The sequence below is a fragment of the Brucella sp. genome (assembly GCF_032066345.1).
GTDB lineage: Bacteria > Pseudomonadota > Alphaproteobacteria > Rhizobiales > Rhizobiaceae > Brucella > Brucella pseudogrignonensis.
This window is the reverse complement of record NZ_DAMBKZ010000023.1, coordinates 1-57,671: the sequence shown is the minus strand read 5'-3', so window position 1 is coordinate 57,671 and position 57,671 is coordinate 1. Positions and strand designations below refer to the sequence as shown.

Here is a 57,671-nt window from a genome sequence, read left to right as displayed (position 1 = left end):
TTCTTCAATTTCAACGAGACCAGACAGGATGTGGCAGAACTCTAACGTCGTGCCCTTGATCGAATGCGTTTCACCCGGCGTGGCTTCCCAAATGCCGGTCAGAACCTTGTCATCCTTTGATGCGTCCTGCGCCCAGGTTTTAAAAGAAGGATCGCCGGAAATCAGACGATCTGATGTAGGCAGTGCTTCTTTTGGTGCGAAATCTGGGTTTGGATCAATGGTTATCAGAAGCGACATGTCATTCCCTTTGAGGTTAATAGCCGAGAGTTTGATCGATCAGGCCGATCATGTTTTCTCCGGCACGATGACGCCGGATATTCTCAATTACGGATCTTGCGGCCGTCTCGGGTTGAGTAACTGAAGCGATATGCGGAGTGATAAGCACTTTGGGATGCGACCAGAGGGGGTGCCCGATAGGAAGAGGCTCAGGATTGGTCACGTCCATCATGGCGGCTGAGAGCTGCCCACTATCGAGCGCATCAATAAGCGCTTGCTGGTCCAGCTGTGGACCGCGACCAGTATGAAGCAGGCGAGCACCCTTGGGTAAAAGGGCGAAGAGATCGGCGTTCAGAATACCCTGCGTTTCATTGGTCAGTGGCAAAAGGCAAATCAGAATATCGGTCTGACGGAGAAAACGCGCAAACTGATCCTCGCCGTGAAAGCACTCGACACCCTCGATTTCCTTTCTGCTGCGGCTCCAACCCGCGAGAGGAAATTGAAATGGCTTCAGACGCTCAATGGCTGCTTGTGCCAACATACCAAGCCCCAAGAACCCGACCCTGCGTTCCTGCACCTGCGGCACTGCGAGCGCACGCCATACATGGCGTTCCTGTTGTTCGCGATATGCGATGATGTCCCGATGCAAGGTCAGCACACCAAGTGCAACATATTCCTGCATCATGCGAACAATGCCCTCCTCGACCATGCGGACAAGCTTCACATGGTCGGGGACGCTGCCGGGTTTGAATTGATCGACCCCAGCGCCAATTGAAAAGAGAACTTCAAGATTGGAATAACAAGCGATATCGTCCGGGGCCACCCAACTAATCAAGTACCTTACGGTGTCAGGGTCCACGTCATCGCCCGCCTGATAGAACGACACATCGGGTAAGGCGCGTGCAAAAGCCTCTCGAAACACGGCACCGCGCGCAGCATCTGAATTAAAGAGAAATGCCATGAAACTCTGCCGCCAATTCGTGTTTAGATAGTGGGGACGCGCCGAGGGAGGTCATCAACATAACATCATGACCATCTTCCCGGCGCGCGTAGGTTCTACGCAGCCTTTGGGATTGCTATCAGCATAAATATCGCGGGCAGCGTTCCGTGCCGAATAAGCCCCAGCTTCAAACAAAGATTGCGAATTCGGATAGCCAGGAAGCAAATGATGCCGACCGCTCTGTGAGATCATGCGGCAAAATACGCCTGCCAAACCAATTGCTTTCATTGGCAGGATCAAAAACACTGCATGATTGCAGGCTTGGGTCGTAGGGTAGGAAGCGGGTTAGCTGATATGCAGAACTCAGTGCAACTGAAATCATTCGAATTGAGCGCACGCGATATTCAAGAAGTCGACATCAGTCTACTCCACGGCCTGTCGATGGGCGTTCGATGGCCCCATCGGCCAAATGACTGGGAACTGCTTTTGAAAACCGGTGAAGGTCTCGTGGCCGTCGATGGGATCGGACGTGTATTTGGTAGTGCCATGTGGTTTCCGTATGGCGATAATTTTGCCACGGTCGGCATGGTTATCACCTCTCCCCGCACTCAGGCTCAGGGCAACGGACGTTGGTTGATGGAGCAGATCTTGGAACGCTGCAGTGGCCGCAATCTGAGCCTTAATGCCACCCATGCGGCTTACAGTCTCTATATCTCTATGGGCTTTATGAACGAAGCGACTGTCTATCAATGTCAGGGTGAAGTCGCGCTGGTGCTTCCACCATTACCGCCCCTTGAAGGAGAGCTCCTTTCGCTTTCAGCTTCGGAGCTGCAAGCAATCGTCCGGCTGGATGCAAATGCATTTGGCACTGATCGCACTCACCTGCTTCAATTGATCTCTGAAAAAGCAGAAATCTATGGGTTGAAGCGCAATGGCCAACTCGTTGGTTATTCTTTCTGTCGGGAATTCGGACGTGGTAAAGTTATCGGACCTATCGTGGCAAGCAACGACCAGGATGCAATTCAGCTGACCGCGATCCACCTTCGAGAGCTTAAAGGTGAGTTTGCCCGCATCGACACTCGGGAGAAAGATGGCGCTTTTGCCGAATATGTCGCCCAGTGTAGGCTTGGTGTATTCAGCACAGTCACGACAATGTCGAAGGGACAGCCATTCCTAAACAAAAAAGCTGATGCGCCTTGGATCTACGGCTTGTCAGCGCATGGATGGGGCTGAGCGGGTTCCCGACCAGCTTCAATAGACCTAAGTTGCCAAGCGAGATCGGCAACATGGAACGCTCTGTCCGACTTCGAGCCTCCTGCGTTGGGTTTCCAACACCTCTGAGGCGAGTACGGATAACACCAGCAATAAATTTTCGCCTTTTACTCCCAATGAGATTCTCGCCCAAATCCTCAGCAAAAAGCCGGTGAAGAACTCACTTGATTAAATACCAACTGGTTGGTATATTAACGTTGAGGAGAACGAGAATGGCGAGAACGCAGAATCCTTCAACGAAGCCGAGCCTGCTGGAAGCAGCACTCACCGTCATCCGGATGAAGGGCTATGCCGCTACGACAGTTGACGATATCTGCGCGGAGGCCAGTTTGTCGAAAGGTGCTTTCTTCCACCACTTTACCAGCAAGGAAGATTTGGCCGTCGCTGCAGCAAATTACTGGTCGGAGACGACCAGCGTGTTTTTTGCCGAAGCCCCCTATCACACGCCTGCGGAACCATTGGACCGGGTTCTGGCTTATGTCGCGTTTCGCAAAGAACTGATCCAAGGCGAATTGCCAGAGTTTACCTGTCTTGTGGGCACAATGGCGCAAGAAACTTATGGTACAAACCCTGCCATCCAGAAAGCTTGCTGGGACAGCATCTCGGGTCATGCCGACACATTGATCGCAGATATAGAAGCCGCGATGACCCAACACGCTGTTAGTCACGGCTTCACCGCAGAAAGCCTGGCGCTTCATATACAGGGCGTCATTCAAGGTGCTTTCATTCTAGCGAAGGCGAGCGGCGATCCGCACCGCGCCATCGAAAGTATCGACCACCTCTACCGATATCTGGAATTGTTGTTCAACCGAAAGACGGCCTGACAGGTCGTTCAGAAAAGGCCATGGGAGGAAACTATGCCTAGCACTATTCGTCTGCACTGCGTTATCGCCACCAAGCCCGAAAAGGTCTATCGCGCATTCGTCGAGCCGGATGCAATCGCAAGCTGGATACCGCCATACGGCTTTCTTTGCACCGTGCATGAAATGAACGCGAAGGTCGGTGGAGGCCATAAAATGTCGTTCCGCAACTTCACGACCGGCGAGTCGCATTCCTTCGGCGGAACTTATGTCGAGCTCGTGCCGGGAGAACGCCTCGTCTACACCGACAGGTTCGACGATCCCAACCTGCCCGGCGAAATGAAGGTGACGATTGAGCTGAAAGCTGTTTCGGTCGGCACGGAAATCAATATTACGCAGGAAGGCGTTCCGGACATCATTCCGGCTGAGGCTTGCTATCTCGGCTGGCAGGATTCGCTCGATAAGCTGAGAAGACTGGTCGAACCCGAGATCAACCAGTAGCCCTTATTTTCAAGGGCCAAATAGCACTGTGCCGCCGCATCCTTATCAAGATGCGGCGGCACAGATATGTGAGCTAAGCTCCGATTATTCCCACTCAATTATAAATACGGAGAAATTAGCTTTTCATTTCAGATACATAATTCACATTGCCTCAGCTAACACCATTCGAAATACCAGAATAGTCAAGTCGTCATAATTATATAATACGTAATTATTACGTTGAAGCTAAATGGCGACTTTGCGTCCCCCTAATCGGTCGTTCTAGGATGCTGACGCGGCCACAGAAAGCAATCAATCAAGCGGCGTTACTGCAACGATTGTGCAATGACATAGCCAAAAATGCGACCTGCACCTATCGCCCGTGCGTCGATGTCTGGCTATCCTTCCTGTTCACTTGTGTTTATGAAATGTTCATCAATCCCGCCGATCCAACACCGGAGGCCAGAATGAAAAAATTTCTTATCACACTCAGCGAATATAACCGCATCCATCAGGTCGCACGTGGTGTGATCGAGGGCTTAGGCACCGCCGAACGGTCTTGCATCTTCTTCGCCGTGTTCGGGGCCTACATCCTAGAGACGCGCTACAGAATCCCGGCGACGGCAGTCGCTGGTAATCTTGCCCTCTGCGTCAGCGACGAACCAAAGATCGCTTTTTTTGGTCGCAATGATGATGGCCAGATAGTCGCAGATTCCGAAGGATTTCATATGTGGGTACAAACCGAGACCCATATCATCGACTTCATGGCCCCGATTTTCCCGGAGGCTTTCGCAGGCACAATGGGTGACACGGTCATCCCGCGTAAGATGCTGCAACGGCTGCACACCAGTGAAGCGAACGATCTGGATAGCCTGAATGCCGTTGGTGATTTCATCACACTGCCAAGCCCTGAGCTAACACATACACTGCTCGAACAGTTTAGCAAGCGTCCGGCCAATTCAGATCTGGTTCATGTCGCCGAGAGATGGTTTGGCAAACCAAAGGGCAAACAGGTCGCCACCTTTGCTATGATCAACGATCTCGCCGAAGTAACAAACCTCAAGCTACCTACGAACGTGGCGGCAGGGTCTTGGTAATGATTGATTATGGAGTATAGGGAACGGCCCGCTCCGACCGTCCCATTACCTTGCCCCCCGATTGATACAGGGGAAAGGTGGGCGCTTGTGTGTGAGCTGCCAACAGCCATTAAGGGTAGAGCGAAGCGCCGGTGTTAGTATACCTCACGACTGCGCTTGGCGTCCAGCTCTTTACCGAGGTCGAATTTGTCGCCCCAGGCAGTGAACCAATGGTCATTGGTAGCTTGAACGATAGCGAGACCAGCGGCATCCAGACCGAAAATTGCCCCAATGTCATCCTTGGTTGCATTGCTGATGTAGGGACACACGATCAAGTCGAGCAGCATGATCAGCGTCTCGGCGTCCTCGGGGCAATGCGCCTTCATATATTGGAGTTTGGCTAGGATTTCGGCTTCCAAAAAAGCTCTCAGCTTCTCGTACCTGACTTTGTGCTTGATATAGGACAGGAGGATAGTGACCGAGAAATGGTTCATGAAGCCTGTCGGCCGACTGTAAACTCCGGTAGCCTCTTCCTCTTTGATCAGGAAGTGCCGCAGCAGCACGGAAACTGGTAGCCAATATTCCCGCCCGATCTGCGAGAGTGATATCAGCAGGTACAGGCTTTCCACCTCGCGATGCTCGCTCATCGTATTTTTCTCGAGCTGTTGAATCACGTTGTCGTGGACGTACTTAAAGAGAAGGTGCTTCTGCTCGTAGGGAAGACCTTGCGCGCGGACAAAATCCACTGACGTCGCGATCATTCGACAGATACGGATTGTGTGATTAACCTTGGGACTCGCAGAGTAGGCGAAAAACGCGAACTCCATGATAGCCAGTAGGGCATTAGACAGAAGCTTCCTGTCCCGGTCCGATTTGTCGCTTTCAATATAGCCCTTAAATAGTTTCTCGATTTTGTTCTCAATAATTGCAAAGGTGTAATTCAGCAGGTCGCCGTAACTGACGCCGGCTTCTTTGATCGCGGCTTTGTAGCGGATGATAAGCCGATTAGCGTTGATCGAGCAGACGAGCTTCGTCTTCGGAGATTTAGTCGGATCGGTCTGCGGCTCTGCCTCGCAAAATGGACCAATTTGGTCGTTTAGTAGCGCAGAAATCCGCTCTTTGGCGAGCGTAATCTCGGTGATAATCGGCTTCTTGTAGTGCTTGATTTTCGCAGTGTTGATACTGAGCTTCTTGCCCTTAAGGATTTGCTGGAGCGTCTCAAAAATCTTGAGCTGCGTTGACTCCTCATTGTAAAAAACGAAGAAGTCATCGACGTATCGGAAAATCTCGTAATCCACCTTGTGGCGAAGGTTTGCCTTTGCCAATTGCTTGAGCAGTTCGGCATCTATCGACTGCAAAATGATCTCTGCGAAAATCCGTGAAAACTCAGGGCCAATAACGATGCCGTTGGTCTCTTTGTGATTTAGATCCTGCATAAGGGCGTCGAAACGACCCGCGAAGGTGCGCTTTGACTCCTCAAGTTTAAACTTAGTCTGGTCCTTACCCAGAACGGCCCAGGGCAGCGAGTGTGTGTAGATACTGTCGAAGCACTTGCTAACATCGACCTGCACCATCGCATCATACTTCTTCTCGCTACGATGATATTTGTAAGATTCGAAAAAGCGATGGATGTTCCGATATTTCCGGTAAACAAAGTAAGATCCAACCTGCTCGTACTCGCGATCTTCCTCCTCCAGCCCCGCTACGGAATCCAGCCGCTCTTCATGTAGCTTGTCCTTAAAATAGGCATAGCGTGAAACTGACACCGGACGGCGAATCGAGAATTCGCTGACCGACGTGTGGTAGATGATCAGCGCGCTGTGGGTCGCGTAAAAGCTCGCAACTGCGACCTGATTTCGCGGGTGCACGACGCTCAGGGTGCGACCGTCCAAATTGTGCGCCACCCGGAAATTGAACGGTATAGTCGCCATCTTGCACTTTTTGGCGGGCACCCACCGTCTGGTCTTCTGCTTACCCCATTCGGTCACCACTTCGGCTTCGATGAGCGTGTCAGCCTTGATGCCGAACAGAAGTCGCATTGTGCGGTCGAGCTCGTCGGTCTCGCAAACCCAACGTAACTGCCCTTTTTCGATCTCCACACAGTTATCACGCAGGAAGCGATAATAACCCCGGTTTGAAAATGTGGGGGGCACTTCGAACGGTAGCATGTCCGTAAGGACGGACCGTTGTTTCCGATGGGTGAGCGAAACGCGGCGCTTAGGCATGCTTCCATGCCCTCACGATTACATGCAATTCACGGGCACTGAAATTATGGTATCGGCGTTGCTCAAATCCAGACGTAAATTTAAGCTTTTTCAATTTCTTTTGCAGGCTGCTACTATGCAGGGTTCCAATCAAAGCCTTCAGTTCTTGGTCAAGCAGCGCGAAGCTCGCCATGTCGGTTATGATCGAATTGTTGTAGTAAATTCCAGTAACAGCGCGGGATTTGCTGTTTGAAAGCCGCGTGTTGCCGGTTAAGAATTTGATTCGCCAGATCAGCTCCCTGTAGGCGCGCCGCGTGCGCAACGAGCGCTCCAGCCAATACTCCTCAAACGCCGCATTCATGCGCGTACGATATTTGTCCACCTTTGTCGTGCTGGGTGAGATCTCGCATTTTCCGGCGTCTATACTGAATTTGTAACCGAGGTACTCAAAGTCCTGTGGATTCGATTTCGGAAAAGCAAATTCGTTTGTCTTCGCAGCATTGTGCGCAAGCCCGTTCTTGCCAAAGATGTCGATGATCCGGTCCTTGTAGGAGCCGAGACTGTTGCCAGCAGGGGGCCTTGCGAAGACGGCCACGATATCGTCAACAAACCGGCAATAAAGAACCAGACCGGGGATCGCCCGGATCGCATTATCTATGGGACGTAGGTAAAATTCGGCAAGGTAGGCAGAAATGCCAACTCCACGAGGTACGCCAACGGCAGTTCCGGACTTCGCGCCATACGAGGCTAGTACCTGCTTGATGTACTTCTTCGAAGCCGGGCTTAGAAGCTGGTCGCCATCAAGCTTTTCTAAGAGCCTTTTTCTGTCAATACTCTCGTAGAACGAAGAAATATCAGTCCGAACCAGTTCGAAGGGAAAGCTGCTGCCCATCATGTCGCGAACCTGACAAACAAGGTCGTGCCGGTTCGCCTGTTTGACCTTGTAGATGCGGCTTATATTGCGCTGGAGTTGCTTGATGACGAAAAATGTCTCAGGCTGGGCGTCGATGCAAAAAACCGACTTCCCTTTCGGGCCGTCCTTTTTGGATAGCTCAATCTTGAAGGTAGGCTTGAGGACCTTTTGGCTGATTTCGTCCATCAGCTTATCGACGGCGGCTGATTTGTCCGCCTTTAGTTTAGCAAGTTCGTTTTTCAGAACCAGCAATTTAGCCTCGAACGATTCCGCATTTATTGTCGCTTGGGCGGCGCGATGATCACGAATGTCCTGGACCTTTGCGCGAACTGCGACAGTCAGGGGTTCGAGCGACGGAAAGTAACGCTTCGCTATGTCCAGACCCTTGCGGTTCTCGGCGTCATAGATGCGGCGGAAGTTTTCCGCTGTGAACATCTGATCGAGCATTACTAAGTTAACATCCTGGTTTCGTTGGCCTTCGAGAAGAAAGCTATCCCATAATGACGTGTTTTAGGAAGCGAATTCTAGACAGGTACTGTGGAATTCGTTGGAGTTTTTTGATATTTACACTAATTGAAGTGAAGGTCAGCTTGATACATTTTTTCCATCCAAAATCGGACAATCAAGAGACAGCCGTAATGGCCATTCTATATAGGTAGGCGATATAGATCTCAGCGGCCCCGGTTTCCTACAATCCACCATCAGGCGGTCTTTTGAACTTTCTCCCACCACTTTATTATCGGTCAACGATTTGCCCCATAATCTTATGAACCTGATCTTTCAGCTTCCGAAAATCCTGCATCATCGTTTCTACTTCTATCGGCCTTGCGCCCTGCCCGCGCTTCTCAGCCAACCAGAGTTTGAGCAGGCCTGCGACGCGGCCCAAGTCACCATTCACTTTTGCCAAATCTGCTACTGCCTTTAAATCGACCACGGATCGTATAGGGTGGTTAAGCCCAACATTGCGTAGGTATGCCGAACGCGAAAGACCGGTTGTGTTGGCTCGCTCCGCCAATTCCGCTTCCTCTTTTGGTGTCAACCAAACCTCAATGCGCCGGTTCCGAGGGCGACCACCTCTAGCTTCAACAGGCGTACTTTCACGATCAGCCGCGTTCTTCATATAGCCTCCAAATTGTCAGATTTGTCATTGTCGCGGTAGCGATTGCCAGCCTCGCAGAGCAAGATTCCGTCGAGCCCAAGGCGAGTAAGGTACGGTATTGGAGAGGGATAGGCGTAGCCTGTACCGGTACAATACACATCTTGCCATCATTCTGCGTGCGATTTTACGCGATGCGTAATCGACCGTCCATTTTTAGTACAGAAAAACCGTTAAATCGCATTTATTCGCGCATCGTCGCATATGATCGCATAAAATCGCGCATCATCGCGGATAATTGCATCTAATCGCAAATAATCGCGTAATTAATGTTTTGAAATAAGAAAATTGTATTGGATTGCACAATCCAGTATATGGATTTACATAACTTTACGCCACAAAAGTCGATTTTTATATTCAGTTCTGCAAGAATATTTCATGAGTTTTGATAACATTCATATCTACGAGGAGTGAGTTTCTATGAGCATATCCCCGCGTATCACTAACAAAGTGATCGAGGGTTTGAGAGTCCAACTCAGGGAAGCGGCGGATGCAACCCCCGGCCCGCAATGGATGAGCCAGATGGACGTCATTCGTGAGTTGCAGGATGAAATATCATCTTTGCAGGCCAAAGGCTTTCCACTGAAAGCTATCACCCAGATTCTCGCTAAACGTGGTGTCCAGATGACGCCCGCCAAGCTGAGCACTTACCTGAGCCGTGTGCGTCAGGAAAAATCCAAAACAGTATGACCCGGCCTCAAGTGACAGGCCCAATACGCAGGAGAACAAAATGAAAACATCACTTCGATTTTTAGTAGGCGCTGCATTCTCTGTTTCGCTGACTGCCACTCTCATTCCGGTTGCTGCTTTTTACGCCCCGGATGCGAAGGCATTCACGGTCTATTGCACAAACTGCTCAACGACAATGCAGCAGGCGCTGCAATACGCGAAAGATGTTGAGACGGCGCTGAACACCGCGCAGCAACTTCAAACGCAAATGCGCCAGTACGACGATATGATCAAGCAAGGCATTGCGCTGCCTGAAAGCCTTTATCAGTCCATCACTGGCGACCTTCGAAGCGTAGCGGATGTTTACACCAATACGAAAACATTAGGTCGCGACATCAGCGATTTGGACAAGCGCTTCCGTGAACAATTCAAGGATTACGACACCTATCTGAAATCGGCCGGTGAGTTTGAAGGCGGCAACATCAGCGAACGCCAGCGCAAATGGTCTGAGCAGGGCTTCGACAATGCGATTTCTGCCATGCGGGCAGCAGGAATGAACGTGGGCGCGTTTGAGCAGGAAGATCGTGCACTCAATCGCGTTGTGCAGCAATCGCAGAACGCCACCGGACGGCTGCAAGCCATTCAAGCGGGAAACGAGATTGCAGCGCAGAACGTCCAACAGCTCCAGAAGCTGCGAGATCTGACCGCAACGCAAATCACGCTGCAAAGCAACTACCTCGCGGCGACAATGGAAAAGGAAACTGCCAAGGCGGCAGCCGATGAGCAGTATTTTGAACGGAAGCCTGTACGAAGTGAAAAAGTAGGGTTCTGACTATGACTATTCCAAAGGTATTTCTTTTACTGCTGTGTCTCTCGTCGGCCCTTTTGGGTGGAGCGATAGCGGTCATTTCAGGCGCGAGCATCGGAACCTGTGATGCTTCGATGAATGACACCAAAGGAGACCAAGAATTCTTCTCACGCGAACCTATTCGCAGCCCTAAACGAGGGTTTTAATTATGACGAAGAACGCATTTTGGATTGTTCTCATCCTGCCTTTACTTCTGTTGAGCACGGTCGCTTTTGCAGCAGAAGGTAGTGGATTGGCTGATCCTAGCGCCGAAGCGAGTTCGCTCCTCAACCTCTTACACGAGACGGCGAATAGCTGGACTGGAGAACTTGGCAAGTATGCCACCTATTTGCTTTTCAGTCTCGCTCTCATCCAACTGATCTGGACCTTTGGATTGAAGGCGCTTGATAGCAATCTGGAGCTTGGGAGCGTTATCGCCGACCTTCTACGTTTAATCATGGTCACATCGTTTTTCTCCATGATGATAACGTACCTTCCAAGTTGGGGCGGGCTGATGGTCGATAGCTTCCGAGAAGCGGCAGGGCGTGCGGGAGGGATGGGCAAAATGCTCTATCCCGGCGACGTGCTGGCAATCGCTGTAACGTTGTCCAATACCGTGGCTGATGGCATTTTCACTCTGTCTCCGGGTACGGCCGTTTTCAACTCCTTTATGTCCGTGATCGTGCTCCTGTGCTTCACGTTCATAGCCGCATTCATGTTTGTAACGCTCGTTGAATCCTACATCATCATCTGTGCAGGTGTTTTTCTGATGGGTTTCGGCGGTTCATCCTGGACACGTGAGTTTGCTACTTCACCGCTTAAATACATCGTCTCTGTTGGTGCAAAGCTGTTTGTTCTGACGCTGATAGTTTCTGTGATCTCGGCCAGCGCCGACGCCTGGGTCGAGGCCTACACGAAGGATTCCGCATCCTCCCTGACAATTGCGGGACTGGCAATTATCTGCGCTTATCTGACCAAGACGATACCGGAATTGATCGCTGGAATGATAAACGGAACATCGCTAGGCGGCGGTTCTGCAATCGGCGGGCTTGCAATGGCGGGCGCAGCCGGTGCTGCTGGCCTCGCCGTAGGGGCAGGTGCGCTCGCAGGCGGTGCCGCAAGTTCGGCCGGTGGCGGTATTAGCAGTCTAGCCAAAAGTCTTGGCTCCAGTCTTGCCGGTAATGCTCCGCAGCGCCCTCAGAGCGATGCCGACACAAGTCCGGCCTCGACTATGACCGGAGGCGGTGGCAGTTCGGCACGTTCAAGCGGCTCCTCTTCCAATGCTCCGAATACATCCGGCCAATCCGGCGAGAAAGGACGGAAGCTGGCTGGAGCTGCAATGAAAACCGCTGGCTCTATGGTCGCTCTAAGCGTTCCAGGCATGGAGAGCGCGTCTTCGCTTGGAAACATTTCATCCCCGCCGTCTAACGGCTTTGAGGACACGTCTGAGCAGGAAGAAACCGGCAATGACCCAGCAAGTGAGAACAGCAACATTATTCGTCCTGAAAAACCGGAACCAGAGAAATAAGCAATACAGCCATCGAGCCATGCATCTAACGACCTAGGAGAAAGACCATGGACCCAATTATCAAATTTTCAATCTTTACCGCAGTCAGCATCGCTTTCGTTTTCGGTATGGTGGGCTTGCGTTTGGTCTTGCTAAAAGCAGGATATGGTCCCCAACTGGACAGGGTAAACGCCTATCTCGAAGCCAATGAACACAAGATCAACGCCTTTCGCTTTGGGATAGGAATGTCACTTCTTGGTGGTGCGTCAACTCTAACCCGCGCTCCGCTTATCGGAAGCAAAAGCGCTACCGCAGCTCATATGCAAATGGCGGACAAAATGCAGGCCGCTTATCGTCGCGGTAATGGTGCAGAATAACGCATTCCGTGAACCGACACCCCGCCACGCGCGGGGTTTTTCGTGCCTGAAATTAGCGATACCGTCTATTACCCACCGCCTCACGCCGCCTGTGGCGCGGTCTCGCGGGGTTTTGGCCGTCCCCGGATAACACATTGCGTTTAAGCGAAAAAACGCGTTTTTTGGTTTCCGGTTAACCCTCTGCGTTATCCCTGAATGTGTCGGTGGGTAATAGACGGGCCAAATTCGCGCCTGTACGGCTCTCAGGCGATTTTTCTGCCTCACTTTACCCAACACCATGGCCCTATCCATAAAAACGGCTCTACGTGGCTCTCAGGCGCTTTAATCGTCGTCGCAGCTTATCAGATCTCTGGGATCGTATTTCGCGGGCTTAAGCTCCGGGGAAACGGGCGATAGCTCCCCCACTACAACCAGCTCTCCGTTTTCGTAGCTCACCAGCTCACGTCTCCCGTCCGGGTAGCGCTGGATAACATGCCCTGCGGGCGTTTCTGGCTCCCTGTAGACGATTGGATATCCTTCACTGAGAAGCCTTAATGCTTCGCTGTTGTCGACCTGCTCGAAAGCCTGCTCAAGCGCTGTCGTCGTCCTGATCCGCCTCACCTGCTTTTTCCTTTGGTGCCAACTTATTTGCTTCAACTACGGAATATCGTCATCTCCACGACGTCACCGCCCAAACGCTTAGCTTGCCGCTCCCCTGCCAACATAGCTGATTTCTTCACGAAAGGCCTTCGCCTCGGCTCGCGGCTCATCGCTTTAGCGTTGTGAGCCTATCGTGACAATTGCCGAGGATCGGAACTGGACGAATGAATATTCGAGCTGGTTTCGCAACCATAATGCTGTGATGCTATTTGCGGCATCGTTTCTATCGAGTTGATCAGGGGAACCCAGGTGTTCAGATAAACTGTCGAGTAAGCCTGTGGCGTCCGGCTTTGTATACCAGCAAGTCATCACATGAGCTGCATGGGTGGCAAACCAGAGGAACTCAGGGCGGCCGGTTCCGCTGCGGCGCCAGCCCACAATTTCAGTCGAGCTTGGATTCCCTAAAGTGCTACGCAGTTCGTCTCCTTCGGCATCTGTCATCTTCTGCCAGCCAAGCACGTCACCCTTTGTCCCTGCAATCTGCACAGTGGATGAAGAACAGATATCCAAAAGCTTTTCCGCCGTCATGTCTATCGGCTCGGCTATGACCGATTTGATATTCATAGATGCAGCACAGAGCGCGCTAATAATCACGCAAAGAAGATGTTGGCGCTGGCGGTTATGCTTTGTTTCGAACATTCGTACTCTCTTGAAGAGGCAGTGCCACGATGGATCTATCGACAATATCACGGTCACATAAGACCGCATAAAAAGGTTGTGGCCGAATAAACCGGTAACCATGCGGCGTCTAGCGCTTACGACTTATCCACACGCAAACGGGTTTTAAGAATATAAGTTTTAATTAGTTTTAAAAGATTTAGGCGAAAAAATCGCCTAATTATCATTTTTATACAATTGGTTACGAGAGAGGCCGGTGGTTAATAGACGGCATCGGGTGGCTAATAGACGGGTTTCGGTGGTTAATAGACGGAGGCAGGGTGGTTAATAGACGGACTATCCACAGACCGCTCTCCACTTAAACTGATAATCTTTTCCAAATGCAAAACGGCCCCGAAGGACCGTCATCAACTCTACCTGAACTTCAATCGCAGTTATCTTCCGTCTATTAACCACCCTCGTTCCTGCTTGGCGGCTGGATGTCGGACATTTCACGATAAATCATTACGACCTGTGGTCCGCTTTTCCCTGGCTCCTCACGAAGGAGATACTCAGGTAAATCATTGGCAGCTATCACCTTTCGGAGATGACGAGAAAAATCCTTAAACTTACCGGTGCTGCCACTGCGCGCATAGAGCGTGCGGAACGACCACTTAGCATTTCGCCTTCCTGCGGCCCGCCGAGCCAACCTGTATAAGAACCGGCCTATGCCCGGATCTATCAGAAAATAATCGGGGTGAACGGTTAGCACGTCTGGGCTTTTACCCTCTACAATCTCGCGATAGATCCACTTCGGAGCTTCGATCTCAACGATACTAAGCTTTTTAGTGTCCGTCCGGGACACAACCCGATAGCTGCTGATAAGTCCTTCGGCTTCAACCTCCCGCATAGTTTTTCCGTCACTGGTTTGACGGTCACGAACGGTTTTGATGGTCGTCCCTTTAAGGCGATCCAATGCAGCCTCCAGTTCCTCGACCTGACGGCTTCCGTCGCCCCTTCTGGCAAATTTCAGAATGTCGGAAACGTGCGGCGTGAAGGTGCGGGACGGCTTTTCACCCTTACAGTCGCGCCAGCGGTTCACGGCTTCGGTGAGATGAGAAATCGTCATCAAAACGATGTCGTAATCCCATACGGACGCCATTCCGTCGGGACCCGATTTCACTTCAACATAGCCGTCTGGCAATTCATGGCGGATAACCTCCCCTGCACGCTTATCGCGCTTTGAAAGGCGAAATGGCGCTACGTCCATAATTGAACGATTATCGCGTCCGCCAACATCAAATAAGCCAGGCACAAAAAAGTGAGCCTGATCGTCACCTTTTGGTGCGTTTCGTACAAGAGAGAGCGCCTTGTCACGCTCTTTAAGCCGCGCCATCTGCTCATGAACGGTCGATACGTTGGAAGAATTTATAGTCGCGTGACTATCAAACTCATTCTGGCCTGTTGCCCCAGCACCCTGCGAAATGGGTTGCTCCCGCGCCGCGTTGGCACCGCGAGCGCTCTCAATTCGGCCAATTAGAGTAGAGGCATCAATTTGGCGAAGCCCTTCGGGCTTGATTGCCATGCATCACGCTCCCATTCCCGGACGGGGAGCCTGCGCACCAGAGTTTCTACGAGCTTCAATCCACTGCTCGACTTCGCTGAGAACCCAAACAACATTCCGGCTTGTGAGAGCAATTCTACGCGGAAAATCTCCGCGCTTCTCCATGTTGTAAATAGTTCTGTCGGATAACGGCACTATATCGAGGAGGGTCTTGCGATTAATAAGCGTCTTTTCTCTGTTTCTGTTTACCTTTTTCATTTCGAATACCTCGTATGCGTATATTTGAGGTTCGATTATTGCTCGCATCTGCCCGGGCAAGCTAGGCATTTCATAAAAAATTATATAATTATTTCAATGGCTTCTGTCCGCAAAATGTCAGTTTCCGGACAGGAAAAGCGATGCATGCATTTGTTTTGATTGGTGATTAATTTTAGGGGGTCAAAAGTTATCCACTGTCCGGAAAATGGGGGGTTTACGGACACGAAAATGCCGCCTAGGGACACCCATGCGGCATCAAAAATAGGAGTTGTTTGTCAGAAGGGCCAAATCAGGACTGCTGATCAGCTCCGACTTTTACTTGTCCATTCATCAATCATATCGGCCCAATCCTGCATCATTTCGGTGCGCTGCTCTCGATACTCAGCCTTGTTGTAAACGGCACGAACGCCGCGCTGCTCGTGAGCAAGACACTTTTCAATCCAATCCGTGTTGTAACCCGCTTCATGCAGCAACGTGCTTGCGGTGCGGCGCAGGTCGTGCGGGCCAAACTTTGCTAGCCGCTTTCCGTCCCTCTCTGCGGCTTTATAGGTCAGTGTAAGCACTTGGTTCAGCGTGGCGCTGCTCATGGGGGCGTCAGTGTCATATCGCGATGGCAATATGTAATCGGAGCCACCCGCGAACGTCTTGAGCGCAATGAGGATGTCCAGAGCTTGCCTAGAGAGGAAAACCAGATGCGGGTTGCGGCGTTTCATCCGTTCTTTGGGAATGGTCCAAAGCGCATCACTGAAGCTGATTTCGCTCCAGGTGGCATTGGTCAGCTCGCTTTTGCGCACCATTGTCAGCAGCAGAAGCTTGGCGGCAGCGCGGAACGATGGGCCAGTCGCAACGCGCTCAAGGTACTGGTACATCAGCCCTATCTCGTCCGGGGTTAAAGCGCGGTCCCTCGGCTCAAACTTGGCGATGCTATTCGGGCGAACCAAATCGGCCGGGTTCTCGACTTTCTGGCCGCGCTCGATAGCCCACCGGAACACCTGAGATACAACCTCTCGGGCGTGGACTGCTGTCGCCGGTGCTCCCCGTTCTACAATCGCATCGAGATGGTTGCGCAGGTCTTCATGGGTAATTTCTGCGAGCTTCCAGCTCCCGAATTTGGACTTAAGATCGCGCTCAAAGACCGAACGGCGCATATCACGCGTCGATTCCGCCATCTGATAGCCGCGTAGCCATTTCTCGGACCATTCCGCAAAGCTCTCAGATCCACGCAAACGTGCTTTATCTCGCGCTTTCTCTTTGGCCGGAGATTTCCCGACCGCGATGAGTTTCTTCGCTTCGTTCAGCCGCTCTCTGGCCTCGGCCAGCGTGATACCGCTCGCACCATAGCGTCCGAAAGTGACCGTTTCCTGCCGTCCGTGAATGGCATAGTTGTAGCGAAAGGAGATCGAACCCGCTGGCGTCACCGCCACATATAGCCCGTCGCGGTCGTTCACTTTGTAAAGCTTGGATTGTGGTTTCAGATTGCGCAGCTTGGTATCGGTGAGCACTTCAAAGCGTCTTTCTGCCTCAAAATACCATGATCCGCATGCGTCAGTTTTCAGAGGCAATTCTATTTGTTATCAATGCCTTATGGATTTCCAATACCATGAGGCGGGCGATTTGGCTGTCATGGTACTGAGCCAGAGACATGGCATCAAGCAGCGGAATGCCCTTTTCCATGCCATGAAAAATTTCTTCTTGGACGTGCTAAACGGTGCCAGACAATGCAGCACCAAAAAACAAAAAAGCCCGCAATTACGCGGGCTTAGCTGCTATTTCATGCTCTTTGGTGCCGGTATTTACCAGACGCCAAATTATTCCCACTCGATTGTGCCCGGAGGCTTCGAGGTCACGTCATAGACCACGCGGTTGATGCCGCGTACTTCGTTGATGATGCGGGTTGCCGCATTACCAAGGAAGTTCATGTCGTAGTGGTAGAAATCGGCGGTCATGCCATCGACCGAAGTCACTGCGCGCAGGGCGCAGACGAATTCATAGGTGCGGCCATCGCCCATAACGCCCACGGTCTGGACCGGAAGCAGAACGGCGAATGCCTGCCAGATGGCATCGTAAAGACCAGCCTTGCGGATTTCATCAAGGTAAATCGCATCGGCTTCACGCAGGATTTCAAGTTTCTCGCGCGTGATGCCACCTGGGCAGCGGATCGCGAGACCCGGACCCGGGAATGGGTGACGGCCGATGAAGCTGTCCGGCAGGCCAAGTTCCTTGCCGAGCATACGCACTTCGTCCTTGAACAATTCGCGCAGCGGCTCGACCAGCTGCATTTTCATGCGCTCTGGAAGACCACCGACATTGTGGTGCGACTTGATCGTAACCGAAGGTCCGCCGGTAAAGGAAACGCTTTCGATGACGTCGGGATAGAGCGTACCCTGCACGAGGAAATCCGCGCCGCCGAGCTTCTTGGCTTCTTCTTCAAACACTTCAATGAAGAGACGGCCAATCGTCTTGCGCTTCTTTTCAGGATCGGTTTCGCCTTCCAGCTCGCCGATGAAACGATCAGCAGCATCAACGAGAATGAGCGGCAGATTGTAATGTTCGCGGAACATTTCAACGACCTGCGCAGCTTCGTTTTTGCGCATCAGACCGTGATCGACGAGGATACAGGTCAGCTGATCGCCAATGGCTTCATGCGCCAGAAGGGCTGCAACGGAGGAATCGACACCGCCGGAAAGCGCGCAGATAACCTTGCCGCTACCAACCTGCTTGCGGATCGCTTCGACAGCCTGTTCGCGGTAAGCGCCCATCGTCCAGCCTGGCTTTACACCGACAATGCGATGAACGAAGTTTTGAAGAAGCTTTGCGCCATCTGGCGTGTGCACGACTTCCGGATGGAACTGCACGCCGTAATATTTGCGCTTTTCATCAGCGATCGCTGCAAATGGTGCGTTTGGCGAGGTACCAATGATGGTGAAACCATCTGGCAGCGATGTTACGCGGTCGCCGTGGCTCATCCAAACCTGATGGCGTGTGCCCTTGGCCCAAATACCGTCAAACAGTGGGCTGTCCGACTGCACGTCGAGGAACGCACGACCGAACTCGCGATCATGGCCGCTTTCGACCTTGCCACCCAGCTGGGCGCACATGGTCTGTTCGCCGTAGCAGATACCGAGAACAGGGATGCCTGCGTCAAATACAGACTGCGGAGCACGCGGCGATCCGATATCGGTCGTCGAGTGCGGGCTACCCGAAAGGATAACGCCCTTCGGTGCAAGCCTTTTGAAAGCCTCTTCCGCTGACTGGAAAGGGACGATTTCACAATAGACGTTGGCTTCGCGCACGCGACGCGCAATCAGCTGCGTGACCTGGCTGCCAAAGTCGATGATAAGAATAGTGTCAGGATGTGCCGTGGTGCTCATGCGCAGCATCTAGATAAAAAGTGCCGGAAATGCAATGGACGAAGTGCCATGTTTCAACAATCGCGCATCGAAACAGCACCTATACTGACATATCCTTGTCAGGAAGTGTCAGCTCTCCTTCCAAAAGAGCCGCCTCCAATTGCTCAACGACACCAGCAATTTTTTCGTCAATGACATGGAGATACTCGGTCCAGTCACCGACATGACGCAATTCGCGCGCACCATCGGATATGCCACGCAGGCCGATAAGCCCTACGCCGAATGTCTGGCAGACGCGCAAGCAGGCAAATGTTTCCATATCGACCATGTCAGCATCGATATCGTCATAGGCTTTGCCGGAAACGATATTCGCACCTGTTGAAAGCGTAGCTGTTGGCAAATTCGGCATCAGGCAAGGCAGCGCAATCGATTTTGGCAGATCAAGAAATGGCGTGCGACCTTTCTCAAATCCCAGTGGTGAAGCATCCATGTCACGGTAGGCAACTGATGAGACCTGATAAACTTCTGTCTGTTCAAGCTTTGCTGATCCGGCAGAGCCGATAGAAATCACGAGATCAGGCAATTCGCCCTGCTGTTCCAGCACCGCCAGAACGCGCGTCAGATTGATCGAGGCTTCCACCGGCCCGACACCAATCATCAACGGCAAAAAAAGAGAACTTAAATACGGACCATATTCGGCTTCTGTAGCCATCACATACAGAAGACGTTTATCTGCAATCGTTCTGATCATCCCTGTAGCCCCTTGCGATCTTGAACAACCATCATTGTGCCTGTCATGGTCGCGATGAGACGCACTTCCGTGTCTGTGACAGCGAAAGCCTGTCCATCACTGACCATAATCGTTCGTCCGGGCTTGGTGACTTCGCCTCGGAACAGAAACCGATCACCTCTGCCTGGGGCGAGCAGATTGACCTTAAACTCGATTGTAAGCACCGCAGCCTCGGAAGGCATAAGGCTGAGTGCCGCATAACCGCAGGCCGAGTCCAGCGCTGCGGAAATGATACCTGCATGGAGAATGCCGTGCTGTTGTGTCAGCTCTTCCCGAAACGGCATCTCAACTTCTACAATACCGGGCTCGCAGCGGGTAAGCTCTGCACCGATCAACTTCATGGCTGCCTGTCGACCGAAACTTTCTTCGACGCGCTCCTTAAAATCAGGCTCCGCAATTCTGTGCGCTGGCATAAAGCTCCCTGAAGTCAGCCTCGTTTATGTAGAACACTCACATAAAACCCATCTGTGCCCGTTGACAATGGGGAAAATACACTACCTCGAGCCGGGAAAACAGGGGCAGTATCGCCAGCATCAGGAACAACGGCATTCCAGAGTTCGCGAGGCGAAGCTTCTTCGAAATTGCTGTTTTCAGCGAGGAAGCGCTCGACCTGCCTCGTATTCTCTTCCGCAAACAGCGAACAGGTTACATAGACCAGCCTCCCACCCGGCTTTACATAGTGTTTTGCGGCTTCCAGCACTTCATGCTGATCCTGCATACGACGTTCGAGCTGTTGATCGTTGAGACGCCATTTTGCGTCCGGCCTGCGCCGCCATGTACCTGAACCCGTGCACGGCGCATCGGTCAGCACGAGGTCCATGCGCTCGATCAGTGGTGCCAGCGCATCAAGATTGCCATGTATCTGCGTGTTGCGAACACCTGCACGCTGCAAGCGGTCGTTCATTGGCGAGAGGCGGGCGCGCTCAGCATCGTAAGCATGGACCTGCCCGCTGTTCTGCATGGCTGCTGCCAGCGCCAGTGTCTTGCCACCAGCGCCCGCGCAATAATCCAGCACTTGTTCGCCGGGTTTCGCACCCGCAAACAAAGCAGCGAGCTGCGACCCCAGATCCTGCACTTCAAACCAGCCATCAAGGAATGACTGATCCGTCTGGACATTGGGATGACGGCCAAGCGCTTCGATGGGCGGAATACGCAACGCCTGATTAATCAGCGGAGCCTTCGCAACGCCTGCTTTTTCCAATGCTTCGATGACGGCTTCTGGTTTGGCCTTGAGCAGATTGACGCGCAGATCAACCGGCGGGCGTGTGGAAAGAGCCGCAGCTTCTTCCACCCAGCGCTCACCAAACAGCTCTTCAAACGAAGGCACGCACCATTCAGGCACATCTGCACGAACATAGGCAGGCGCATCTGCAACATCGCGGCTTTCCCAAGCCTCGCGGCGGGCTGCTTCAATCACTTCCGGCGCAAATTTATCGCCGTCAAGCGCAGCATCAATTGCAGCGAAATCCATGCCGCCTTCGGAGACCAGCGCGCCAAAGGCCAGCGCGCGTGCATCATCTGCATCCATGCGCCAGGCGATGGATAGTTTTCGACGCAACGCATCATAAACAATATTGCCGATGACGGCACGATCACCCGCACCGGCAAAGCGGTGCGATGCACCCCAATCCTTCAGTGCATCGGAAGCCGGGCGCTTGCCCGCTTCAATATCGTTCAAAATCTCGATTGCCGCCTGAAGGCGTCCGCCAAGCCGCATTGCTGCTCCTTCATATTTGTTAAGTCGGGCATAGCCTTCATTGATGGGAAAAGGCAATCGGCAATTAGACCGTGTAGCGTTTTTACTGACCTTTAAATCAGAATGTGATTCCTTAAACTGATCCAGTTTTAAGGATGATGTTCTGAATGCAAAAGCAAAAAGCCGGAACAACTGTCCCGGCTTTTTAGATTGAACACTCTAGCGCTTACTCGGCTGCGGCGGTTGACTCTTCTTCAAGAGCGATCGTATTGGCTTCATAGCCATGCGCCTTTTTGAGCGCCGCCCGTACACCCGCTTCATAATCCGGATGGATGAGCTTGAAGTGGCCCAGCTGACGTTCAACGATGAAGCCCGGAACACCCGTCATTGCAGCGGCAATGTTGGAGAACAGGCGCAGCTTCTGGCCATCATCGAACAGGTTGAACAAAGCACGCGGCTGCGAATAGTCATCATTACCAATGCGATGATTATAACGATCTGCATTGCCGGTAATGCGCAGCGGTGGTTCCTTGGCTGATGGCTGCTCAACCGGACCGTTGAACGAGTTCGGCTCGTAATACGCATCCGGATTACCCGTTGCGATGCCGCCAAAAGTATTCATCTGACCATCGCGGTGATAGTGATGCACAGGGCATTTCGGCTGGTTCACCGGCATGTTTTCATAATGCGTGCCTAGACGATGACGATGTGCATCGGCGTAGGAGAACAGGCGAGCCTGCAACATCTTGTCCGGCGAATAGCTGATGCCCGGTACGATGTTCGACGGCGAGAATGCAGCGTTTTCAATCTCGGTGAAGTAGTTTTCCGCATTGCGGTTGAGCTCCATCACGCCAATATCGATTGGCGGATAGTCAGCATGTGGCCACACCTTGGTGAGATCGAACGGATTGTAAGGCGTTTTGTCGGCGTCCAGTTCCGGCATAATCTGCACCTGAACCTTCCACTTCGGGAATTCGCCCTTATCGATGGACGTGAACAGATCTTCCTGCGTGGACTCACGCGTGCGACCGATCACATGCTCGGCTTCTTCATTCGTCCAGTGCTTATGGCCCTGCAGGGTCTTGAAGTGGAACTTGACCCAGTAGCGCTCGCCCGCATCATTCCAGAAGGAATAGGTGTGCGAGCCATAACCGTTGATGTGACGCACATCTGTTGGCAAACCGCGATCAGACATGAGGATTGTCACCTGATGCAGACTTTCTGGCGAAAGCGACCAGAAATCCCACATAGCAGTAGAAGAACGCAAATTAGTCTTGGGATGACGCTTCTGGGTGTGGATGAAATCCGGGAACTTCAGCGGATCACGCACGAAGAAGACCGGCGTGTTGTTGCCGACCAGATCCCAGTTGCCTTCTTCGGTGTAGAATTTAAGCGCAAAGCCGCGAACATCGCGCTCAGCGTCAGCAGCACCCTGCTCACCGGCAACAGTCGAGAAGCGCGCCAGCATTGGCGTCTTCGCACCCGGCTGCAATGCCTTGGCTTTGGTATATTTCGAAATATCGCCAGTGATGGTCAGCGTGCCGAATGCACCCCAACCCTTGGCATGAACAACACGTTCCGGAATGCGTTCACGGTTCTGATGCGTCAGCTTCTCAATCAGCTGATAATCCTGCAGCAAGACAGGACCGCGCTCACCGGCGGTAAGGGAATTCTGGTTATCCGGAATAGGCGCACCAGCGCTTGTGGTCAAAATCGGACGGTCTGCCATGGGAATTTCCCTCCTAAAATAAATTGGTCGATCCAGCATTCAGCCTGGCTTTTGGCATGAGCAGCCCCGCTGCATCACGCTCTGGCTGGGTAACGAAGGCAGTTTAGACTTGTTCCAATAATAATCTCCAATTGCTTTTTGTGTTATTATTGATAGGATTTTCTTATCATGTTTACGATCAGACAAATGCGCTATTTCGATGCGCTCGCAAGCACCCTGCATTTCAGGAAAGCGGCTGAGCTGGCACATATTTCGCAACCTGCTCTCTCAGCACAGATTGCCGAAATGGAGGCTGTGGCGGGCGCATCCCTATTTGAGCGCTCGCAACGTAAAGTCATTATGACAGAGCTTGGCCGCGAGTTGCTGCCCGGCATTCGCACCATCCTGAAAGAACTTCATGCGCTTGAGGAAATTTCAGCGCAGAGCAAAGGGCTGCTGCAAACGCAATTGCGGCTGGGCATCATCCCAACAGTAGCGCCCTATCTGGTGCCGCATCTCATCCCGCTATTGCGAGACCGCCACCCGTCATTTCGCCTGCAATTGCGTGAAAGCGTGACAGCCAAGCTTCTCGACGAGCTTCACGCGGGCGAGATTGACGCCATCGTCGCTGCCCTTCCGATCATCGATGATCGCCTTGCACATCAGAAGCTTTTTGATGATCGCTTTCTGATCGCCACCTCCAGCAATGACCAGACGATCCTGTCCTCGCCCATGACGCAAGATAATGTTGCACTCGATCGCCTGCTATTACTTGAAGAAGGCCATTGTATGCGTGATCAGGCGCTGGCGGTTTGCTCGCTGCCACCACAGCGCCAGCTGGTCAAATACGGCGCGACCAGCATGACGACGCTTTTGCAGATGGTCAGCCATGGCATGGGTCTGACGCTGATCCCCGAAATTGCAGTGCGTGCTGAAGCGCGCAGCAATCATATGCGGATTGTGCCATTTGATGGTGAGCAGCCAAAACGCGAGATCGCCCTGTTCTGGCGCAGGCAAAGCAAACGCCGCAAGGACTTTCAGGCGCTTGCTGATTGCATTGTCGAAAGTGCAGGCCATCTGCTCATTGACGATGCGGAACTTGCCACACTGGCATGAAAAAGGCGGCCGTAAAGGCCGCCTTGATAAACCATTACATCCGGTATGGTATTACATGCCGCCCGGATAGTTCGGGCTTTCACGGGTGATCGCTACACCATGCGAATGGCTTTCGCGCAGACCGGCATTGGAAATACGCACGAAGGTTGCCTTTTCGCGGAATTCTTCCAGCGTCTTTGCACCGACATAGCCCATGGAAGCGCGCAGACCGCCAGCGAGCTGGTGCAGAACTGCCGAGATCGGCCCCTTATAAGCGACCTGACCTTCAATGCCTTCAGGAACGAGCTTCAGCTCATCACGGACTTCAGCCTGGAAGTAACGGTCTGCCGAACCGCGCGCCATGGCGCCAACCGAGCCCATACCACGGTAGGATTTGAACGAACGACCCTGATGCAGATAAACTTCGCCCGGGCTTTCTTCCGTACCGGCCAGCAATGAGCCAGCCATTGCAGCAACTGCGCCAGCGGCCAGTGCCTTGGCGAAATCGCCGGAGAACTTGATACCACCATCTGCGATCACAGGAATGTTGTGCTTGTGTGCAGCTTCGACAGCCGACATGATCGCCGAGAGCTGTGGCACGCCAACGCCTGCAACAATGCGCGTCGTGCATATCGAACCCGGTCCGATACCAACCTTGACCGCATCTGCACCCGCATCGATCAGCGCCTGTGTGCCGCCAGCGGTGGCAACATTGCCTGCAAGAATAGCGACATTCGGATAAGCCTTCTTGATGCGAGCAACTGCATCAAGAACACGCTGCGAATGACCATGAGCCGTATCGACCACGAGAAGATCAACGCCAGCATCGATCAGGCGTTCAGCACGTTCATAACCATCTTCGCCAACGCTCGTTGCGGCAGCAGCGCGCAAACGGCCCTGCGCGTCCTTCGCAGCATTTGGATTGAGCTGCGACTTTTCCATGTCCTTGACGGTAATCAGACCAACGCAACGGCCCTTATCGTCAACGACCAGCAGCTTTTCGATGCGATGCGCATGAAGAAGACGCTTGGCTTCGTCCTGATTGACGTTTTCGCGAACCGTGATGAGATTCTCACGGGTCATCAGTTCATAAATCTTCTGTGCCGGATCAGATGCAAAGCGCACATCGCGGTTGGTCAGAATACCGACGAGACGGCCCGGACCCTTGGTAGCGTTTTCAACAACCGGAATGCCGGAAATGCGATGCGCCTTCATAAGCGCCTGTGCATCGGCAAGTGTTGCGTCCGGTCCGATGGTGACAGGGTTCACAACCATACCGGATTCAAACTTCTTCACCTGACGGACTTCTTCAGCCTGACGTTCAGGGGTGAGATTGCGGTGAATAACACCAATACCGCCAGCCTGTGCCATTGCGATAGCAAGGCGCGATTCCGTGACCGTATCCATAGCGGCAGAAAGGAGTGGCAGGTTGAGTTCGATGTCTGCAGCAATGCGGGTGCGCAGATCAACCTGACCTGGCATCACTTCGGAATGGCCCGGCTGCAACAACACATCATCGAATGTGAGAGCGAGAGCGCCGGTGGGCGATTCCACGATTTTAGCCATTGCCAATTCCTTTGAATAAGAAAAGCCGCCTCTCCGGAATATGTTCGGGAGCAGCGACGTGTCTGGGTTACTAGGTTGAATTGGCACCGGCTGGTAACATGCTTATGACCAAATGGAAAGTCTTTTACTTACAAGTTTCAGTTACTGATAACGATTTCCATGATAAATCCTTCCCATAATTAAAGCGATTAGCCCGAAAGGGGCATTATGCGTAAATCGTATAGACGTGTTCCGCTCATTCGCCGGTCACGAGCCATGTGGTTGTCGTCACGCTTGTGGAAGCCAAGACTGGTATTCTGGTGCGGCGCAATTGCTATCGGATTGATCAGCGTTGGCTTTGCCCAGGCGGCAGATATTGCTCAGGACTGGTTCAAAGCAATCACCCACAGCAGCGAGAGTGGCTGGCGTAACTGGCTGCCACTCATCATCACGCCGCTTGGTTTCATGCTCTGTTCGTGGATCGCATTGCGTTATTTTCCCGGCTCCGGCGGCAGCGGTATTCCGCAAGCAATAGCGGCACGCCATCTGACCGACCCCGAAGACCGTTCATTATTGCTTTCCATCAAAGTGGCTTTCGGAAAAATCCTGCTGACAATTATGGGGCTTTTTTGCGGAGCATCTATCGGGCGTGAAGGCCCCACCGTCCAGATCGGCGCATCGATCATGTTACAATCCGCCCGCTTTGGCGGCATGGAACAAGCTCGCGGCCTGATCCTTGCGGGCTCAGCAGCAGGCATCGCGGCAGCTTTTAACACGCCGCTTGCGGGCATCGTCTTTGCCATTGAAGAAATGGGGCGTGCCTATGCTGCACGGACCAACGGGCTGGTTCTATCAGCTGTGATCCTTGCTGGCCTCGCATCACTTGGACTGGTTGGAAACTATAATTATTTTGGCCTGACAACCGTCACCGTTACCACACACATTGAATGGGTCTTGGTAATCGCCTGTGGCGTTATAGGCGGTGCCTTGGGTGCAATCTTCAGTGCACTGGCGCTGAATATTGCCAAGCAAACACGTCGGTTGATGCAGAAAGCACCATTGCGTAATAGCATCCTTTTTGCTGGCACATGCGGCTTTATCATTGCAATTGTCGGCATAGCATCAGGTGGAGCCACCTTTGGCACCGGCTATGATCAGGCTCGCAGTGCAGTTGAAGGCCTTTCACTCCCGCCCTTCTACTTTATAGAAAAGTTTCTTGCGGGACTGCTTTCCATGGCTTCCGGCATTCCCGGCGGTATCTTTGCGCCTTCGCTTTCAGTCGGCGCTGGCCTCGGTAGCACAATCGGTCTCGTGCTGGGAACGAGTGCCAGCCTTGCCGCGGTTTTAGGTATGGCCGGATACTTCGCCGGTGTCGTTCAAGCCCCGATGACAGCCTTTGTCATCATTCTGGAAATGACCGGTAACCATAATAATGTCATCCCGCTTATGTGCGCTTCCATGCTTGGCTATGGTACGGCACGGCTCATTTCGCATGAACCGCTATATCATGCATTGTCGCGCACTTTTGTGGCCGACGTGCTTCGTCAGCGTCGCGCAAAAGATAGAGCCTAGCGGCCTTTTTAATTCCAACATTTGCTCAGCACACGAACCGAGAGAAGCAAATGTTGGAATCAGGCCAGTAAATTTTTGAATCTGGTGAGGTTTGCGGATTTGAAGTTCTTAACCGTAAGTGCGACACAAATGATGGGAGCTTCAAATCTATAGTACTTGAGCGTCGAGCGCCCTCCTGGGCGCACAAAGGTCGCTCCAACACTCTATATTTACAGCATAATTTTACTTACAACTGATTCAATTTTAAGGAATTATGCTGTAATTATCGACTGATTATTCATTTCAGGGGGAGAAAAAATGGACAGACGTACATTCGCAAAAACGCTTGCAGGGCTTGGAACAATGCCCTTCATAGTCGGTCAGGCATCAGCGGCAGGTAGGGGAGACCAAGATATGCTGGAACTTATGGGCGGAAGCATCAGTGATGTTCCGGGAATCAAACTCGGCCATCACACGCTGACAAAGCGCCCGACAGGCTGCACGGTTCTGCTCTGCGAAGAAGGTGCAACTGCTGGCGTCGATGTGCGCGGCTCAGCCCCCGGAACCCGCGAAACCGACCTTCTTGACCCCATCAATTATGTTCAGCAGGTACAGGCCATTCTGCTATCTGGTGGCAGTGCCTATGGCTTGAGTGCCGCGACTGGCGTTATGCGCTATCTTGAAGAGAATAATCTCGGTTTCAAGATCGGCAAAGGCGTTGTGCCAATTGTACCAGCAGCGATCCTCATGGATCTCGGCGTCGGTGATTTTTCCATCCGCCCCGATGAAGAGGCGGGTTATCTTGCCTGTAAGGCCGCGAAAGCAGAAGCATCCGGCGAAGGCAATATCGGTGCAGGTGCAGGTGCCACCGTCGGCAAAATGTTCGGCATGGACTACGCCATGAAAGGCGGCCTCGGCACGGCAAGCTACAAGGTGCCGGGCACCGAAGTCGTGGTCGGCGCGATTGTTGCGGTCAATGCTGTTGGCGATGTCTATGCGCCCAATTCGCAGCAAATTCTAGCGGGCGCGCGTAATGAAGACGGCAAGGGCTTCCGCAATATCATGGATTCGATCATGCAGGGTCGCAATGTCGTCAAGTCTGGCGGCGCCAACACCACCATTGGTGCAATTGCAACCAACGTCCCTTTCAACAAGGCAGAACTTAAGAAAATCGCCGGTATGGCGCATGATGGCTTTGCGCGAACGATTAACCCGATCCACACAATGTGGGATGGCGATACCATCTTTGCGCTCTCGACAGGCAAGGCAACTGGTGTTGAAGCTGATGTAACGGCTATTGGTGCGATTGCCGCAACCGTGATGGCACAGGCCGTTGCCCGTGCGGTGACGCAGGCTGAAAGTCTGCCAGACCTAAACCTGCCCGCCCATCGGGATTATGTTTAGAGCGCATCCCGAAAAGTGCGAAGCGGTTTTCGGAAAAAGATGCGCGTAAAAATAATTGGATAGAGCATTTCCAATGACTCAATCAAAACAGGAAATGCTCTAGAGCGCCGATCTGATCCAATCAGATCAAAGCCCGCTCTCAAGCATAAGTCCTATTGGATTGAAACGAGGGTCGACCTGATGGAAAGGGATCGATCCTCCAAACGGAAAGTTCTCGATAACCACATCAACACGCAGCAATTGAAACAGTCCGCAATATACGCGATAGGAGAAGTCGCAGTAGATTGATTTTCATCTGAAAAACGGGGTCGGGCACGGTATGACAGGCAATTCCCTCAAATTCGGCACAAGCGGCCTTCGAGGCCTAGCAACCGAGCTCAACGGATTGCCTGCCTATGCCTATTCGCTTGCTTTCGTTAACATGCTGGCAGCAAAAGGCAGCATGCATCCGGGCGATAAGGTTTTCGTCGGCCAGGACTTGCGGCCCTCCAGCCCCGACATTGCAGCCCTCACAATGGGCGCCATCGAAGATGCCGGTTTCAAGCCTGTCGATTGCGGCGTGCTACCCACCCCAGCTCTCAGCTATTTCGCGATTTCGCAGAACGCGCCCTGCATTATGATCACTGGCAGTCATATTCCGGATGATCGCAACGGGCTTAAATTCTATCGTCGCGATGGCGAGATCGATAAGGATGATGAAGCCGCAATCAGCGTGGCCTACGCAAAGCTTCCGGCAGACCTTGCACCACGCAAAGCAACAAATCTTCCCGTAAGCGCAGAAGCGCTCGACGCATATGCAAAACGCTATACCAAGCTTCTTGAAGCAAAAAGCCTTTCCGGTTTAAAAGTCGGCGTTTATCAGCATTCGTCGGTTGCACGCGATCTTCTGATGAAAGTCCTCAATGAATTGGGCGCTGATGCGGTCGCTCTGGGCCGTTCCGATGTTTTTGTACCTGTCGATACGGAAGCGCTGCGCCCTGAAGATATTCAGCTCCTTGCGAACTGGGCCAAACAGGATCGTTTTGACGCCATTGTCTCGACTGACGGTGATGCGGATCGTCCACTGATTGCCGATGAGCACGGTGAATTTGTGCGAGGCGATCTTGTCGGCGCGATTACGGCGGCATGGGCTGGCGCTGATACAATCGTCACACCCGTAACGTCGAATGCAGCACTGGAAGAATGCGGAAAATTTGCCCGCGTGCTGCGTACCCGCGTCGGCTCGCCCTATGTCATTTCAGGCATGGAACAAGCTTTGAGCGAAAAAGCCAATGCAGTCGTCGGCTTTGAAGCCAATGGTGGCGTGCTTCTCGGCAGCACGGTTGAAAAATCAGGCCATGCACTTTCAGCGCTGCCGACACGCGATGCGCTTCTGCCTATTCTGGCCTGCCTTTGCACGATGAAAGAAACGCAGAAACCTCTTTCTGAAATCGCGAAAAGCTATGGGTTCCGTGTGGCCTTGAGCGATCGGCTGCAGGACGTACCGCAGGAAAAAAGCGCGGCCTTTCTTTCCGTCATTACGCAGGAAGACGCGCGCATTCATCTTTTCCCGACCAGCGATAACGTTATACGGCTTGAAACAATCGACGGCGTGAAGCTGTTTTTTGCGTCAGGCAATGCGGTGCATTATCGTGCATCAGGCAATGCGCCGGAACTTCGCTGTTATGTCGAAGCCTCTGATGCAGAACAGGCCGCAAAACTATTGACCATGGGACTTGAAATCGCCCGCAACGCAACGAAGGATGCAAACAGCAAATGAGCTTTATTCCGGTTATAATTAGCGGTGGCTCAGGCTCCAGACTTTGGCCGCTTTCGCGTGACGCACATCCCAAGCCATTTATCGAACTGCCTGATGGCGGTACGCTGATCGGCAAAACCTATGCGCGCGCGTCGCATCTTGATGATGTGGATCAGATTCTCACTGTCACCAACCGCGATTTTCTGTTCCTGACGCTCGATGCCTATGCTGCTGCCGGCGCACGCAAAATCGAAAATACGTTTTTGCTTGAGCCGCTTGGGCGGGACACGGCACCGGCTGTGGCACTCGCCGCCCTTCAGGCGGTAGCTGCTTATGGCGAAAACACCGTCCTTCTGGTCATGCCTGCAGATCATCTGATCGAAGATGAAGCCGCATTTGCTGAAGCCGTCAGCAAGGCCCGCTCCATTGCCGAAACAGGCCGTATCGTCACCTTCGGCATCGTACCTGATCATCCGGAAACAGGCTTTGGCTATATCGAAGTTGACGGTACCGATGTTCTTCGTTTTGTCGAAAAGCCCGATGAAATAACCGCTCAGTCCTATGTGGACGGTGGTCGCCATTACTGGAACTCCGGCATGTTCTGCTTCCAGGCAGCCACAATGATTGCCGCCATGCAGGTTCATGCACCAGAAGTCTTTGCTGGTGCAAAGGCAGCCCTTGAAGCAGCCCGTCGCGGAAGCAACGGCGAAACCAAAACGCTTGAGATTGCCAAAGATCAGTTTGCGGCCACACCTGCCATTTCCATCGACTATGCCGTCATGGAAAAGGCGCAGAATATCGCCTGTATCCCGGTTTCCTGTGGCTGGTCAGACATTGGTTCATGGGCTGCAATGGCCGACCTCGTGACACCGGATGCTGAAGGCAACCGCCTGCGTGGCGAAACAGTGCTCGAAGATACAACCGACAGCTTCGTTCTTTCGGAAACACGTCTCGTCAGCCTCGTCGGCGTTCACGACCTGTTGGTTGTCGATACGCCGGACGCGCTGCTGGTCGCCCATCGCGACAAAGCACAGGACGTCCGCAAAGTGTTCAACAAGCTTCGTGCGAAGGGCCATGAGGCTGCGAAACTGCATCGCACCGCGCATCGTCCTTGGGGAACCTATACCGTTCTCGAAGAAGGCGATGGCTTCAAGATCAAGCGCATCGAGGTGAAATCAGGCAGCCGCCTCAGCCTTCAGGCGCATCATCACCGTTCCGAACACTGGATCGTTGTTTCAGGCACAGCCAAAGTCACCAATGGCGACCGGGAAATCCTGCTGACGACCAACCAGTCGACCTATATTCCGTGCGGCTTCAAACACCGTCTGGAAAACCCTGGCATTCTGCCGCTGGTACTGATTGAAGTGCAGAGCGGAGAATATCTGGGCGAAGACGACATCGTTCGTTTTGACGATGTTTACGGTCGCACCTGATCCAAAGCGTGTTACGCGAATTGTGATCTGGATCATTAGAGCGCCGTGCGCCCTTCCGGGCGCACAAATGGTGGTTCTTCGCGCTCGCGAATCCGCTATAGTCGCTGCATGACGATCCAGCACTTAAGTGAAACCATTATCAACCAGATTGCCGCTGGCGAGGTGATTGAACGCCCTGCCAGCGTAATCAAAGAGCTAGTCGAAAACGCTATTGATGCGGGCGCAACCCGTATTGAAGTCGTAACGGCCGGTGGCGGCAAGACACTGCTGCGTGTCACGGATAATGGTTCAGGCATTCCGTCAAATGAATTGCCACTGGCGGTTTCACGGCATTGCACGTCGAAGCTGACCGATGATGTGCATGATATCCGCGCGCTCGGTTTCCGTGGCGAGGCCCTGCCCTCAATCGGCTCCGTGTCTAAACTGACACTGAAATCCCGCCCACAGGATGCGGAATCAGGATTTGAGGTTGCAGTCAATGGCGGACATCTGGACGGCCCTCGCCCGTCAGCACTGAACCGCGGCACCATCGCAGAAGTGCGCGATCTCTTTTATGCGACGCCTGCACGTCTCAAATTCATGAAGACGGACCGCGCCGAAGCGACAGCCATTACCGATGTCGTAAAGCGCATTGCCATCGCTTTCCCGCATGTCAGGTTTTCGCTGGCAGGCACTGACCGGACGCCGCTTGAACTTCCGGCAACCGGCACCGGCGCTGAAGCCACGCTTGAGCGGATCGGGCAGATTCTCGGTAAGGAGTTTTCCGAGAATGCGCTGCATATCGATGCCGAACGCGATGGCATCCGACTGGCCGGATTTGCCGGTATTCCCTCATTCAATCGCGGCAATGCACTGCATCAGTTTGCCTATGTGAATGACCGCCCTGTTCGCGATAAGCAGATTTTCGGGGCGCTGCGTGGTGCTTATTCCGATGTCATCGCACGCGACCGCCATCCAGTGGCAGTTCTCTTCCTCACCCTTGACCCTGCCCTTGTCGATGTCAATGTGCATCCCGCCAAAGCAGACGTGCGTTTCCGCGATCCGGGTCTGGTGCGCGGCCTTATCGTAGGCGCGATCAAGCAGGCGCTTTCACAATCCGGCATCCGCCCGGCAACCAGCGGCGCAGAAGCGATGTTGCAGGCGTTCCGTGCAGAGGGGTTTCAACCGCGCCCTGCAACCAACAATTATGCAGCGCCGGCGTGGCGTCCAACGACAACAGCCACTCCGAGAACCGAATGGTCGCCGCAGACGGCCCATCCGGCGCATAAGCCGCTTGAATTTGATAGCCCGCTTGCGTTTCATGAGGACGAGCAGGCTACGATTGCAACTATCACAATGCCTGCTGCCGATGCACGCGCGACAATCGCTGAAGCGTCGGTCGAGCAGATGCAGAAGCCGCTGGGTGCAGCACGCGCTCAGATTCACGAAAATTATATCGTCTCTCAGACCGAAGACAGTCTTGTGATCGTTGATCAGCACGCGGCACACGAACGGCTTGTCTATGAAGCCTTGAAGAATGCGCTGCATTCGCGTCCGATCGCAGGGCAAATGCTGCTTATTCCAGAAATCGTCGATCTTCCCGAAGAGGATGCCGAACGGCTCGCAGCGCATTCCGAAACGCTGGCAAAATTCGGGCTTGGCATAGAGCAGTTTGGCCCCGGTGCTATCGCAGTCCGTGAAACGCCCGCCATGCTGGGCGAAATGAACGTGCAGCAGCTCATCCGCGATCTGGCCGATGAAGTTGCCGAACATGATACGTCCGATGGTCTCAAAGCTATGCTCAACCATGTTGCGGCGACTATGGCGTGCCATGGTTCCGTGCGCTCGGGTCGTCGTTTAAAGCCTGAAGAAATGAACGCGCTTCTGCGCGACATGGAGGCAACGCCCGGCTCCGGCACATGCAATCACGGACGCCCAACCTATATTGAGCTGAAGCTCACCGATATTGAACGATTGTTCGGAAGGCGCTAGAACATTTCTGAGATTAGAGCGCCTTTCGATCTGTCTCAATCAGATCGGCGCTCTAAAACCTATTTACACGAAGCATAATCTTATCGATCCTCGTTTCACTCCGGTAGGATCATGCTCTGAGGAACTACAAAATGAACAGATTTGAATCCCCGCGCTCGTCAGAAGCAGTGCTGCGTTATCTCGACGGCGATTTTGAAATCGTAAAGCACGGCTCTTATGTTGTCTGCGCGGTTACAAGCACACAAATTCCGCTCGACGAGCTGAAATATTGGAGCGTTGCTCGCCAGGAAGCCTATGCAACGGGCCTTATTTCCTATGAGCGTGAGCTTGAACTCAATCCCGAATTGCGCAGCCGCAAGAAAGCTTAGAGCATTTCCGGCTTTCATTGAATCGTTGAGAATGCGCTATCGAACTATTTTTGCGCACATTTTGTTCCGCAAACCGCTTCCCAGTTTTCGGGATGCGCTCTAAATCGAGCGGACCTTGAAACGCTCGATTGCCGTATCAAGAATACGGCCAATTGCGTCTTTGCGTTCAAATGCCAGATCAACATCCAGCACGGCAAGATTTCGAATAAACGCATTCGGAACGTCGCTCATTGTTACAAGGCGCACATGATCCTTGGCTGTCGTGATCAGACCGACCCCAAGCTTTTCTGCCGTTTCGATCAGCTTGGCGATATCATCCGGTTGATAGCTATAGTGATCGGGGAAGGTTTTCCCTTCCGCAACTTCGCCGCCCGCCTGCTGCACACTTGCGAAAAACTTGGACGGATTGCCGATTCCCGCAAAAGCCAGCCAGCGATTGCCTGCTACGTCAGCCGATGATGAAGGCTGCAACTGCGCCTCATAGACGGCACGCCCGGCACGCGAAGCCTGTCGAACGACAAAATCGGCTTCTGCACCCTTGCCGATTCGCAGAACAGCGTCTGTCTTGCGCATCTGATCCGTCAAAGGAGCACGCAATGGACCAGCCGGAATGACTTTGCCATTTCCAATACCGCGTGTTGAATCCACCACCAGCAGAGAAAAATCCGTATGCAGGCGCGCGCTCTGAAACCCATCATCCATGATGATGAAATCGCAGCCGCGCTGATGCAATTCCAACGCCGATTTTAGCCGATCCGGGCAAAGCGCCACTGGAGCATGTCGTGCAAGCAGTAGCGGTTCGTCACCGACATAGCGCGCGCTATCCGCAGACGGGTCAACGATATGCAGGCCCTTGTAATTGCCGCCATAACCGCGCGAAACGATGCCGGGATGCAGGCCGCGTTCCTTTGCAGCTTTTGCAAAGGCAATAGCGGTCGGTGTTTTACCAGCACCGCCGACCGTGAAATTACCGATACAAAGAACAGGTGCAGGGACTTTGGGTGGCTCGGCTTTAAGAAGCCTGTGACCCGCAACGGCTCCGTAAATCCAGGATAGCGGCGCCAGACCATAAGCACGCCAGTTAGGCTTATCCCACCAGAAGGGTGGTGCCTCGCTCGCCATGCTCAGATGCCGCCATTGATGAACGGCACTTCACTGCGATTGCCCGGTAACTGCGCCTGCAGGATCAGCGGCTGAATGAAGGGTTCTAGCGAGCTCAGAGTACGATCGAGCGCACCGCGCATATCCTTCACCGTATTCGCACCGGCGGTGATCATGCTGCGCAGATGCTGCGGATTGTTGAAAAGGAAATTGATCGCGCCAGCGAGCATGTTGCGATCCTTCACCACGCGCGCGCCACCGTTTTTGATGAGACGCTGGAAAGATTCGCGGAAGTTCTGAACATTCTTGCCTGTGAGTACGGCTGTCCCCATCATGGCGGGCTCTAGCGGATTGTGCCCACCTTCCTTGGTCAGCGAATTGCCGATAAAGGCGATTTCGGTGAGCTGCAGATAAAGGCCCATTTCACCAATCGTATCGCCGAGCAGAATATCCGTATCCGCTTCAATCACATCGCCACGGCTGCGTGCTGCAACTTTCAGCCCCTTTGCGCCAAGCATGGCTTCGATTTCCGGTGCCCGATTTGGATGGCGAGGGACAATGATTGTAACAAGACGCGGATAGCGCACTTTCAACATTTGATGCACTTCGGCAGCGATTTCTTCTTCACCATCGTGCGTGGAGATCGCAGCCCAGGTCCGCCGTCCGGCAATCTGGCGCTGCAATGTTGCGAGCGCTGCCGGATCAGCAGGTGCGGGCGCCGTATCAACCTTTAGATTACCCGAAACGCTTACGGGTCTTGCGCCAAGCGCGCGGAAGCGATCACCGTCAAGCTCGGACTGCGCAATCACATGCGCGAAATTTTCAAACAGTGCCTCGGCAAGTTCCGGTCGTTTCTGCCATGCGGCAAAGGATCGATCCGACAGGCGACCGTTAACGAGTACCTGTGGGATATGGCGCGCGCCAAGCGAAAGAACCGTTGCGGGCCAGATTTCCGACTCACAGCCGATTGCGAGATCTGGCTTCCAGTGATTGAGGAAATTGTTGACGGCGGGTTGCAGATCAAGCGGTGCATATTGATGGATGACCTGATTGCCCAGCTGATCGGCAACGAGCTTGGCGGACGTGACCGTCCCCGTCGTCATGACGATATGAATGCCGGTTGCAGCAATGCTTTCGATCAGCGGCGTCATCGCCACCGACTCACCCACACTTGCAGCATGAGCCCAGATGACTGGGCCTTGCGGTCTTGCAATGGACGTCTTGCCGTAGCGCTCGCCGCGCCGCACACGCTCTTCCTTGCCCCGCGAGGCGCGATAGGAAATGTAAGTTCCGATGAATGGATAGGCGGCAGAGCCGAGCATACGATAGGCCGACAGCATGTTTCGTGCCCAACGTTCACTCATTTGCTCGTCTCCAATGCGCCATAGGCCTTGGTCGTCGCGTCATTAAGCTGGCGCGTCAGTTCCATGCGCTTTTCTTCCAGTTCTGCCTCATCGGCATTTGCATCCACCCAGACCGGCTCTCCGTAGACTATTGTCGAACGTCCAAATGGCAATGGAATTGTGGTCTTGTCCCACGTCTTCTGAAGGACATGATTGCGAGAAAAAGCATAAGCGCAAGGCATAATTGGCCGACCTGACAATTTGGCCAGCAAAATAATTCCTTCGCCCGCTTCACGCGCTTTGCCATGGGCAATATCGGCAATCATCGAAACCGATTGCCCTTTTTTTAATGCGTTTTTAAGTGTGAGCAGTGCGCGCGCGCCACCCTTTTTGGCGGAGTTTCCTTCGCCACGGCCACCGGAACCGCGCACAGTGATGAAGCCGAATTTTTCGGCAACACGCGCATTCAGCTCAGCATCCGCACTCCGCGAGAACATTGCCACAACTTCGAGATTATGCGGGCGCACGGCAGCCGCCATAATGTGCTGGCCATGCCAAAAGGTAACGATCGAAGGGCTGTTCTCGATCAAAAAGACTTTGGGGTCAGCGGAACCCTTAATAAGTGGGTTCGTCACCTTCACGAATTTCATATAGCTGGAAATCAATTGTACCAATGCCGAGCGGACAAAGGCAGAGCGAGCGAGTGGGCCGCGAATGCGACGCCACAACCGCTTGCCAGCACTGTCTGAACGGGTACGTGCACCGGTCTTCACCGGGGCATCTTTTTCCTGAGCCATATGATCTTCGCGCGGTACAGACAAAAGGCGCTTATTCCGCCTTCAGGTCTACGCCTTCCGGGTCCAGCAAGCGGTGCAGATGCACAATGAAATAACGCATATGAGCGTTGTCTACTGTCTGCTGCGCCTTGGACTTCCAGGCCGTCTTTGCAGATTCGTAATCTGGATAAATCCCAACGACATCGAGATTGTCGAGATCGCGGAACTGGACGGTTCCGAGCTTGGTCAGCTCACCGCCAAATACCAGATGAAGAAGCTGCTTTTTGTCGCCTTCGGCACTCATGACAATATCCCTTGAAACAAACCTATTCGCCGCATGATTAGCTCAATGGCCAGTCCGCGACAACACTCAACATTTCCTGCAAAAGGTTTCCGCTAGAGGCTACCAGCGCACCATGCTGCAGCGTCGGCCCACCATAGATGAGAGGCTCAGCACCATCGGTCAAGAGTGCCCCGCCCGACTCACTCAGAATGAGATCAGCTGCGGCCAAGTCCCAATCATGTGAATTTGGCCGAATGAAGGTACCGGCAATATCACCCCGTGCAACCATCGCAATGCGATATGCAAGAGAAGGCACATATGGGTGCAAAATCACGCGATCACGCCACGCTTCTGGCAGAATTTCGACCATTCTTTTTGCCGAAGCCATGGCAATTTTATGGCCATCTTGTGGCAAACGGGTACTTATCGGCAAACCGTTCTGCGATGCACCAAACCCTTTGCCCGCTTCAATGACCTCATTAAGCACTGGACATTGCAAGACACCGGCAATCGGCTTGCCGTCTTCCACAATCGCCACACTCACGCACCATTGGGACTGGCCACCGATATAAGCGCGCGTGCCGTCGATGGGATCGATTACAAATGCGCGTCGTCGTTTCGCAGCCACCCGGTCATCCGCGGTTTCTTCAGAAATCCAGCCATAATCGGGACGCGCTTCAAGCAGCACTTCCTTGAGATAGCGATCAACCGCGAGATCGGCTTCACTGACCGGCGACTGCCCGTCTTTCAGCCAGACCTCCGGCGACTGCCCGAAATAGCGCATGGCAATACGGCCTGCCTCTCGCGCCGCATGGCGCAGAAGTTCAAGCTCGTTCTGGATATCTTTTCGTTTCTCAATTTCCGGCAAGGGTCATGCCTTCGATCACGAGGGTGGGTGCAGTCATCCCGAAATTCCGATCAATGTCGGATGCAGGCGTCATATTGAGGAACATATCCTTGAGATTAGAAGCAATTGTGACTTCACTCACAGGATAAGCAAGTTCGCCATTCTCAATCCAGAAGCCCGATGCACCGCGACTATATTGGCCGGTAATCATGTCGACGCCCTGCCCGAAAACTTCCGTCACATAGAAACCTGTTCCCAAAGACCGGATCAGGTCTTCCGGCGTTTCCGAGCCCGGCTCGATCGCAAAATTGGTTGAGGCAGGCGACACGCCGGAGCCCGAACGCACGCCACGACCATTGCCTACAAGGCTCAGCTCGCGGGCGCTCGAACCGGAGAGCAGCCAATGATTAAGTACACCGTTTTCAATCATCGTAAGCGGCTGGCCTTCAATACCTTCGCCATCGAACGGACGCGACGAAGAACCACGAACCCGCAACGGGTTATCCGTAACGCGGATACCTGATTTCAAAATCTGTTTGCCGAGACTGTCACGCAGAAAACTGGTCTTGCGGGCAACCGATGCACCATTGATAGCGCTGGCAAGATGGGCTGCAATACCGCGCGCCAGACGCGGATCGAAAACCACATTGACCGGACCGGTTTTGGCCTGCCGTGCGCCCAGACGACGAACTGCGCGTTCACCCGCGCGTCGGCCAATATTTTCAGGCGTATCAAGATCAGCAAAATGAAGGCGGGAGCTGAAATCATAATCCCTCTCCATCTTGGTGCCTTCGCCTGCAATCGCGGATACCGAACGACCAAAACGCGTGGCGGCATATTCGCCTGCGAAACCCGAGGACGTGACCAGCACAAGGCCACCCATGCTGCTCGAAGCGCCTGCGCCGCCGGAATTGGTGACACCTACAACCCCGCGCGCCGCCTCTTCTGTGGCAAGTGCATCAGCCGTCAGGCGTGCTGTGTCGATCTGTGTCGCGTCAAAAAGATCGAGATCGCGCGGCTGCTTAACCAGAAGCGAAGGATCGGCCAATTGCTCAAAGGGGTCTTCCGGCGCGACCTTCGCCATAGCAACGGCACGCTCAGCCAATCTGTCGGGATCGCTGCCCGCATTTGCAGAAACACTGGCAATTCGGCGACCTACGAAAACGCGCAATGAAAAATCGTCGCTTTCCGACGATTCGGTTCCCTCTACCTTGCCAAGACGAACCGACACGCTGACCGAACGGGCACGGATCACAACTGCGTCAGCATGATCGGCACCGGCACGCTTTGCAGCGGCAACAAGCTGCGCTGCACGGTCGACAAGTTTACCCGGCGAATTATCTGAAATCATTATATAATCCAAGACTGAGAGGCTAAGAAGGCGCCAGAATGGAGCCACGCTATGTAAACAGCCGTAATCGGAATTTGCAAAAACTTATGTCAAATTATTCGACATCGGACTGATTAGAGCCATATCGTACTCCTATATTGCCGAAATGCTGGGGCTTCAAGGCAAGCCCTCACATTCTTCGAATTCCAAAGCATAACCCAAGAGCATAAAATGGTCGCAACTGGCGGAAGTCTCTACTTACAGGCTCTGATGATTCTGGGTGGTGCAATTATTGCGGCGCCCCTCTTCAAGCGGCTTGGGCTCGGCACAGTTCTGGGCTACCTCGCAGCCGGCATCGTGATCGGTCCAGTGGCGCGCCTGATCTCGGACGGCGAAGAACTGCTGCATTTTTCGGAACTCGGCGTCGTTTTTCTTCTGTTCATCATCGGCCTTGAACTGAAGCCTTCGCGCCTATGGGCTTTGCGACATTCAATTTTTGGATTGGGCGCTGCACAGGTTCTGCTGACTGGATCAGCCCTTGCAGCCTTGGGCGTCTATCTGGCGGGATTAAGCACGGAAGCAGCTATCATCATCGGATTTGGCTTGGCACTTTCTTCAACAGCCTTTGCCATGCAGGTGCTGGAAGATCGTGCAGAAACGAACCAGAAGCATGGACAGCGCGCTTTCGCGATCCTGTTGTTTCAGGATCTCGCAATCGTCCCGATTCTTGCGATCATTCCTGCGTTGTCGCCCAACGAACCCTCGCAAATGACTGCAGGGTTTCATTTGGCAACAGCCATTGCAGCGATTGCAGCCCTTGTCATCGCGGGTCGCTATCTGATCAATCCGATGTTCCGGATCATTGCCAATACGGGTGCGCGCGAAGTCATGATCGCAGCAGCGCTGTTTGTTGTGCTTGGATCGGCAAGCCTGCTGGAATCAGCAGGTCTTTCCATGGCTATGGGTGCATTCATTGCGGGCGTTCTGCTCGCAGAATCATCCTATCGGCATGAGCTGGAAGCAGACATCGAACCATTTCGCGGTATTTTCCTCGGCCTGTTCTTTGTCGCTGTCGGCTTGTCCCTCAATCTGAGCGTTATCCTACAGTATTGGCAGACAATCCTGATCGCGGTTCCAATCTTCATGATTGTGAAAGCGGCGATTACCTATGTGCTGTGCCGCATCTTCCGTTCAAACCACAATGATGCGATCCGCGTGGCATTCCTGCTGCCGCAGGGAGGCGAGTTTGCCTTCGTGCTGTTTTCAGCCGCCGCCGCGGCTGCGGTGATTTCCAATGCACTGAGTTCAGAACTGGTTGCGGCCGTTACCGTTTCGATGGCGCTGACCCCGCTTTCAGTTGCCATTGGCTCGAAACTGCTGATTAAGGACAAGACGGAAGATGTCATCGAAGAGAACTTCGAAGGCGCTGGCTCTGACGTTCTGATGATCGGCTTTTCGCGTTACGGACAGATTTCCGCGCAGATATTGCTCGCTGGTGGCATCGACGTGACTGTTATCGACAACTCGCCCAACCGTGTGAGAGCTGCGGGCAAGTTCGGCTTCCGTATTTATTTCGGTGACGGCACCCGCAAAGACGTGCTTGAAGCCGCCGGTATCCGCCATGCCAAGATTGTCGCTGTCTGCACGCATAAGAAGGAGATTACCAACCGGATCGTCAATCTGATCCAGTCGGAATATCCAGATGTACGTCTGTTTGTGCGGTCTTATGATCGTGAACATACGCTGCAGCTGCGTGCTCAGGGCGTGGAATATGAACTGCGTGAAACCTTTGAATCAGGGCTGCTTTTTGGCCAGCGCACGCTGGAAGGGCTTGGTCTGTCTGAGGCCAACGCCTATGCTATTCGCGAAGATGTGAGGCAGCGTGACGAAGACCGACTGCATGTTCAGGCTTCGGAAGGCATTATGGCCGGCCGCCATCTGCTGTTCAACAAGCCGGTAACGCCTGAACCTCTGGTGAAGCCAACCCGCGAAGGCCAGCGCATCGATAAGGCTGGCGACAATATCGATGCGGTTGCAAATGTTGATGAGGGTACGCCGTCAGCGGCAGTTGCGGCTGAATAATGCACTTCCGGCAAAAGTGCGAAGCGGTTCCAATGATTCAGTATTCGCTGAAACCGCTCTGAGCTCAGGAAGCGGCGGCTTTAGGCTTGCCGCTTAAAACCGTATCGAGTGCGATCTTCAGTTCTTCGCGGATATCGACGCTTTGCGACAGAATCTGCTCGAATTTCAGGAAGTCGAGCAGGCCAATCCGTTCAACATTCGGACGCAGGAAAATATGCGGCGGACGATTGCGGAACTTGTTCTCGATTATCGAGCACATGGTTAGCTGGTTTGCACCCATCACCGCTTCAATCGTTGTCGGCATGTAATCATCAGGGCCAACAGGCGCACCCACGACGTCGATGCCAATAACAATATCGGCTTTATCGAACAGGAGATCGAACGGAACCGGATTAAGCAATCCGCCATCAACCAGAATGCGTCCACCACGGCGCACGGGCCGGAAGACAGGCGGAATGGCGCAGGAAGCAGCAATCGCCGAGCGCAGATCACCCTGCTCGATATTCAGCTCAAGTGCTGCGTGAAAATCCGAGGCCGTGATGCTCATCGGGATTTTCAGCTCTTCCACATTCTCCGGCAGAGAAGCAGGAAGGAAAACTTCCAGAATCTTTTCAATGTTGAACTGGCTTACGCGGAAGCCGCCTTTCAGCAGCTCCACCCAGCGTTCAGGCCGCGCCTGCCACATGCGGCGCGCGACTTCCGAACGGCGATTAAAAATCGCCGCCATATATTCGTGAATTTCCTTGCCGCTCATGCCGTTTGCCATTCCGGCACCGACAATCGAGCCGATGGATGAACCGGCAATGGCCACCGGCTTGATGCCGAGTTCATCCAGCACTTCGATAATATGGATATGCGCGATACCGCGAGCACCGCCGCCGCCAAAGGCGACCGCAATACGCGGAGATGTGGGTATGCTTATATCCATGAAGCTTTCCTCACGGCGTATTGGAGCGCTTCCATGACGCGCTCCAATATTTGTTTTACCTGGGTGTTAGGACTGCGCAGGCCCGAAAATCAGAATTGCAGGTTCTGCTTCCAGAAGCTTTTTGGCAATAGCCTTCACCTGATCGAGCGTCACCGCATCGATCAATTCAGCGCGCTTGTCGATATATTCACGATCAAGACCAGCTTCCTGAAGACCAACAAGCGTGTCGGCAATCGACACCGAAGAATCGAGATTGTTCACCGCATAAGAGCCTTTGAGATAGCTCTTGGCAGCTTGAAGCTCCGCTTCTGTCGGACCGTCATTTGCCATGGCTGCGACCTGTTCACGGATGATCTTCAGCGATTCCTGCGCCTTTTCAGGGCGGGTTGCCGTTGAAATCGTCAGCGCCGATACATGATCGCGCAGCGCCATTGATGACGAGACCGAATAGGCCAGGCCGCGCTTTTCACGCACTTCCGCATAAAGACGCGAGGTGAAGCCGCCGCCAAGAATGTGGTTCATCAGGTAAGCTGCAAAGAACTCAGGATCTTTGCGCGGAATTGCCGGATAGACAAAGCTGATCGATGTCTGCGGCATATCAAAGCTGAGGCTTGTTGTCGTACCAAGCGCGAGTTTCGCATCCGGCACCGGCACCAGTTCCGCATTTGCAGGCAGATCGCCAAACACCTTGTCCAGCATCTCACCCAGATCCTTGGCATTGATCGAACCCACAACACCGACAGTCAGGCGATCACGAGCGAAGTTCTTGCGATGGAATGTGGCAAGGTCTTCGCGGCTGATCGACTGCAGCGACTTGACCGTACCTTCATCCGGGCGACCATAAGGATGGTTGCCGTACAGAACTTCCGAGAATTTGCGCGAAGCAATGGTCGAAGGGTTACGCTGCGAAGCCTCAAGGCTCGCAACAACCTGCTGGCGGATGCGATCAACGGCGTCCTGATCAAAGCGCGGCTTATTGACAGCCAATGCCAGAAGATCGCTGACCGCGTCGCGGTTCTCAGCCAGCATACGGATGCTACCCGAAACGGAATCAGGAGAAGCTGTAAAGCTCATCTCGCCGCCGAGATTATCAATGCGCTCCTGGAAACTGTCAGAATCGAGATCGCCTGCACCTTCGTCAAAAAGGCCGGTCATCAGATTGGCAAGACCTTCCTTGCCACCCGGATCCTGCGATGTGCCGCCTTTAAACGAGAAGCGCATTGATACGAGCGGGACAGAATTGTCTTCAACCAACCAGGCTTTGATGCCCTTTGGTGAGACAACTTCCTGAATTTCGATAGCATTTGCAGGCAGGTTCAAAATGATGAGCAACATCATCGATGTTGCCAGTGCCATCATTGCGGTCTTTGCACGATTAACGTTCAACGCAATAGCTTTGCTCACTGGATTGCTCCTCCCGCGCCATTCTCGTCATTGCCAGCGGCAGCATTCGGATTTTCGCGTGCATTTTCAGGTTCTGTATCAGGCGGCAGCAAATAGCTCGTCACCGACTGGTCCTTGACCAGATAGCGGCTTGCCGCATCCTTGATCTGCTCGACGGTGACACCTTTGATCACATCCGGCCACTTCTGAATATCTTCGATACTCATGCCGATGGAGAGTGTGGAACCGTAAATCCGGGCCATGCCGGACTGGCTGTCACGTGCGAATGTCACGGCCTTGAGGAAGCGATTGCGTGCCTGATCAAGCTCGGTCTGTGTCACACCGTCCTTAATGATGCGGGCAACTTCGGCATCGACAGCCTTTTCAACATCGGCCAGTGTCTTGCCGTTTTGCGGAGAACCGTAAACCGAGAATGTACCGTCATCGAGCGGGTCGCCATCATAGCTGGCACCAGTATTGGATGCGATGCCCTGCTTGACGATCAGTTCTTGATAAAGACGCGAGCGGAGCGAGCCACCCAGAATTTCGCTCAGCAGATCAAGCGCCGGGGCGTCCCCTGCTTTCACATCAGGGAAGCGCTTCTCATTGGAGTAAGACGGCACCAGCCATGACATGCGGAACGAAGGTGTGCTCACGCGATCATCATGCAACGTCACAACGCGCGCTGCGTGCTTTTCCGGCTCCTGTGGACGCTCACGCGGCAGAACATCGGCACGCTTCGGGATTTTGGCCCAGGTCTTCATGACGAGATCACGGACGCGTTCCGGCGTTACGTCACCGGCAATAACCAGTGTCGCATTATTCGGCGTGTAATATTGCTGGTAGAAATCAACCGCATCTTTCAGGCTGAGCTTCTCCATTTCCTGCCGCCAGCCGATAACCGGCACGCGGTAAGGATGGTTGTAGAACAGCACGGCGTCGGTGTTTTCCATCAGCATCGCTGCGGGATTTGAATCCACCCGCATACGACGCTCTTCAAGAATCACCTCGCGCTCAGTCGTGACAGCTTCCTCATCAAGAACCAGATTGGCCATACGATCCGATTCATAGCCCATCACCATTTCGAGCGCATCTGGTGCAACGCGCTGGAAATAGGCCGTATAATCATACGAGGTGAACGCGTTTTCCTGACCGCCGATCGCTGCGATCTTCGCGGAGAACTCACCAGCCGGATAGGTCTTGGTGCCCTTGAACATCAAATGTTCAAGAAAATGCGCAATGCCGGATTCACCGGGCGCCTCATCAGCTGAACCCACATGATACCAGATCATCTGCGTAACCACCGGCGCGCGGTGATCCGGAATAACGACGACCTTGAGGCCGTTTTCCAGCGTGAAGCTGCTGATATCTTCGGATTTCGTGATTTCTGGCAGATTTGCTTGTTCTGCAGGCTGAGCAGCCTCGGTTGCTACAGCGGGTGCAGGCGTCTGCGCCCGAACCGAAACTGTTGCAAGTGGCAGAGCCAGCGCCAAACCAAGGGCGGTGGACAACAAATAGTGCCGGAGTGAGGGGTTATGCACCAAACGACATCTCCAATCAGTTTCATTCCGCCCTGACAGCTTTGAGATGTCTGGCGAGCGGCAAGACCTGTATTTACAGCGGTTCCAGTGACGAATTAATCATTAGAACCGTTGTAACTGTTTGTTTTTACGCATTATCCGACGCAAAACCGCTTCGCACTTTTGCTGGAAATGCTATCAAATTCAACGCGTTTCCGAAACCGGTCGCCCGATTCCGGATAAATCTTTAGCCCTATCAAAGCGCCTTTTGATCTCACTTCGTCAGATCAGCGCCCTGATTATCTGCGTCCGCGCACATCTTATCCGAAAACAGTTTCACACTTTTTCGGGATGCGCTTTCAACTGAATGAGACGAATAATGGTGCCACCATAATTCCGCTCTTCATGAACGACGAATCGTTCATCCAGTTCCAGCGATGCTTCTGCTTCCTCTTCAAGCACGATAAGTGCGTCAGGATTAAGCCAACTACCTTCCAGTGCAGATAAAAGAGCCTTTTCCCCCATGCGGCGACCATAGGGTGGATCAGCAAATATCAGATCGAAGGGCTCCATCGTGCCCGCTTCACCAAGCTTGCAGGCATCGCGGCGCAGAACCTTGGTTTGACCCTGAAGACCGAAAGCTTCGATATTCTGGCGAAGAATGCCGCGACCTTCCGCAGATTCTTCAACGAAGACCGCATAGCGGGCACCGCGAGAAAGCGCTTCAAGCCCGAGCGCGCCGGTCCCCGCGAAGAGATCCAGCACGCGACCGCCATCCACCTTATCGGGAAAGCTGTGCGCAAGAATATTGAAAAGGCTTTCGCGCGTGCGATCCGTCGTTGGACGGATCGCATTTGTTGCAGGAGTTACGAGCGCGCGTCCGCGGAATTTACCGCCGACGATCCGCACCACTGCCCCCTGGCTTGCCACCGCGTGGCTTTCCATCGCCGGATCGACCGTTGCTCGGCTTACCGCCTGAACCGCCGCGATCCGGACCCTTGCCAAAGCCACCCGGACCCTTCGATGGGCCGCGACCTTCGCCAGAACGCGGTCCGCTGCTGCGTGGGCCACGATCAGCGTTTCCACCACCAAAACGGCCTTCACCGCGCGGAGCTGAAGGCTTGCCGAAGCTGCGACCTTCATAGCCACCCGATGATCTTTCACCGCCTTCAGCTTTCAACTCGGCGCGTTCGCGCTTGCCCGGACGGCGTTCCTGCTTCCGATCATCGCGACCTTCCGGACGTGGGCCGCGACCCTCTGGCCGGCCCTCGGAACGACCTTCATAACGGCGCGGACGATCCTCGCGACCTTCTTCGCGGCGCTGATCACCATCGCCGAAACGGCGTGGACGCGGCTGGAAATCACCTTCACCACGCGGGGAACGGTTTGCCGGACGTCCTTCTGAACGGCCCTCAAAGCGGCGCGGACGATCTTCACGGCCTTCATCACGACGCTGATCACCATCCTCGAAACGACGTGGACGAGACTTGAAATCGCCTTCAGACCGGCTTGCGCGTTCGCCGCGAGCCGTAGCACGCGCAGCTTTTTCTGCCGCAGCTTTTTCGCCTTGCGGACGTGCGCCGGATGCCATCCAGACATTCACACCACCACGACGACGCGGTTCAACCTTGTCTTCTTTCTTTTCCGGACGCTTGCGACGCTCCGGCTGGCTCGAAATCCATTCACGCTCGCGTGGCTGACGGCGATATTCGCCTTCCTGCTCTCGCGGCTCGCGCTGCTCCATTTCGCGCGCAGTGCGGCCCTGAACAACGGTGTTGGAAAATTCATTCAGAACTGGCGCATCGAAATCTGCGCCGGATTCTTCCACAAGCTTTTCACCAAGCTGATCACGCAGAATGCGGCCGCGAATTTCACGCACACCACCTTCTTCAAGATCGCCAAGCTGGAAAGGACCAAATGAAACACGGATCAGGCGTCCAACGGTAAGGCCCAATGCGCCGAGAATGTTCTTAACTTCGCGGTTCTTGCCTTCGCGCAGACCAATCGAAATCCAGACATTCGCGCCCTGCTCACGCTCAAGCGTCGCTTCAATGCTGCCATAGAAGACGCCATCGACGGCGATGCCGTTTTTCAGCTCGTCGAGCTGCGCCTGCGTGACCTTGCCATGAGCGCGGACGCGATAGCGACGCAGCCAGCCGGTCGACGGTAGTTCCAGAACGCGCGACAGACCACCATCATTGGTGAGCAGCAACAAGCCTTCGGTGTTGATATCGAGACGGCCAACAGAAAGCACACGTGGCATTTCGGCAGGCAGCGCTTCAAATACGGTCGGGCGGCCTTCAGGGTCACGGTTGGTGGTCACAAGGCCAGCAGGCTTGTGATAAAGCCACAGACGCGTCCGCTCGGCCTGCTTCAACTGCTTGCCATCGACTGTGATGACATCCGTGCGCTTTACGTTGATCGCAGGTGTATCGAGCACCTTGCCATTCACCGAAATACGGCCTGCCGCAATCATGGTCTCGGCTTCGCGGCGCGAAGCAATACCGGCACGCGCCAAGCGCTTGGCGATGCGCTCACCGCTATCTTCACCATCCTGCGTGTCGCGCGATCCAAATTTGCGCGGCGCACCGCGTTCATCGTCACGGCGAGGCCGATCATCGCGGGACTTGCCATCGCGAAAATTATCGTCACGGGGGCCGGAGCGTCGCTCGCCGCGTTCGCCACGCGTACCGCTTGGGCGATCACCGCGGCCTTCGCCACGTCCATGCGGGGGACGTCGACCGCCCTTGTTGTCGTCTTCTGTGCTCATCTGGTATTGGCCTTTCAGCAGCGCCGCCGTGTCGTCTTTCGCCCCTTTGAAACTGGGAAAGAGCTGTCCGGTCAAAAACGCCGTATAAATCCGTTCGTAAATCGGTTTTGATTTCGTGACTTATGCAGTAACAAATCGCTCATAAGCTTGCGAGCGAAATTTCCCTGTCTTGGCCATGAAATGAGGTTGGCTTGAAAAAGGTTGCAGATATTTCACACCCAATTATGGCAAATCCAATGCAGATCGCACTGGAAGAGGCCAAATCTGCAGCCCTGCGCGGAGAGGTGCCGATTGGCGCGGTCATCGTGCATGACGGAGAAATTATCGCCCGCGCGGGCAACCGAACCCGCGAATTGAACGACGTCACTGCCCATGCGGAAGTGCTTGCAATCCGACATGCGGGCGAATTTCTCAAATCAGAACGCCTGCCCGATTGCGATCTTTACGTAACGCTTGAGCCTTGCGCGATGTGCGCGGCAGCAATTTCCTTCGCTCGCATTCGACGGCTTTATTACGGCGCGGCCGATCCGAAGGGCGGCGGCGTTGAATATGGACCACGCTTTTACACGCAGCCCACATGCCATCATGTACCTGATGTTTATGCGGGATTTTCCGAAGAAGAATCCCAGAAACTGCTCAGGGCCTTTTTTCGCGAGAAGCGATAGCCCGGCTCAGTTATAGCATTTCCAGCAAAAGTGCGAAGCGGTTTTGCGTCGGATAATGCGTAAAAACAAACAGTTACAGTGGTTCCAACGATTCATTTCTAACTGGAACCGCTGTAACAGCCCGGTGGCCAGTCATATGACGCAGCGTATTATCGCGCAGCGCAAAATGATGCACCAGTGCCATGAACACATGGCCAACAATTACAGCGAGCAGTACCCAACCCAAAAGACCGTGCGCCGCATTGCCCGGAGCGGTCAGTGCCGTATTCTGCACACCTGTCTGCTCGAATATCTGAATGCCGAATGCAGAAAAGCCGCGGCCACTTCCGTAACTGCGCAATAGTGCAAGCGCCGGAACGGCGAACATAAGCACATAGATCGCCAAATGCCCCAAACCCGCAAGCTTACCCATTGCACCTGCTTTATGCGGGCGCCTTGAGAAATTCAGCAATCCCCATACACCGCGCAACAACACCAGTATCAGCAGTGAGAAGCCAATTGTGTAATGCGCAGACCAGAAGAAACTATAGGGCGCACTGTCCTTCACAAGAATACGCAGTATGGCAGATATGAACTGCCACAGGAAAAGGACGGCCATGAGCCAGTGAAACATACGACTGATGACGCCGTAACCATTGGGACCATCCCAAATCTGATTTGTGTTGTGCATTACTGTACCTTACATCCCGAAAAGTAGTAGGATACGCTCTGCCAGAATGGTTTCGTTGATTGAAATCAAATATTGTTTAGAATAGCCAACATTAAAAATATTTAATATTTGGAATATAACATAACAAAACAAAGTCATTTTGATGACAAACCCCAAAGCAAACAACAAAAAGAAAGCCGGAAGATTTTCTCTTCCGGCTTTCTAATTTTTGAAAAATTATACTATATTATTAATTCCAAGGAAGCAGATCGCGCCAGCTTTTGCCACCACCACCAGCAGCTTTCTTACGCTCGCGTTCTTTCTGCGACTCATCCTGGCCCATTTCACCTACAGCTGCGGTCGAAGCCGGCTGACGATAAGCAAGCGGCGGTTCGCTCAGATAGCGGCGCGTCGTTGACGAGCCTTGCGTCTGCGCTTCACGCTGCTTCTTCAGCTCAGCAACCCTTGCTGGATCAAATGTTGGCGTACGGGATTCATAATCTTCACGACGGCTGTTACCGCTTGGAAGCGAAGCGCGAAGATTATTGGCAACCGCTACGTCCTGCTCAACAGGCGAAACGAAGTTCGGGTTGTCGCGATTTGCGGTGATTTCATCACGCAGACGCTTACGGCGCTGCTCTGGTGATTCTGGCCACGAAGGATCGCCTGCGCTTGCAACGCTTTCCTGCGGAGCAGGCAGTGCACCCTTTTCACCCTGTGCAGGACGCACAAGATCAGGACGCGGCTTGTAATCGATCCGATCTTTTTTCTTGCCCTGACCGAAGCTAGCCATGTTCGACACGTCGTCGAGAAGCTGCGCACTCGCCGTTTTGTCGGTTCCGTAGGTCGGCGACGATACACATCCAGACAGTGCGAGACCCGCAACCGCCGTCATCAATACCAGAACTCGTCCTTCAATCTTCATTAGCGCCACTTCTTTTACGCCTGTCGATTTTCTTTTCGTCAAAGGCTTCTATTTCACCCTTGCCGCAAGAAACCGGCAACTCCAAGGCAGATTGCAAGTTTATCTCAAGGAGAGCCTTGTACATGAGAGCATCTCTACGGGCAATCGCGATATTAACCGCTATTTCACCATGCTCTCACTTATCAAGGCAAGCCCTGCAGTGAAAAAAGCCCGGGCGCGCGATGCGTCCGGGCTTTGATTATTATGCCGAAAGCCGTCCAAGCGCCTTCAATTCATGCAGTGCAGCCGCATCACGGGCCGAGACTTCCGGGAATTCCGCGTCCGAACCGACATCGGTGGTGTAACGCCAGGAACGAGCGCACTTTTCACCTTCCGCACGAACAGGAACAACCGCAACACCCTTCACATCATCAAGCGTGAAAGCTTCAGCGGGTGCTGCAGCATCCGTAAGCGCGATGCCGCTGGTGATGCAGATTTCAGCGAAATCCAGACCTTCAAGCGAATCGGCAAGGCTCTTGTCAGTGATGTGGACGACCGGCGCTGCTTCCAGCGAAGAACCGATGCGCTTGTCTGCGCGTTCCAGTTCCAGCGCGCCCGTAACAACGCGGCGAACGTTGCGAACCTTGCGCCACTTTTCAGCAAGCACATCATCGCGCCATTCAGCAGGCGTCTTGCGGAACTGCTCCAGATGCACCGAAGCCGATTCCGGATAGCGATCAAGCCAGGCTTCTTCCGTGGTGAAAGGTAGCATTGGCGCAAGCCAGGTGGTTACGCGAACGAAGATTTCACGCACCGTCTGAAGGGCGGCCTTGCGGCGAACACTCAACGGCGCATCACAGTAGAGCGCATCCTTGCGGATATCGAAGTAGAAGGCCGAGAGTTCGACATTCATGAAGTCGATCAATGCGCGAGCGATGCGCTTGAAGTCAAACGCGTCGTAACCCGAGCGCACAACCTCATCGAGTTCGGCCAGACGATGCAGCATCAGGCGTTCGAGTTCCGGCAGATCGGCGTGAGGCAGCGTTTCGCCTTCGTCATGGGCGAGCGTGCCAAGCATCCAGCGGATCGTGTTACGCAGCTTGCGATAAGCGTCGATATTGGTCTGGATGATGTTTTTGCCCAGACGCTGATCTTCCCAATAGTCCGTGGTCATGACCCAAAGACGCAGAATATCGGCGCCCGAATCCTTGATCACATCCTGCGGTGTGACAGTGTTGCCAAGCGATTTCGACATCTTCTTGCCGTTCTCATCCATGGTGAAACCATGAGTAACGACGGCATTATAAGGCGCGCGGCCACGCGTTCCGCAGCTTTCCAGCAGTGACGAGTGGAACCAGCCGCGATGCTGGTCAGAGCCTTCAAGATAAACATCGGCAGGCCACTTCATGTCCGGACGATCTTCCAGCGTGAAAGTATGCGTCGAACCAGAATCGAACCAGACGTCGAGAATGTCGCGAACCTGCGTCCAACCCTCGTTTGCGCGGCTACCGAGGAAGCGTTCACGCGCACCTTCAGCAAACCATGCATCAGCGCCTTCTGCCTCGAAAGCTTCGAGAATGCGCTTGTTGACGGCATCGTCCTGCAGGATGTTGCCTTCTTCATCAGCAAACACGCAGATCGGCACGCCCCAGGCGCGCTGACGCGAAAGCACCCAGTCCGGGCGACCTTCGATCATCGAACGCAGACGGGTCTGACCGGCAGCTGGGACGAAGCGGGTTTCCTCAATGGCCTTGAGCGAGCGCGAGCGCAGCGTGGTGCCATCGCCGAGGTTTTTGTCCATATAGACAAACCACTGCGGCGTGTTGCGGAAGATAACCGGCTTCTTCGAGCGCCATGAATGCGGATAGGAATGCTTCAGACGACCGCGTGCAAAAAGCTTGTCATGCGCGATGAGCTGCTTGATGACAGCCTCGTTTGCATCACCCTTCTTGCCGTTATCATCGATAACACGCGCTGCACCGCCGTCGCGATCCGGACCGAAGCCCGGCGCATCTTTGGTGTAGTAACCGTCATCGCCAACCGGGAAAGGAATGCTCGGATCAATTCCGCGCGCTTCCAGCTCGCGGGCATTGTCCATCCACGCTTCAAAGTCTTCGCGACCATGGCTAGGTGCTGTGTGCACAAAGCCCGTACCGGCATCGTCAGTGACGTGATCGCCGGAAACCAGCGGCACGACAAACTCATATCCACCGCCGAAGCCCTTGAGCGGGTGGGAAAGCACGTTCTTTGCAAGTTCTTCGCCCGACACGTCGCGCAGACGCTTGAACTCAAGCTTTGCCTTCTTGGCGCATTCTTCAGAAAGCTTGTCAGCAAAAACGAGCTTTTCGCCAGGCTGAGGACCAAAATCGTTCTCGGCAGCGACAACTTCGTAAAGACCATAAGAAACGCGCGAGGAATAAGCCACCGCACGGTTGCCTGGAATGGTCCAAGGGGTTGTCGTCCAGATAACAACAGAAGCACCGGCAAGATCGCCTGCACCAGCTACCGGGAATTTCACCCAGATCATATCCGACTCAATGTCGTGATATTCGACTTCGGCTTCAGCCAATGCCGTGCGTTCGACAACCGACCACATGACAGGCTTCGAGCCGCGATAAAGCTGGCCGCTTGCAGCAAACTTCAGAAGTTCGCCCGCGATCCGCGCTTCCGCATGGAAGTTCATGGTCGTGTATGGGTTTTCAAAATCGCCGCAGATAGCAAGACGCTTGAACTCTTCCGACTGAACCTTGATCCAGCCAGCCGCAAACTCACGGCATTCCTTGCGGAATTCGTTGATTGCGACTTCGTCCTTGTTCTTGCCCTGTGCACGGTATTTTTCTTCGATCTTCCACTCGATCGGCAGGCCGTGGCAATCCCAGCCCGGAACATAGTTCGAGTTGAAACCACGCATCTGGAACGAACGGGTGATGACGTCCTTGAGGATCTTGTTCAGCGCATGGCCGATATGGATATTGCCGTTTGCGTAAGGAGGGCCATCATGCAGCACGTAAAGCGGGCGGTCCTTGGCGTCTTCGCGCAGCTTTTTATAGAGGTTCATTTCCTCCCAGCGCTGCACGAAAAGCGGCTCGCGCTGCGGCAGGCCTGCGCGCATCGGGAATTCGGTCTGCGGCAGATTGAGGGTTTTGGAATAATCGATCTTGTCGGTCATTTTACGCTTGCCTGTCATTCCCGCATGTTTTGATACGAGGGGAATATGCTTTGAACGTTCAGGAGGCTGCCAAACGCAGCCGGGAAAACTCAGGAGGCTGCGAGGCACAGCCGGTCGCTCCCGGACCTTCCTGCCATGCGCCGCTTAAAAGCAGCGCCATCAAGGCTTAGAGGAAGGCCGGGCCAATAATTCGTATAGCCGTGCCGATGTGCCGAAAATCCGTCATCATGGGCACGCTTTTAGCAATGACCTTCACAGGAATAAAGAGGCAGGGCGCAATAAACTTGCAGCCCTGCCTCCGAAAACTTTACAGATTGACCAGATTTTATCAGTCGAGCGAGAAATCGAAACGATAGGTCGCGGATACGCCAACCATAAACTGGTTCGGCGAACCGCGCTGCTTCACGATGCTCGAATCCTTTGCCGGACCCTGAAGACGGCTATATTCGCCAAACAGGCTTGTATCGATCTTGTCGGTTGCCTTCCAGGTGATGGCACCGCCAACACCGACCGATTCCCAACCGCCGCCCGGACGATATTCCTTCACACCCGATGCAACAGCTTCTTCAGCCGTTACGCCATAATAGGTCTTGAAGTAATCCTTGGAAGCGAAGGTCGCACGCGGACCAGCCGAAACGCGGACCACAGGCGTCACGTCATAGAACGCATCGGCAGCAACATCAGCCACAACGCCCTTATGCGCGCGGATACCATGGCGCACTTCACCACGGACACGCAGCCAGTCAGTCGGATAGACATCAACAAAACCACCGGCTTCACCGCCGAATTTGGTTTCATGAAGACCATCAATCTTGGTGTCGCGCTCAAACATCAGCTTGCCGACAGCACCAACGCGGAAGCGATCCTGATCTATGAATGCAAAAGAGACATTGTCATTGCGCGACGAAAAACGCTCTGCTTCGCCCTGACGGCCAAGCGAAATCAGCGGCTGTGCCGAAAACTTATACTTGTTGGAACCTTCGAACTTCGGAGCAACCAGACCAGCGGCACCCACCTTGAGATACCAGTCGCCAGACCAGAAATACTTGCGAGCCGGTTTGGCTGGTTCTGCAGCATAAACGTCTGTCTGCTGCATATCTGCAGCAACTGCCGAGAACGAACCCACGAACAATGCGGCGCCTGTAATAAAGGCAAGGGAGATACGCGTCACATGAAACTCCGATAAACAGCGCCCCGGAAACTTTGGGGGTATTTAACACTGTTTGAACGGAATATGTAAAATTAAACTTAAATCTTAAGTAGAAATCACTACAGGTTTTTCGCAATATGACTCTCAGAAGTGGAAATCCACTGTGAGAGAGCTCCGTCCCAATTGCTAAGCTGGAAAGGACAGAAGACCATCCAGTGCGGATATCGGTTGTGCTCCCACCAGAATCGCACGCGCTTCTTCTTCATCCCGTTTCATCTGAACGATCAGCGGATCGAGGCCGTCGAACTTAATTTCACCGCGCAGATACCCAAAGAAAGAAACTTCAGCGACTTCGCCATAAAGGTCGCCGGAAAAATCAAAGACAAAGGTTTCGAGCAATGGCTTGCCATCACTGTCGACAGTGGGGCGACGGCCAAAACTTGCGACACCGTCATGCAAACTGCCATCCGCCCTGCGGAAGCGCACAGCATAAATGCCGTGTTTCATGCTCACATGGTCATCGATTGTCATATTGGCGGTTGGAAAGCCAAGTGTACGACCAAGCTTCTTGCCGTGAATAACTTCACCGCTGACACGATAGCGATAGCCGAGAAGACCTGCGGCTTCAGCAACTTCGCCCTCGCACAGCAGCGCTCGAATGCGCGTGGAGGAAACAACATTGCTTCCCTCGTCGCTGAATGCATCCACCAGAGAAACACTGAAGCCCGATGACTTTCCGGCCTCCACAAGGAATTCCGGTGTGCCACGGCGTCCCTTGCCAAAATGGAAGTCATACCCCGTGACAACGCAATTGGCGTGCAATCGCTCGACCAGGATATTGCGCACGAAATCTTCAGCCGATTGCGCAGAAAAATCTGCCGTGAACGGCTGCTCGACCACAGCGTCGAAACCCATAAGCCGAAGAATCTCGGCCTTTTCTACGGCATCTGTCAGGCGCTCAACAGGCTCGTTCGGCTTGAAGAAGCTGCGCGGATGCGGCTCAAAAGTCAGAACAACCGCAGGCAACCCATCTCGCTCGGCAATTTCCAGCGCACGCTCCAGCACGGCCTGATGGCCACGATGGACACCATCAAAATTGCCGATCGCCACAACGCAATTACGCAATGTGAGCGGCAATGCATCCGTTCCGGAAAGGCGCTGAAAAGCAGGTTTTGTCATGGTCGAAGCAGATTCTCGAAGCGGATGTTAGACGAGTGCGTAAAGCGAGGCGATTGGCGCATGGCCATGCTTTTGCAGGAATGCATTCATTCTATCGAAGTCAACACTCCCGTCAGCAGCGTAATCCGCTGCATGAACACCACCGGAAATATAGAGCACATCGAGGCCGTAATCAGCGGCTCCCTTCACGTCGGTCAACACGCCGTCGCCGATACCGAGGATACGGGACTTTTCAACAGGTGCGCCACGAATCTCTTCAACCGCCTTTGCAGCAGCTTCATAGATCGGGCGATGCGGCTTGCCTGCAATCAGCGTGCGACCGCCAAGCTGACCGTAATCACGCGCCAGCGCGCCAGCACACCAGATCAGGCGTGGACCGCGCTCAACCATAATATCCGGGTTTGCACAGATGAAAGGCAGATTGCGCGAACGGAGGCGTTGCAGCAGTTCGACGTAATTTTCTGGCGTCTCGGTTTCATCGTCATAAAGACCAGTACAGACAACACCCGAAGCTTCGAACTCTTCAACCAGCTCGACATCCAGACCTTCATAAATCGCCAGCTCACGTTCGCTGCCGATATGAAAGACCTTGCGCGGACCTTCAATAATGAGATCACGGGTCACATCGCCGGAGGTGACGACGCGGTCATAGGCATCTTCCGGCACACCGAGCAACGTCATCTGTGCAATAACGCTGCCGAACGGACGTGGCGCATTGGTTACGAGAATAACCGTTATGCCCTTGGCGCGTGCGCGCTTCAAAGCCTCGACGGCAGGCGCAAATGCAACTTCGCCATTGTGCAATACACCCCAGACATCACAGAAGATCGCATCATATCCGTCCGTCAGATCGTCTAGGTGCTCAGGCAGTTTCATCACTATCCTCTAGTATGCTGGTCCGGCCGATACCGGTAAAATAAGGAGCCCGACCGTGCCATTATCAAGCAAACGGTCGACTTTGGTGAAGATGCGTCTCAGGCATCCTGCGGTTTCCTCTACAAGAATGAGCCTGATCTGTCACCACGCTTGAGCCAGTCTGCGTCCAAATGGACGCCCGGATGAACGCATTGTGTTCCAACGATTAGGTCTTTCTGCCGATCAGACGCCGTTAACCAAGCCCGCCATTTCCTGAACATAACCAGCCTAAGGTGCTTATTTTCCTGCCCGCCTTGCCAGGCACCTGTATAGTCCCCACATTCCGGGCAACAGCACGTCCATGCCTTTGGCAGCCTTATATGCAGAATTTATTTTCTGCTCTGTTAAAAAACGGCAACGATCCTTGACAAAGAATAGGGCCAGTTCTATCTCTTTGGCACGTTAGCACTCGGACAGACGGAGTGCTAACAAGCGCGGATCGGCTCGATCCGTTAACAGGGTTCAACGTCTATAACACCAAGGGTTATACCATGGCTGATATCAAGTTCCGCC

At 53.6% G+C, this 57,671-nt stretch carries 51 protein-coding genes (1 of these 51 running past the window's edge); 17 read left to right on the top strand and 34 right to left on the bottom strand.

The genetic code is table 11. The features are described 5' to 3' along the window. Positions 1–237, bottom strand: the 5' portion of a protein-coding gene (locus RT142_RS20985; protein ID WP_007878129.1) for a cupin domain-containing protein. It extends 120 nt beyond the left edge of the window; only the first 237 of its 357 coding nucleotides appear in the window; the start codon lies at positions 235–237; its stop codon lies off the left edge, out of view. Positions 238–253: 16 nt separating this feature from the next. Beyond that, a complete protein-coding gene (locus RT142_RS20980) occupies positions 254–1,177 on the bottom strand; it encodes a glyoxylate/hydroxypyruvate reductase A (protein ID WP_313031246.1) in 924 nt (307 codons plus the stop codon). 333 nt (positions 1,178–1,510) lie between these two features. Between RT142_RS20980 and RT142_RS20975 the strand changes: the two genes are divergently transcribed. From RT142_RS20975 to RT142_RS20960, 4 genes are all read left to right on the top strand, one after another. Continuing rightward, a complete protein-coding gene (locus RT142_RS20975; protein WP_313031257.1) occupies positions 1,511–2,389 on the top strand; it encodes a GNAT family N-acetyltransferase in 879 nt (292 codons plus the stop codon). Positions 2,390–2,640: 251 nt separating this feature from the next. After that, positions 2,641–3,252, top strand: a complete 612-nt coding sequence (locus RT142_RS20970; RefSeq protein ID WP_313031244.1) for a TetR/AcrR family transcriptional regulator — start codon at positions 2,641–2,643, stop codon at positions 3,250–3,252. A gap of 33 nt (positions 3,253–3,285) precedes the next feature. Next, positions 3,286–3,729: an SRPBCC family protein gene (locus tag RT142_RS20965; RefSeq protein ID WP_313031243.1), complete on the top strand. Its 444-nt coding sequence runs from the start codon at positions 3,286–3,288 to the stop codon at positions 3,727–3,729. A 266-nt stretch (positions 3,730–3,995) separates the two neighbouring features. Further along, positions 3,996–4,805, top strand: coding sequence for a DUF2026 family protein (locus tag RT142_RS20960; RefSeq protein WP_313031242.1), 810 nt, complete (start codon positions 3,996–3,998; stop codon positions 4,803–4,805). Positions 4,806–4,939: 134 nt separating this feature from the next. On the opposite strand, the gene drt3b is transcribed toward RT142_RS20960, so the two are convergent. The 3 genes from drt3b to RT142_RS20945 form a co-directional block, all read right to left on the bottom strand. After that, positions 4,940–7,009 carry an antiviral reverse transcriptase Drt3b gene (gene drt3b / locus RT142_RS20955; RefSeq protein ID WP_313031240.1) on the bottom strand — a complete coding sequence of 690 codons (2,070 nt, stop codon included), beginning with the start codon at positions 7,007–7,009 and terminating at the stop codon, positions 4,940–4,942. Then, positions 7,002–8,348, bottom strand: coding sequence for an antiviral reverse transcriptase Drt3a (gene drt3a, locus RT142_RS20950; RefSeq protein WP_313031238.1), 1,347 nt, complete (start codon positions 8,346–8,348; stop codon positions 7,002–7,004). The genes drt3b and drt3a overlap by 8 nt, the downstream gene beginning before the upstream one ends. A 289-nt stretch (positions 8,349–8,637) precedes the next feature. Next, positions 8,638–9,021: a plasmid mobilization protein gene (locus tag RT142_RS20945; RefSeq protein ID WP_313031236.1), complete on the bottom strand. Its 384-nt coding sequence runs from the start codon at positions 9,019–9,021 to the stop codon at positions 8,638–8,640. 456 nt (positions 9,022–9,477) lie between these two features. On the opposite strand from RT142_RS20945, the gene RT142_RS20940 reads away from it, so the two are divergent. The 4 genes from RT142_RS20940 (at position 9,478) to RT142_RS20925 (ending at position 12,457) form a co-directional block, all read left to right on the top strand. Continuing rightward, the gene (locus RT142_RS20940; RefSeq protein WP_313031235.1) at positions 9,478–9,747 is read left to right on the top strand and encodes a hypothetical protein; all 270 of its coding nucleotides are present in this window, start codon (positions 9,478–9,480) and stop codon (positions 9,745–9,747) included. 40 nt (positions 9,748–9,787) lie between these two features. Further along, positions 9,788–10,558 carry a P-type conjugative transfer protein TrbJ gene (gene trbJ / locus RT142_RS20935; RefSeq protein WP_313031233.1) on the top strand — a complete coding sequence of 257 codons (771 nt, stop codon included), beginning with the start codon at positions 9,788–9,790 and terminating at the stop codon, positions 10,556–10,558. Between the two features lie 184 nt (positions 10,559–10,742). After that, positions 10,743–12,101 (top strand): P-type conjugative transfer protein TrbL, encoded by a 1,359-nt coding sequence (gene trbL, locus RT142_RS20930; RefSeq protein WP_313031231.1) that lies wholly within the window; start codon positions 10,743–10,745, stop codon positions 12,099–12,101. Between the two features lie 47 nt (positions 12,102–12,148). Continuing rightward, the gene (locus RT142_RS20925; protein ID WP_313031228.1) at positions 12,149–12,457 is read left to right on the top strand and encodes a hypothetical protein; all 309 of its coding nucleotides are present in this window, start codon (positions 12,149–12,151) and stop codon (positions 12,455–12,457) included. Positions 12,458–12,778: 321 nt separating this feature from the next. On the opposite strand, the gene RT142_RS20920 is transcribed toward RT142_RS20925, so the two are convergent. The 10 genes from RT142_RS20920 to katA form a co-directional block, all read right to left on the bottom strand. After that, positions 12,779–13,057, bottom strand: coding sequence for a hypothetical protein (locus RT142_RS20920; protein WP_313031225.1), 279 nt, complete (start codon positions 13,055–13,057; stop codon positions 12,779–12,781). 153 nt (positions 13,058–13,210) lie between these two features. Then, positions 13,211–13,735 carry a hypothetical protein gene (locus tag RT142_RS20915; protein WP_313031224.1) on the bottom strand — a complete coding sequence of 175 codons (525 nt, stop codon included), beginning with the start codon at positions 13,733–13,735 and terminating at the stop codon, positions 13,211–13,213. A 427-nt stretch (positions 13,736–14,162) separates the two neighbouring features. Beyond that, a complete protein-coding gene (locus RT142_RS20910) occupies positions 14,163–15,278 on the bottom strand; it encodes a replication initiator protein A (protein WP_313031222.1) in 1,116 nt (371 codons plus the stop codon). Positions 15,279–15,281: 3 nt separating this feature from the next. Next, positions 15,282–15,515: a helix-turn-helix transcriptional regulator gene (locus RT142_RS20905; protein WP_250043317.1), complete on the bottom strand. Its 234-nt coding sequence runs from the start codon at positions 15,513–15,515 to the stop codon at positions 15,282–15,284. Between the two features lie 302 nt (positions 15,516–15,817). Beyond that, complete coding sequence (locus tag RT142_RS20900; protein ID WP_313031219.1) at positions 15,818–17,017, bottom strand: tyrosine-type recombinase/integrase; 1,200 nt, start codon at positions 17,015–17,017, stop codon at positions 15,818–15,820. Between the two features lie 306 nt (positions 17,018–17,323). Further along, on the bottom strand, positions 17,324–18,886 hold the full coding sequence (guaA, locus tag RT142_RS20895; RefSeq protein ID WP_007878120.1) for a glutamine-hydrolyzing GMP synthase: 1,563 nt from the start codon (positions 18,884–18,886) through the stop codon (positions 17,324–17,326). Positions 18,887–18,965: 79 nt separating this feature from the next. Further along, positions 18,966–19,616: a 5'-methylthioadenosine/S-adenosylhomocysteine nucleosidase gene (locus RT142_RS20890; protein WP_007878118.1), complete on the bottom strand. Its 651-nt coding sequence runs from the start codon at positions 19,614–19,616 to the stop codon at positions 18,966–18,968. After that, a complete protein-coding gene (locus RT142_RS20885; RefSeq protein WP_079213520.1) occupies positions 19,613–20,068 on the bottom strand; it encodes a PaaI family thioesterase in 456 nt (151 codons plus the stop codon). Before RT142_RS20885 ends, RT142_RS20890 begins: the two co-directional genes overlap by 4 nt. Positions 20,069–20,082: 14 nt before the next feature. Continuing rightward, positions 20,083–21,372, bottom strand: coding sequence for an RsmB/NOP family class I SAM-dependent RNA methyltransferase (locus tag RT142_RS20880; protein WP_079213519.1), 1,290 nt, complete (start codon positions 21,370–21,372; stop codon positions 20,083–20,085). Between the two features lie 205 nt (positions 21,373–21,577). Next, positions 21,578–23,080, bottom strand: coding sequence for a catalase KatA (katA, locus tag RT142_RS20875; RefSeq protein ID WP_007878112.1), 1,503 nt, complete (start codon positions 23,078–23,080; stop codon positions 21,578–21,580). A gap of 168 nt (positions 23,081–23,248) precedes the next feature. Between katA and RT142_RS20870 the strand changes: the two genes are divergently transcribed. After that, on the top strand, positions 23,249–24,175 hold the full coding sequence (locus RT142_RS20870) for a hydrogen peroxide-inducible genes activator (protein ID WP_207441833.1): 927 nt from the start codon (positions 23,249–23,251) through the stop codon (positions 24,173–24,175). 51 nt (positions 24,176–24,226) lie between these two features. Here the strand turns inward: RT142_RS20870 and guaB are convergent, their stop codons facing one another. Next, the gene (gene guaB / locus RT142_RS20865; protein ID WP_079213516.1) at positions 24,227–25,720 is read right to left on the bottom strand and encodes an IMP dehydrogenase; all 1,494 of its coding nucleotides are present in this window, start codon (positions 25,718–25,720) and stop codon (positions 24,227–24,229) included. 207 nt (positions 25,721–25,927) lie between these two features. Between guaB and RT142_RS20860 the strand changes: the two genes are divergently transcribed. The 6 genes from RT142_RS20860 (at position 25,928) to RT142_RS20835 (ending at position 34,164) form a co-directional block, all read left to right on the top strand. Beyond that, positions 25,928–27,271, top strand: coding sequence for a chloride channel protein (locus RT142_RS20860; RefSeq protein ID WP_313031215.1), 1,344 nt, complete (start codon positions 25,928–25,930; stop codon positions 27,269–27,271). A 297-nt stretch (positions 27,272–27,568) separates the two neighbouring features. After that, a complete protein-coding gene (locus RT142_RS20855) occupies positions 27,569–28,654 on the top strand; it encodes a P1 family peptidase (RefSeq protein WP_007878102.1) in 1,086 nt (361 codons plus the stop codon). A 319-nt stretch (positions 28,655–28,973) separates the two neighbouring features. After that, complete coding sequence (locus RT142_RS20850; protein WP_151563100.1) at positions 28,974–30,413, top strand: phosphomannomutase; 1,440 nt, start codon at positions 28,974–28,976, stop codon at positions 30,411–30,413. Then, positions 30,410–31,825: a mannose-1-phosphate guanylyltransferase/mannose-6-phosphate isomerase gene (locus RT142_RS20845; protein ID WP_313031213.1), complete on the top strand. Its 1,416-nt coding sequence runs from the start codon at positions 30,410–30,412 to the stop codon at positions 31,823–31,825. Before RT142_RS20850 ends, RT142_RS20845 begins: the two co-directional genes overlap by 4 nt. Positions 31,826–31,933: 108 nt before the next feature. Beyond that, positions 31,934–33,796 carry a DNA mismatch repair endonuclease MutL gene (gene mutL, locus RT142_RS20840; protein ID WP_313031210.1) on the top strand — a complete coding sequence of 621 codons (1,863 nt, stop codon included), beginning with the start codon at positions 31,934–31,936 and terminating at the stop codon, positions 33,794–33,796. 131 nt (positions 33,797–33,927) lie between these two features. Further along, entirely contained in the window at positions 33,928–34,164 is a 237-nt protein-coding gene (locus tag RT142_RS20835; RefSeq protein ID WP_007878094.1) for a DUF2093 domain-containing protein, read from the top strand. A gap of 99 nt (positions 34,165–34,263) precedes the next feature. Here the strand turns inward: RT142_RS20835 and lpxK are convergent, their stop codons facing one another. Genes lpxK through RT142_RS20805 form a run of 6 tightly spaced genes read right to left on the bottom strand, consistent with a single transcriptional unit; the run spans position 34,264 to position 39,865 of the window. Beyond that, a complete protein-coding gene (lpxK, locus tag RT142_RS20830; protein ID WP_313031208.1) occupies positions 34,264–35,286 on the bottom strand; it encodes a tetraacyldisaccharide 4'-kinase in 1,023 nt (340 codons plus the stop codon). Positions 35,287–35,288: 2 nt separating this feature from the next. Beyond that, positions 35,289–36,629 carry a lipid IV(A) 3-deoxy-D-manno-octulosonic acid transferase gene (gene waaA, locus RT142_RS20825; protein ID WP_007878090.1) on the bottom strand — a complete coding sequence of 447 codons (1,341 nt, stop codon included), beginning with the start codon at positions 36,627–36,629 and terminating at the stop codon, positions 35,289–35,291. Continuing rightward, entirely contained in the window at positions 36,626–37,405 is a 780-nt protein-coding gene (locus RT142_RS20820; RefSeq protein ID WP_235911255.1) for a lysophospholipid acyltransferase family protein, read from the bottom strand. The genes waaA and RT142_RS20820 overlap by 4 nt, the downstream gene beginning before the upstream one ends. Before the next feature lie 31 nt (positions 37,406–37,436). Continuing rightward, complete coding sequence (locus tag RT142_RS20815) at positions 37,437–37,688, bottom strand: DUF4170 domain-containing protein (RefSeq protein ID WP_007878087.1); 252 nt, start codon at positions 37,686–37,688, stop codon at positions 37,437–37,439. Between the two features lie 37 nt (positions 37,689–37,725). Further along, positions 37,726–38,535, bottom strand: a complete 810-nt coding sequence (locus tag RT142_RS20810) for a 3'(2'),5'-bisphosphate nucleotidase CysQ (RefSeq protein WP_007878085.1) — start codon at positions 38,533–38,535, stop codon at positions 37,726–37,728. After that, on the bottom strand, positions 38,522–39,865 hold the full coding sequence (locus RT142_RS20805; protein ID WP_313031206.1) for a TldD/PmbA family protein: 1,344 nt from the start codon (positions 39,863–39,865) through the stop codon (positions 38,522–38,524). The genes RT142_RS20810 and RT142_RS20805 overlap by 14 nt, the downstream gene beginning before the upstream one ends. 210 nt (positions 39,866–40,075) lie before the next feature. On the opposite strand from RT142_RS20805, the gene RT142_RS20800 reads away from it, so the two are divergent. Then, on the top strand, positions 40,076–41,926 hold the full coding sequence (locus tag RT142_RS20800; RefSeq protein ID WP_039860509.1) for a monovalent cation:proton antiporter-2 (CPA2) family protein: 1,851 nt from the start codon (positions 40,076–40,078) through the stop codon (positions 41,924–41,926). A 64-nt stretch (positions 41,927–41,990) separates the two neighbouring features. Here the strand turns inward: RT142_RS20800 and RT142_RS20795 are convergent, their stop codons facing one another. From RT142_RS20795 to RT142_RS20775, 5 genes are all read right to left on the bottom strand, one after another. After that, positions 41,991–42,854, bottom strand: coding sequence for a patatin-like phospholipase family protein (locus RT142_RS20795; protein ID WP_064321150.1), 864 nt, complete (start codon positions 42,852–42,854; stop codon positions 41,991–41,993). A gap of 66 nt (positions 42,855–42,920) precedes the next feature. Continuing rightward, a complete protein-coding gene (locus RT142_RS20790; protein ID WP_083898655.1) occupies positions 42,921–44,213 on the bottom strand; it encodes a M16 family metallopeptidase in 1,293 nt (430 codons plus the stop codon). Positions 44,214–44,254: 41 nt separating this feature from the next. Continuing rightward, positions 44,255–45,778: a M16 family metallopeptidase gene (locus tag RT142_RS20785; protein ID WP_112812439.1), complete on the bottom strand. Its 1,524-nt coding sequence runs from the start codon at positions 45,776–45,778 to the stop codon at positions 44,255–44,257. Between the two features lie 315 nt (positions 45,779–46,093). Further along, positions 46,094–46,666 (bottom strand): 16S rRNA (guanine(966)-N(2))-methyltransferase RsmD, encoded by a 573-nt coding sequence (gene rsmD / locus RT142_RS20780; RefSeq protein WP_039860516.1) that lies wholly within the window; start codon positions 46,664–46,666, stop codon positions 46,094–46,096. After that, on the bottom strand, positions 46,647–48,527 hold the full coding sequence (locus RT142_RS20775; protein WP_313031203.1) for a pseudouridine synthase: 1,881 nt from the start codon (positions 48,525–48,527) through the stop codon (positions 46,647–46,649). Before RT142_RS20775 ends, rsmD begins: the two co-directional genes overlap by 20 nt. 224 nt (positions 48,528–48,751) lie before the next feature. On the opposite strand from RT142_RS20775, the gene RT142_RS20770 reads away from it, so the two are divergent. Further along, positions 48,752–49,192, top strand: coding sequence for a nucleoside deaminase (locus RT142_RS20770; protein WP_007878069.1), 441 nt, complete (start codon positions 48,752–48,754; stop codon positions 49,190–49,192). A 73-nt stretch (positions 49,193–49,265) separates the two neighbouring features. On the opposite strand, the gene RT142_RS20765 is transcribed toward RT142_RS20770, so the two are convergent. The 7 genes from RT142_RS20765 to RT142_RS20735 form a co-directional block, all read right to left on the bottom strand. Next, the gene (locus RT142_RS20765) at positions 49,266–49,862 is read right to left on the bottom strand and encodes a cytochrome b (RefSeq protein WP_313031200.1); all 597 of its coding nucleotides are present in this window, start codon (positions 49,860–49,862) and stop codon (positions 49,266–49,268) included. A 229-nt stretch (positions 49,863–50,091) separates the two neighbouring features. Beyond that, positions 50,092–50,766, bottom strand: a complete 675-nt coding sequence (locus tag RT142_RS20760; RefSeq protein WP_007878067.1) for a hypothetical protein — start codon at positions 50,764–50,766, stop codon at positions 50,092–50,094. Beyond that, complete coding sequence (locus RT142_RS20755) at positions 50,756–50,890, bottom strand: hypothetical protein (RefSeq protein ID WP_257736895.1); 135 nt, start codon at positions 50,888–50,890, stop codon at positions 50,756–50,758. Before RT142_RS20755 ends, RT142_RS20760 begins: the two co-directional genes overlap by 11 nt. Positions 50,891–51,007: 117 nt before the next feature. Then, positions 51,008–53,914, bottom strand: coding sequence for an isoleucine--tRNA ligase (ileS, locus tag RT142_RS20750; RefSeq protein WP_313031197.1), 2,907 nt, complete (start codon positions 53,912–53,914; stop codon positions 51,008–51,010). A gap of 328 nt (positions 53,915–54,242) precedes the next feature. Then, positions 54,243–55,085, bottom strand: coding sequence for a MipA/OmpV family protein (locus RT142_RS20745; protein WP_313031195.1), 843 nt, complete (start codon positions 55,083–55,085; stop codon positions 54,243–54,245). Positions 55,086–55,250: 165 nt separating this feature from the next. Next, on the bottom strand, positions 55,251–56,243 hold the full coding sequence (locus tag RT142_RS20740; protein ID WP_313031194.1) for a bifunctional riboflavin kinase/FAD synthetase: 993 nt from the start codon (positions 56,241–56,243) through the stop codon (positions 55,251–55,253). 27 nt (positions 56,244–56,270) lie between these two features. Then, positions 56,271–57,119: a TIGR01459 family HAD-type hydrolase gene (locus RT142_RS20735; protein ID WP_313031192.1), complete on the bottom strand. Its 849-nt coding sequence runs from the start codon at positions 57,117–57,119 to the stop codon at positions 56,271–56,273. Positions 57,120–57,671: the final 552 nt, after the last annotated feature.

Excerpts from the sequence above, each read along its gene's own strand:
- RT142_RS20980 (WP_313031246.1), bottom strand. The coding sequence starts at position 1,177 with ATGGCATTTCTCTTTAATTCAGATGCTGCGCGCGGTGCCGTGTTTCGA.
- RT142_RS20975 (WP_313031257.1), top strand. The coding sequence starts at position 1,511 with ATGCAGAACTCAGTGCAACTGAAATCATTCGAATTGAGCGCACGCGAT.
- RT142_RS20970 (WP_313031244.1), top strand. The coding sequence starts at position 2,641 with ATGGCGAGAACGCAGAATCCTTCAACGAAGCCGAGCCTGCTGGAAGCA.
- RT142_RS20965 (WP_313031243.1), top strand. The coding sequence starts at position 3,286 with ATGCCTAGCACTATTCGTCTGCACTGCGTTATCGCCACCAAGCCCGAA.
- RT142_RS20960 (WP_313031242.1), top strand. The coding sequence starts at position 3,996 with ATGCTGACGCGGCCACAGAAAGCAATCAATCAAGCGGCGTTACTGCAA.
- drt3b (WP_313031240.1), bottom strand. The coding sequence starts at position 7,009 with ATGCCTAAGCGCCGCGTTTCGCTCACCCATCGGAAACAACGGTCCGTC.
- drt3a (WP_313031238.1), bottom strand. The coding sequence starts at position 8,348 with ATGCTCGATCAGATGTTCACAGCGGAAAACTTCCGCCGCATCTATGAC.
- RT142_RS20945 (WP_313031236.1), bottom strand. The coding sequence starts at position 9,021 with ATGAAGAACGCGGCTGATCGTGAAAGTACGCCTGTTGAAGCTAGAGGT.
- RT142_RS20940 (WP_313031235.1), top strand. The coding sequence starts at position 9,478 with ATGAGCATATCCCCGCGTATCACTAACAAAGTGATCGAGGGTTTGAGA.
- trbJ (WP_313031233.1), top strand. The coding sequence starts at position 9,788 with ATGAAAACATCACTTCGATTTTTAGTAGGCGCTGCATTCTCTGTTTCG.
- trbL (WP_313031231.1), top strand. The coding sequence starts at position 10,743 with ATGACGAAGAACGCATTTTGGATTGTTCTCATCCTGCCTTTACTTCTG.
- RT142_RS20925 (WP_313031228.1), top strand. The coding sequence starts at position 12,149 with ATGGACCCAATTATCAAATTTTCAATCTTTACCGCAGTCAGCATCGCT.
- RT142_RS20915 (WP_313031224.1), bottom strand. The coding sequence starts at position 13,735 with ATGTTCGAAACAAAGCATAACCGCCAGCGCCAACATCTTCTTTGCGTG.
- RT142_RS20910 (WP_313031222.1), bottom strand. The coding sequence starts at position 15,278 with ATGGCAATCAAGCCCGAAGGGCTTCGCCAAATTGATGCCTCTACTCTA.
- RT142_RS20905 (WP_250043317.1), bottom strand. The coding sequence starts at position 15,515 with ATGAAAAAGGTAAACAGAAACAGAGAAAAGACGCTTATTAATCGCAAG.
- guaA (WP_007878120.1), bottom strand. The coding sequence starts at position 18,886 with ATGAGCACCACGGCACATCCTGACACTATTCTTATCATCGACTTTGGC.
- RT142_RS20890 (WP_007878118.1), bottom strand. The coding sequence starts at position 19,616 with ATGATCAGAACGATTGCAGATAAACGTCTTCTGTATGTGATGGCTACA.
- RT142_RS20885 (WP_079213520.1), bottom strand. The coding sequence starts at position 20,068 with ATGCCAGCGCACAGAATTGCGGAGCCTGATTTTAAGGAGCGCGTCGAA.
- RT142_RS20880 (WP_079213519.1), bottom strand. The coding sequence starts at position 21,372 with ATGCGGCTTGGCGGACGCCTTCAGGCGGCAATCGAGATTTTGAACGAT.
- katA (WP_007878112.1), bottom strand. The coding sequence starts at position 23,080 with ATGGCAGACCGTCCGATTTTGACCACAAGCGCTGGTGCGCCTATTCCG.
- RT142_RS20870 (WP_207441833.1), top strand. The coding sequence starts at position 23,249 with ATGTTTACGATCAGACAAATGCGCTATTTCGATGCGCTCGCAAGCACC.
- guaB (WP_079213516.1), bottom strand. The coding sequence starts at position 25,720 with ATGGCTAAAATCGTGGAATCGCCCACCGGCGCTCTCGCTCTCACATTC.
- RT142_RS20860 (WP_313031215.1), top strand. The coding sequence starts at position 25,928 with ATGCGTAAATCGTATAGACGTGTTCCGCTCATTCGCCGGTCACGAGCC.
- RT142_RS20855 (WP_007878102.1), top strand. The coding sequence starts at position 27,569 with ATGGACAGACGTACATTCGCAAAAACGCTTGCAGGGCTTGGAACAATG.
- RT142_RS20850 (WP_151563100.1), top strand. The coding sequence starts at position 28,974 with ATGACAGGCAATTCCCTCAAATTCGGCACAAGCGGCCTTCGAGGCCTA.
- RT142_RS20845 (WP_313031213.1), top strand. The coding sequence starts at position 30,410 with ATGAGCTTTATTCCGGTTATAATTAGCGGTGGCTCAGGCTCCAGACTT.
- mutL (WP_313031210.1), top strand. The coding sequence starts at position 31,934 with ATGACGATCCAGCACTTAAGTGAAACCATTATCAACCAGATTGCCGCT.
- RT142_RS20835 (WP_007878094.1), top strand. The coding sequence starts at position 33,928 with ATGAACAGATTTGAATCCCCGCGCTCGTCAGAAGCAGTGCTGCGTTAT.
- lpxK (WP_313031208.1), bottom strand. The coding sequence starts at position 35,286 with ATGGCGAGCGAGGCACCACCCTTCTGGTGGGATAAGCCTAACTGGCGT.
- waaA (WP_007878090.1), bottom strand. The coding sequence starts at position 36,629 with ATGAGTGAACGTTGGGCACGAAACATGCTGTCGGCCTATCGTATGCTC.
- RT142_RS20820 (WP_235911255.1), bottom strand. The coding sequence starts at position 37,405 with ATGGCTCAGGAAAAAGATGCCCCGGTGAAGACCGGTGCACGTACCCGT.
- RT142_RS20815 (WP_007878087.1), bottom strand. The coding sequence starts at position 37,688 with ATGAGTGCCGAAGGCGACAAAAAGCAGCTTCTTCATCTGGTATTTGGC.
- RT142_RS20805 (WP_313031206.1), bottom strand. The coding sequence starts at position 39,865 with ATGATTTCAGATAATTCGCCGGGTAAACTTGTCGACCGTGCAGCGCAG.
- RT142_RS20800 (WP_039860509.1), top strand. The coding sequence starts at position 40,076 with ATGGTCGCAACTGGCGGAAGTCTCTACTTACAGGCTCTGATGATTCTG.
- RT142_RS20795 (WP_064321150.1), bottom strand. The coding sequence starts at position 42,854 with ATGGATATAAGCATACCCACATCTCCGCGTATTGCGGTCGCCTTTGGC.
- RT142_RS20790 (WP_083898655.1), bottom strand. The coding sequence starts at position 44,213 with ATGATGGCACTGGCAACATCGATGATGTTGCTCATCATTTTGAACCTG.
- RT142_RS20775 (WP_313031203.1), bottom strand. The coding sequence starts at position 48,527 with ATGAGCACAGAAGACGACAACAAGGGCGGTCGACGTCCCCCGCATGGA.
- RT142_RS20770 (WP_007878069.1), top strand. The coding sequence starts at position 48,752 with ATGGCAAATCCAATGCAGATCGCACTGGAAGAGGCCAAATCTGCAGCC.
- RT142_RS20765 (WP_313031200.1), bottom strand. The coding sequence starts at position 49,862 with ATGCACAACACAAATCAGATTTGGGATGGTCCCAATGGTTACGGCGTC.
- RT142_RS20760 (WP_007878067.1), bottom strand. The coding sequence starts at position 50,766 with ATGAAGATTGAAGGACGAGTTCTGGTATTGATGACGGCGGTTGCGGGT.
- RT142_RS20755 (WP_257736895.1), bottom strand. The coding sequence starts at position 50,890 with ATGTACAAGGCTCTCCTTGAGATAAACTTGCAATCTGCCTTGGAGTTG.
- ileS (WP_313031197.1), bottom strand. The coding sequence starts at position 53,914 with ATGACCGACAAGATCGATTATTCCAAAACCCTCAATCTGCCGCAGACC.
- RT142_RS20740 (WP_313031194.1), bottom strand. The coding sequence starts at position 56,243 with ATGACAAAACCTGCTTTTCAGCGCCTTTCCGGAACGGATGCATTGCCG.
- RT142_RS20735 (WP_313031192.1), bottom strand. The coding sequence starts at position 57,119 with ATGAAACTGCCTGAGCACCTAGACGATCTGACGGACGGATATGATGCG.